Annotated in this window: 47 protein-coding genes; 17 read left to right on the forward strand and 30 right to left on the reverse strand. The window is 40.7% G+C overall.

Annotation, left to right across the window (positions count from 1 at the left end; genetic code table 11):
* The 3 genes from ACOVQQ_RS13050 to miaA all read left to right on the forward strand — a co-directional run.
* On the forward strand, nucleotides 1–215 hold a 215-nt coding region (locus ACOVQQ_RS13050; RefSeq protein ID WP_421818580.1), incomplete at its 5' end, for an alanine racemase.
* Between the two features lie 12 nt (nucleotides 216–227).
* A complete protein-coding gene (locus tag ACOVQQ_RS13055; RefSeq protein ID WP_421818581.1) occupies nucleotides 228–1,547 on the forward strand; it encodes an exonuclease domain-containing protein in 1,320 nt (439 codons plus the stop codon).
* Nucleotides 1,544–2,440 carry a tRNA (adenosine(37)-N6)-dimethylallyltransferase MiaA gene (gene miaA / locus ACOVQQ_RS13060; RefSeq protein WP_421818582.1) on the forward strand — a complete coding sequence of 299 codons (897 nt, stop codon included), beginning with the start codon at nucleotides 1,544–1,546 and terminating at the stop codon, nucleotides 2,438–2,440. The genes ACOVQQ_RS13055 and miaA overlap by 4 nt, the downstream gene beginning before the upstream one ends.
* Before the next feature lie 63 nt (nucleotides 2,441–2,503).
* Here the strand turns inward: miaA and ACOVQQ_RS13065 are convergent, their stop codons facing one another.
* From ACOVQQ_RS13065 to dapA, 13 genes are all read right to left on the reverse strand, one after another.
* Nucleotides 2,504–3,220, reverse strand: coding sequence for a response regulator transcription factor (locus ACOVQQ_RS13065; RefSeq protein ID WP_094486659.1), 717 nt, complete (start codon nucleotides 3,218–3,220; stop codon nucleotides 2,504–2,506).
* Between the two features lie 3 nt (nucleotides 3,221–3,223).
* Nucleotides 3,224–4,801 (reverse strand): sensor histidine kinase, encoded by a 1,578-nt coding sequence (locus tag ACOVQQ_RS13070; protein ID WP_421818583.1) that lies wholly within the window; start codon nucleotides 4,799–4,801, stop codon nucleotides 3,224–3,226.
* Between the two features lie 68 nt (nucleotides 4,802–4,869).
* Nucleotides 4,870–5,454, reverse strand: a complete 585-nt coding sequence (gene coaE / locus ACOVQQ_RS13075) for a dephospho-CoA kinase (protein ID WP_421818584.1) — start codon at nucleotides 5,452–5,454, stop codon at nucleotides 4,870–4,872.
* Nucleotides 5,451–6,449 carry a glycosyltransferase gene (locus ACOVQQ_RS13080; protein WP_421818585.1) on the reverse strand — a complete coding sequence of 333 codons (999 nt, stop codon included), beginning with the start codon at nucleotides 6,447–6,449 and terminating at the stop codon, nucleotides 5,451–5,453. The genes coaE and ACOVQQ_RS13080 overlap by 4 nt, the downstream gene beginning before the upstream one ends.
* Before the next feature lie 79 nt (nucleotides 6,450–6,528).
* Nucleotides 6,529–10,206: a T9SS type A sorting domain-containing protein gene (locus tag ACOVQQ_RS13085; protein WP_421818586.1), complete on the reverse strand. Its 3,678-nt coding sequence runs from the start codon at nucleotides 10,204–10,206 to the stop codon at nucleotides 6,529–6,531.
* 191 nt (nucleotides 10,207–10,397) lie between these two features.
* Nucleotides 10,398–12,629 carry a T9SS type A sorting domain-containing protein gene (locus ACOVQQ_RS13090; protein ID WP_421818587.1) on the reverse strand — a complete coding sequence of 744 codons (2,232 nt, stop codon included), beginning with the start codon at nucleotides 12,627–12,629 and terminating at the stop codon, nucleotides 10,398–10,400.
* A gap of 323 nt (nucleotides 12,630–12,952) precedes the next feature.
* Nucleotides 12,953–14,143: an enoyl-ACP reductase FabV gene (fabV, locus tag ACOVQQ_RS13095; RefSeq protein ID WP_421818588.1), complete on the reverse strand. Its 1,191-nt coding sequence runs from the start codon at nucleotides 14,141–14,143 to the stop codon at nucleotides 12,953–12,955.
* 78 nt (nucleotides 14,144–14,221) lie between these two features.
* Nucleotides 14,222–15,886, reverse strand: coding sequence for a DNA repair protein RecN (gene recN / locus ACOVQQ_RS13100; protein WP_421818589.1), 1,665 nt, complete (start codon nucleotides 15,884–15,886; stop codon nucleotides 14,222–14,224).
* Between the two features lie 31 nt (nucleotides 15,887–15,917).
* Entirely contained in the window at nucleotides 15,918–16,805 is an 888-nt protein-coding gene (locus ACOVQQ_RS13105) for a DUF4835 family protein (protein ID WP_421818590.1), read from the reverse strand.
* The gene (coaBC, locus tag ACOVQQ_RS13110; protein WP_421818591.1) at nucleotides 16,798–18,009 is read right to left on the reverse strand and encodes a bifunctional phosphopantothenoylcysteine decarboxylase/phosphopantothenate--cysteine ligase CoaBC; all 1,212 of its coding nucleotides are present in this window, start codon (nucleotides 18,007–18,009) and stop codon (nucleotides 16,798–16,800) included. Before coaBC ends, ACOVQQ_RS13105 begins: the two co-directional genes overlap by 8 nt.
* A 5-nt stretch (nucleotides 18,010–18,014) precedes the next feature.
* Nucleotides 18,015–18,332 (reverse strand): DNA-directed RNA polymerase subunit omega, encoded by a 318-nt coding sequence (locus tag ACOVQQ_RS13115; RefSeq protein ID WP_094486668.1) that lies wholly within the window; start codon nucleotides 18,330–18,332, stop codon nucleotides 18,015–18,017.
* Between the two features lie 5 nt (nucleotides 18,333–18,337).
* Complete coding sequence (locus ACOVQQ_RS13120) at nucleotides 18,338–19,132, reverse strand: outer membrane protein assembly factor BamD (RefSeq protein WP_421818629.1); 795 nt, start codon at nucleotides 19,130–19,132, stop codon at nucleotides 18,338–18,340.
* Nucleotides 19,133–19,268: 136 nt separating this feature from the next.
* Nucleotides 19,269–20,150, reverse strand: a complete 882-nt coding sequence (gene dapA / locus ACOVQQ_RS13125; RefSeq protein WP_421818592.1) for a 4-hydroxy-tetrahydrodipicolinate synthase — start codon at nucleotides 20,148–20,150, stop codon at nucleotides 19,269–19,271.
* 104 nt (nucleotides 20,151–20,254) lie between these two features.
* Here dapA and ACOVQQ_RS13130 point away from each other — a divergent pair, with 104 nt between their 5' ends.
* On the forward strand, nucleotides 20,255–21,037 hold the full coding sequence (locus tag ACOVQQ_RS13130; protein WP_421818593.1) for a 5'-nucleotidase C-terminal domain-containing protein: 783 nt from the start codon (nucleotides 20,255–20,257) through the stop codon (nucleotides 21,035–21,037).
* Nucleotides 21,038–21,039: 2 nt separating this feature from the next.
* Nucleotides 21,040–21,939, forward strand: a complete 900-nt coding sequence (locus tag ACOVQQ_RS13135; protein ID WP_421818594.1) for a bifunctional metallophosphatase/5'-nucleotidase — start codon at nucleotides 21,040–21,042, stop codon at nucleotides 21,937–21,939.
* 591 nt (nucleotides 21,940–22,530) lie between these two features.
* Here the strand turns inward: ACOVQQ_RS13135 and ACOVQQ_RS13140 are convergent.
* The 6 genes from ACOVQQ_RS13140 to rpsF are packed head-to-tail and all read right to left on the reverse strand — an operon-like array spanning nucleotide 22,531 to nucleotide 26,901.
* Complete coding sequence (locus ACOVQQ_RS13140) at nucleotides 22,531–23,238, reverse strand: lysoplasmalogenase family protein (protein ID WP_421818595.1); 708 nt, start codon at nucleotides 23,236–23,238, stop codon at nucleotides 22,531–22,533.
* Complete coding sequence (gene ligA, locus ACOVQQ_RS13145) at nucleotides 23,228–25,231, reverse strand: NAD-dependent DNA ligase LigA (RefSeq protein ID WP_421818596.1); 2,004 nt, start codon at nucleotides 25,229–25,231, stop codon at nucleotides 23,228–23,230. Before ligA ends, ACOVQQ_RS13140 begins: the two co-directional genes overlap by 11 nt.
* A gap of 47 nt (nucleotides 25,232–25,278) precedes the next feature.
* Nucleotides 25,279–25,752 carry a DUF6495 family protein gene (locus tag ACOVQQ_RS13150; RefSeq protein ID WP_421818597.1) on the reverse strand — a complete coding sequence of 158 codons (474 nt, stop codon included), beginning with the start codon at nucleotides 25,750–25,752 and terminating at the stop codon, nucleotides 25,279–25,281.
* Nucleotides 25,753–25,804: 52 nt separating this feature from the next.
* Nucleotides 25,805–26,245 carry a 50S ribosomal protein L9 gene (rplI, locus tag ACOVQQ_RS13155; protein ID WP_094486676.1) on the reverse strand — a complete coding sequence of 147 codons (441 nt, stop codon included), beginning with the start codon at nucleotides 26,243–26,245 and terminating at the stop codon, nucleotides 25,805–25,807.
* A 12-nt stretch (nucleotides 26,246–26,257) separates the two neighbouring features.
* Entirely contained in the window at nucleotides 26,258–26,554 is a 297-nt protein-coding gene (gene rpsR, locus ACOVQQ_RS13160) for a 30S ribosomal protein S18 (protein ID WP_094486677.1), read from the reverse strand.
* A 5-nt stretch (nucleotides 26,555–26,559) separates the two neighbouring features.
* A complete protein-coding gene (gene rpsF / locus ACOVQQ_RS13165; RefSeq protein WP_094486678.1) occupies nucleotides 26,560–26,901 on the reverse strand; it encodes a 30S ribosomal protein S6 in 342 nt (113 codons plus the stop codon).
* Between the two features lie 171 nt (nucleotides 26,902–27,072).
* On the opposite strand from rpsF, the gene ACOVQQ_RS13170 reads away from it, so the two are divergent.
* Nucleotides 27,073–27,768 carry a LytR/AlgR family response regulator transcription factor gene (locus ACOVQQ_RS13170; RefSeq protein WP_298146178.1) on the forward strand — a complete coding sequence of 232 codons (696 nt, stop codon included), beginning with the start codon at nucleotides 27,073–27,075 and terminating at the stop codon, nucleotides 27,766–27,768.
* A gap of 2 nt (nucleotides 27,769–27,770) precedes the next feature.
* Here ACOVQQ_RS13170 and priA read toward each other — a convergent pair whose 3' ends face one another.
* The 5 genes from priA to ACOVQQ_RS13195 form a co-directional block, all read right to left on the reverse strand.
* Complete coding sequence (gene priA / locus ACOVQQ_RS13175) at nucleotides 27,771–30,218, reverse strand: replication restart helicase PriA (protein WP_421818598.1); 2,448 nt, start codon at nucleotides 30,216–30,218, stop codon at nucleotides 27,771–27,773.
* A 10-nt stretch (nucleotides 30,219–30,228) separates the two neighbouring features.
* On the reverse strand, nucleotides 30,229–30,684 hold the full coding sequence (locus ACOVQQ_RS13180) for a DUF2147 domain-containing protein (RefSeq protein WP_421818599.1): 456 nt from the start codon (nucleotides 30,682–30,684) through the stop codon (nucleotides 30,229–30,231).
* Nucleotides 30,685–30,727: 43 nt separating this feature from the next.
* Nucleotides 30,728–31,651 carry a YihY/virulence factor BrkB family protein gene (locus tag ACOVQQ_RS13185; protein WP_421818600.1) on the reverse strand — a complete coding sequence of 308 codons (924 nt, stop codon included), beginning with the start codon at nucleotides 31,649–31,651 and terminating at the stop codon, nucleotides 30,728–30,730.
* A complete protein-coding gene (gene nadC / locus ACOVQQ_RS13190) occupies nucleotides 31,651–32,508 on the reverse strand; it encodes a carboxylating nicotinate-nucleotide diphosphorylase (RefSeq protein WP_421818601.1) in 858 nt (285 codons plus the stop codon). The genes ACOVQQ_RS13185 and nadC overlap by 1 nt, the downstream gene beginning before the upstream one ends.
* A gap of 576 nt (nucleotides 32,509–33,084) precedes the next feature.
* Nucleotides 33,085–33,384: a hypothetical protein gene (locus ACOVQQ_RS13195; protein ID WP_421818602.1), complete on the reverse strand. Its 300-nt coding sequence runs from the start codon at nucleotides 33,382–33,384 to the stop codon at nucleotides 33,085–33,087.
* A gap of 81 nt (nucleotides 33,385–33,465) precedes the next feature.
* Between ACOVQQ_RS13195 and ACOVQQ_RS13200 the strand changes: the two genes are divergently transcribed.
* The 4 genes from ACOVQQ_RS13200 (at nucleotide 33,466) to ACOVQQ_RS13215 (ending at nucleotide 37,445) form a co-directional block, all read left to right on the forward strand.
* Nucleotides 33,466–34,470, forward strand: coding sequence for a DHH family phosphoesterase (locus ACOVQQ_RS13200; RefSeq protein WP_421818603.1), 1,005 nt, complete (start codon nucleotides 33,466–33,468; stop codon nucleotides 34,468–34,470).
* Nucleotides 34,471–34,472: 2 nt separating this feature from the next.
* Nucleotides 34,473–35,045 (forward strand): gliding motility-associated peptidyl-prolyl isomerase GldI, encoded by a 573-nt coding sequence (gene gldI / locus ACOVQQ_RS13205; RefSeq protein ID WP_421818604.1) that lies wholly within the window; start codon nucleotides 34,473–34,475, stop codon nucleotides 35,043–35,045.
* Nucleotides 35,042–36,142 (forward strand): peptidylprolyl isomerase, encoded by a 1,101-nt coding sequence (locus ACOVQQ_RS13210; protein ID WP_094486370.1) that lies wholly within the window; start codon nucleotides 35,042–35,044, stop codon nucleotides 36,140–36,142. The genes gldI and ACOVQQ_RS13210 overlap by 4 nt, the downstream gene beginning before the upstream one ends.
* Before the next feature lie 67 nt (nucleotides 36,143–36,209).
* Nucleotides 36,210–37,445 carry a peptidylprolyl isomerase gene (locus ACOVQQ_RS13215; RefSeq protein ID WP_421818605.1) on the forward strand — a complete coding sequence of 412 codons (1,236 nt, stop codon included), beginning with the start codon at nucleotides 36,210–36,212 and terminating at the stop codon, nucleotides 37,443–37,445.
* Nucleotides 37,446–37,520: 75 nt separating this feature from the next.
* Here ACOVQQ_RS13215 and ACOVQQ_RS13220 read toward each other — a convergent pair whose 3' ends face one another.
* Nucleotides 37,521–37,955: a hypothetical protein gene (locus ACOVQQ_RS13220; RefSeq protein ID WP_421818606.1), complete on the reverse strand. Its 435-nt coding sequence runs from the start codon at nucleotides 37,953–37,955 to the stop codon at nucleotides 37,521–37,523.
* Nucleotides 37,956–38,065: 110 nt separating this feature from the next.
* Between ACOVQQ_RS13220 and ACOVQQ_RS13225 the strand changes: the two genes are divergently transcribed.
* From ACOVQQ_RS13225 to ACOVQQ_RS13240, 4 genes are read left to right on the forward strand one after another with little or no spacing between them, the layout of a single operon-like run.
* Nucleotides 38,066–39,988 (forward strand): vWA domain-containing protein, encoded by a 1,923-nt coding sequence (locus tag ACOVQQ_RS13225; RefSeq protein WP_421818607.1) that lies wholly within the window; start codon nucleotides 38,066–38,068, stop codon nucleotides 39,986–39,988.
* Nucleotides 39,985–41,250 (forward strand): dihydroorotase, encoded by a 1,266-nt coding sequence (locus ACOVQQ_RS13230; RefSeq protein WP_421818608.1) that lies wholly within the window; start codon nucleotides 39,985–39,987, stop codon nucleotides 41,248–41,250. Before ACOVQQ_RS13225 ends, ACOVQQ_RS13230 begins: the two co-directional genes overlap by 4 nt.
* Nucleotides 41,231–41,557, forward strand: coding sequence for a hypothetical protein (locus tag ACOVQQ_RS13235; protein WP_421818609.1), 327 nt, complete (start codon nucleotides 41,231–41,233; stop codon nucleotides 41,555–41,557). Before ACOVQQ_RS13230 ends, ACOVQQ_RS13235 begins: the two co-directional genes overlap by 20 nt.
* 1 nt (nucleotide 41,558) lies before the next feature.
* Entirely contained in the window at nucleotides 41,559–42,200 is a 642-nt protein-coding gene (locus tag ACOVQQ_RS13240; protein WP_421818610.1) for an alpha/beta hydrolase, read from the forward strand.
* Between the two features lie 304 nt (nucleotides 42,201–42,504).
* Here ACOVQQ_RS13240 and ACOVQQ_RS13245 read toward each other — a convergent pair whose 3' ends face one another.
* Together ACOVQQ_RS13245 and ACOVQQ_RS13250 are read right to left on the reverse strand one after the other, a co-directional pair.
* Nucleotides 42,505–43,002, reverse strand: coding sequence for a hypothetical protein (locus tag ACOVQQ_RS13245; RefSeq protein ID WP_094486377.1), 498 nt, complete (start codon nucleotides 43,000–43,002; stop codon nucleotides 42,505–42,507).
* The gene (locus ACOVQQ_RS13250) at nucleotides 42,999–43,778 is read right to left on the reverse strand and encodes an MBL fold metallo-hydrolase (protein WP_421818611.1); all 780 of its coding nucleotides are present in this window, start codon (nucleotides 43,776–43,778) and stop codon (nucleotides 42,999–43,001) included. Before ACOVQQ_RS13250 ends, ACOVQQ_RS13245 begins: the two co-directional genes overlap by 4 nt.
* Before the next feature lie 139 nt (nucleotides 43,779–43,917).
* On the opposite strand from ACOVQQ_RS13250, the gene ACOVQQ_RS13255 reads away from it, so the two are divergent.
* Entirely contained in the window at nucleotides 43,918–45,372 is a 1,455-nt protein-coding gene (locus ACOVQQ_RS13255) for a TonB-dependent receptor (protein WP_421818612.1), read from the forward strand.
* 136 nt (nucleotides 45,373–45,508) lie between these two features.
* Here the strand turns inward: ACOVQQ_RS13255 and bcp are convergent, their stop codons facing one another.
* Entirely contained in the window at nucleotides 45,509–45,961 is a 453-nt protein-coding gene (gene bcp, locus ACOVQQ_RS13260) for a thioredoxin-dependent thiol peroxidase (protein ID WP_094486380.1), read from the reverse strand.
* Between the two features lie 228 nt (nucleotides 45,962–46,189).
* On the opposite strand from bcp, the gene ACOVQQ_RS13265 reads away from it, so the two are divergent.
* Nucleotides 46,190–46,849: an endonuclease III domain-containing protein gene (locus tag ACOVQQ_RS13265; protein ID WP_298146112.1), complete on the forward strand. Its 660-nt coding sequence runs from the start codon at nucleotides 46,190–46,192 to the stop codon at nucleotides 46,847–46,849.
* A 75-nt stretch (nucleotides 46,850–46,924) separates the two neighbouring features.
* Here ACOVQQ_RS13265 and ACOVQQ_RS13270 read toward each other — a convergent pair whose 3' ends face one another.
* Together ACOVQQ_RS13270 and ACOVQQ_RS13275 are read right to left on the reverse strand one after the other, a co-directional pair.
* Nucleotides 46,925–47,068, reverse strand: coding sequence for a hypothetical protein (locus ACOVQQ_RS13270; RefSeq protein ID WP_165764475.1), 144 nt, complete (start codon nucleotides 47,066–47,068; stop codon nucleotides 46,925–46,927).
* Nucleotides 47,069–47,120: 52 nt separating this feature from the next.
* Nucleotides 47,121–47,705 carry an RNA polymerase sigma factor gene (locus ACOVQQ_RS13275; RefSeq protein ID WP_298146105.1) on the reverse strand — a complete coding sequence of 195 codons (585 nt, stop codon included), beginning with the start codon at nucleotides 47,703–47,705 and terminating at the stop codon, nucleotides 47,121–47,123.
* A 314-nt stretch (nucleotides 47,706–48,019) separates the two neighbouring features.
* On the opposite strand from ACOVQQ_RS13275, the gene uvrA reads away from it, so the two are divergent.
* Nucleotides 48,020–50,818, forward strand: a complete 2,799-nt coding sequence (gene uvrA / locus ACOVQQ_RS13280; RefSeq protein WP_421818613.1) for an excinuclease ABC subunit UvrA — start codon at nucleotides 48,020–48,022, stop codon at nucleotides 50,816–50,818.

Genomic DNA, 50,818 nt, shown 5'->3' on the forward strand with positions numbered 1-50,818 from the left:
TTCGCATTCGCGGATTAATGGGAATGGCTTCGTTTACTGAAAATCGTGAAATCATCAGTGCGGAATTTAACCGACTGAACCAATTATATCAGAAATATGCGCTCGTGCACAATTTTGACGTATTGTCTATGGGTATGTCGGGTGATTATCCGATCGCAATTGAAAACGGCAGCACTATGATTCGTGTCGGCAGTGCTATTTTTGGAACCCGATAAAAGTTTGAGAATTTGTACGCAATAGTAGATGTAGAAACCACCGGTGGAAAGTATAATGAAGAGGGAATTACCGAAATTGCCATCTACAAATACGACGGAAATGAAATTGTAGATCAACTCATTAGCCTAGTTAATCCCGAAAAACCGATACAACCTTTTGTTCAAAAACTGACAGGCATTAATAACGCCATGCTTGTAAACGCACCGAAGTTTTATGAACTTGCCAAACGTATTATTGAGATAACCGACGGCTGTTTTCTGGTAGCACACAACGCCGAATTTGATTATCGGATGATTCGAAACGAATTTGCACAACTCGGCTACGATTTCTATGCACAAACGATAGATACTGTTCGATTAGCGCAAAAGTTACTTCCTAACCAAGAAGCGTATTCTCTTGGAAAATTGGTACGAAGTTTAGGTATTCCGATCGCCGACAGACACCGGGCATCGGGCGATGCTTTAGCGACATTGAAGCTTTTTAAATATTTGCTTGAACGCGACACTGAACGCGAAATTCTACAATCAGTAATCAAATCCGAACGTACTAACGAACTTGAACCGCGAATATTCGATGCCATTCAGAAATGCCCGTCGGCGGTAGGTGTGTTTTTCTTTCACGACAAGAACGGACAAATCATTCATGCGGGAAAAAGCAGTAACATTCGAAAGAAAGTAAATCAGTATTTTTTGGGAAAAGAGCCTTGGAATAACTTTTTACGAGAAAATACCTACGAAGTAACGTACGAACGCACTGGTTCTGAGCTTATTGCCGACTTAAAACTGTTGGAATTTCTGGAAACAGCAACGTTAAAATACGTGCACAAACCAAGAAAATCGCAGCCAGCAAGTTGGTCATTTAAAATAGAAGATCAAACAATAGTTCATACCATTTCTTCGCGCAAGCAAAATCAAGCTGCACAATATTTTAGCGGAGCTTCAGACGCAAATAAATACGTTCGAGCGCACTTTTCAAATGTCTTGAATTTCAAAACTCAAATCGTAATAAACGACAAAATCGCTTTTGAAAATGAGGTTGTTGCGTCGGAAGAACAGGACGTAAAATTAGCCGAACTCGAAAAGGCAAATTTGAATAAGCGAGATTTTTTAGTGGTTGGACAAGGTCGTACGTATTCCGAAAGAAGTTTTATTCGTTTGAAAAACAATGAGTTATTGGGATATGGTTTTTTTGATTTGAATTTTCAAATCGCCAATCTTGAAAAAGTAGAGAAAAATACCGTTCCGTTGATTCACGCACCAGCACGTGTCTTATTAATTCACCGCTTTTTGCGTCGGCAGAAGTTTGCAAAAACTATCGACTTACCTTCATGAAACCAAACGTATATTTTGTAGTTGGTCCGACAGCCATTGGAAAAACAGCGTTCGCTATTTCATTGGCAAAACAACTTCATACAGAAATTATCAGCGCTGATTCTCGGCAATTTTATCGCGATATGTATATCGGCACAGCAGTTCCCAGTATCGATGAATTAGCAGCAGTACCGCATCATTTCATTCAACATAAAAGCATCTTCGACAACTACAGCGTTGGCGATTTTGAAAAAGAAGCACTTGTTAAAATCGACGAACTTTTAAAGGCATTCGGCAGTGCAGTTGTGGTTGGTGGCAGCGGTTTGTATGTCGAAGCGCTGATCAAAGGTTTAGACGTATTTCCAGATGTTCCCAATGCTGTGCGCACGGAAGTACGTGATTTATATCAAAGTGAAGGACTTTCGGCTATTCAAAATCGACTTCAGCAACTCGACTCGGAATACTATAACGAAGTGGATCTACAAAATCCGCAACGTATTTTGCGAGCGCTGGAAGTGTCGCTTGCCAGCGATAAGCCGTACTCTTTTTGGCGAAATCAAAATCAAGTGCACAGAAATTTTGAAACAAAGCTGCTTGGCTTAAATACCGAGCGTTCTCTTATTTACGAACGTATTAACAAACGAGTAGACATCATGATGGCCCACGGTTTGTTAGAGGAAGCTAAAAATTTGTACAAAAACAGACATTTAAACGCTTTAAATACTGTTGGTTACAAAGAACTATTCCAATATTTCGACGGAGAAATTTCATTGGAGAACGCCGTTGAAGCGATAAAAATGAATACGCGCCGTTTTGCAAAAAGGCAGCTCACTTACTTTCAAAACCGATTGTCGGCTACGTGGTTGGAAATCCAGCAGCTTCCCGATATCGAAGTACTTTTGAAGGAACTGTAAAATCTGCGAAACAAAAAAGCCGTCTTAAAAAAACGGCTAATCTCTTGGTATAATTGAACGTTGTTATGCCAACGCTTTATTTTTCACCACTAATCTAAAACCTTCTCCGTGGATGTTGAGGATTTCAACGTTCTCATCCGACTTTAGATACTTACGCAATTTCGCGATGTAAACGTCCATACTTCTAGAAGTGAAGTAGTTGTCGTCTCTCCAAATTTTGGTAAGTGCTAATTCTCGCGGCATTAAATCATTTTCGTAAATAGCGAGTAACTTAAGAAGCTCGTTTTCTTTAGGCGAAAGTTTGATTGGCTCTTCGTTTAGGTACGTTAAGAAACGAAGCTTTGCATTCAAATGGAAATTTCCGATTTGGAATTCGAATTTCAAGGCCTCAGCTTTTCCTTCAGACGATTTACGTTGCATGATTGCTTTGATTTTCATCAGAAGCACTTCCGAATCAAACGGCTTGTTTAGGTAATCGTCGGCACCTACTTTGTATCCTTTTAGTACGTCTTCTTTCATCGATTTTGCCGTCAAGAAAATCAAAGGCACGTCTTTATTTTTCTCACGAATTTCTTTCGCTAACGTGTAGCCATCTTTATAAGGCATCATAACGTCTAAGATGCACAGGTCGTATGTATCTTTCTTAAACTTTTCAAAACCTTCCATGCCGTTTTTAGCAAGAGTTACGTCGAAGTCGTTTAAGATTAAGTAATCTTTTAAAATAGATCCAAAATTTGGATCGTCTTCAACTAGCAATATTTTTTTGTTTTCTGTTTCCATACGTCAATTTATTAACGGTATTTTTAAAATAAATGTACTTCCTTTTCCTTTTTCACTTTCGACAGTAATGCTAACATTATGGTCGTCGGCAATTCTTTTTACATAAGCCAAGCCTAATCCGTGGCCTTTTACGTTATGAACGTCTCCGGTATGTTCGCGATAGAACTTTTCGAAGATTCGTTTTAGAGCAGCTTTACTCATCCCTGCACCTTGATCGGTGATTTTCACAAGAATAAAATCTTTCAGATTTTCAGTGAAGACATCGATTACTGGCGGCAGCGGAGAATATTTAATCGCATTATCAAGAATATTCACAAACACGTTTGTAAAATGTACATCGTTTAGTAGGGCAACATCTCTTTGTGCTTCGAAATGTGAACTTACCTTTCCTTCACGATCTTCAATAATTAAACGAACATGCTCCATGGCGTCCTCTAAAATCTCGTGCACAGAGACCGATTCTTTAGAGATATCGAGCTCGCGTTTTTCTAATTTTGAAATTCTTAGAACGTTTTCAACTTGTGCGTGCATCCGTTTATTTTCCTCGCGAATCATACCCAAGTAACGGCTCATCTTCTCTTCATCAGCCTTTACCTTTGGATTTTTTAACGAATCTAGTGCCAAGTTTATTGTTGCGATTGGCGTTTTAAATTCGTGTGTCATATTATTGATGAAGTCGGTTTTTATTTCCGAAATCTGTCTTTGCTTAATCAATTGATTTAGGGCGCTGCTGTAGGCAATGATAATTAACAAAGTAAATAAAGCCGACAAAATTGTAATGTTCAACAATTCAGAAAAGAGAAATTTTTTCTTTTCGGGAAAGGTGAGCATCAATTTATACTTACTTTCGCCTTGGCTATTTGTTAAAATTCTCGTTGAAAACGTCTCACCTTTAATTTCCTCGAAGTTTTCGCTTTTGATTTTTGTTGCCAATCCATTTTCGTAGACGCCAAATTCGAAAGGCGTTAGCACATCCGCATCTCGAAGTTCCTTACTTAGCATTAATCGCAAACGATCTACGGAAATACGATCACTTAACGATTTATTTTCGACTATGTCTTTAAAGAAGATTTCGTATTGCGCTTTGTCAAGAAGATCAATTTTTCCTGTTTTTGTCACGGTTAATGATGGTGACACATTTTGCTGAAAATCAGCATTATCTAGAGCAGATCCGGAATAAACTTGTGTTTTACTTTTTGAGATAAAGTTAGCTGCCATAACTGAATCTCGTTTTTTGTCAAAGAACGATAAATTGTAATCTTCTGCCACGATACTGTTGCTATACACAATAGTTTCGTTGGTGAGTTTATTTTGTTGTACCAAAATAAAGTTGAGTAAATCACTCTGTTTCGGACTTGTACCAATACTGTCTTTCAATCGATTGTACTCGGCTAACATGCTATAGGTTTCTTGTTGCTGAAGGTGCTCTGCAACGTTAGAAATAACCTGATTAACATGATACTTAAACTGCTCGTTGTTGTTTTGAAAGGACGTGTTGATGAGATACGATTGCACTATTATGATGCCTATCATTGACAGACTCATGAAAAAAACTAAAAGCCGAAATAAGTACTTACTCATCACAGCAAAATTAATATTTTAACAATTGTACCTTTTAACCGTTAACCAAACATTAACAAAACGCCCTTTTATTGAGAAAATTGTAAGAATTTATGTATTTTTTCAATCTGACCGTAAAGTTCTGTAAGATTATTATTGTATATTATAAAGCTACTTTGAGAAAGTCTTATATGGTCTGAGGTTTGCAGCGCTATTCGGTCTAAAATTTCCTGACGCGACATCTGATCGCGACGAATTACGCGTTCAATTCGCATCTCTTCGTCTGCAATTACTGAAATAATATAATCGAAATCTTCTTGTCGATTATTTTCGAATACAAGAGCCATTTCGTTAATTGTATACGAAGCCGATTGGTTTCTGTCACAAAACAATCGGTATTGGTCTGCAACTGCAGGATGAATAACGGCTTCAACCTGTTTTTTCAATATAGGATTTGTAAACAAATGGCTCTTTAGGTAAGATAAGTCTACTTTGCCCTCAATTATTATAGGAGCTGTGACTTCTTGCGAGAGCTTTAAAATTACGTTTGGTTCGAAATACTGTGCTTTTGCAACCTGATCGGCATAAAAAACGGGCACACCAAAACTTTCAAAAATTTTGGCTACGGTCGATTTCCCGCTGCCAATACCACCTGTTAGCACAACTTTTTTCATTTAAAAAATAATTTAGGGAAGAGTTCTTGCGGTTCTTTCTTTGAAAACAGTAAAATTATCGTTGTTTCTAAAAAGTGAATTCCATAGCCAAACATCATAATATATAAAGCTTTTACAGCTAAAAATCCGACAACTAGGCTTCGATACTTTATTATAGCGGATAGAAGTACAAGCAAGGAGTAAACAAATAATAAAAAAATAGGTATTGTACTTAATAGTGAAATTAGTACAGAAAAACAGGTATAAACAACGAATAGTGTTGGTAACCAAAAGGTTGGTTTTGCGTATTCCGGATACCACTTATTTAAAATAGCTCTTGTAGCTCCGAATTTAGAAACCTGCAGGTGAAATTTATCTAAGTCGACTCGCCTTTTGTGACAAACTTTTGCCGTAGGAATTAGCTGTGTTTTAAATCCTAATTTCCAGAGACGAAACACCAGCTCAGGATCTTCTCCAGGATGTATCTTAGCAAAACCGCCGGTAGCGAGAAAAGCTTCCCGCGAAAGTCCCATGTTGAAGCTTCGTGGCTGAAACTTAGTTACTTTTTCAGAACCTCCACGAATTCCGCCAGTAGTAATGGGTGCTGTCATAACAAAATCGATTGCCTTCTGGACTTTCGAAAACGATGGATCGGAATCGTCGGGACCTCCGAAACAATCGACATACTCTTCTTTTAAAGATTTAGAAACTGTAGTTAGATAATCCTCAGGAATGATACAATCTGAATCAAAAATCAAGAAGTAATTACCCATTGCCTGCCGCATGCCGTAATTTCGGCTATCACCCGGACCAGAATTTGATTTCTTTAAATACTTGAGATTTAGTTTATCGATAAAAGGACGAACCACGTTACTAAGATCCACACTTGAACCGTCGTCGATTACAAGAACTTCAAAAGGTTCATTAAAACTGGTTTTTGCGATGCTATCTAAAAACTCGAATAATTCGTCTTGACGATTATAAACGGGAACTATAATTGAAAAAAAGATATCCATGTGTCAAAGATACGCTGAGTTTAGTGCAAAAAAAATCCCTCGGCGTAAACCGAGGGATTTGATATCGAAAAGAATCAAATTAGTTTTTGATAACTTTTACAGTTTTAGTCATATTATCTGCGGTTACTTTCACAATGTAAGCACCTGCTGCTAATGTTGACATATTTACTTTCACTTCTGTTCCGTTTGCAGTTTGAGAAAGTACTTGCTGACCTACGATATTGAATACAGCTACATTAGTAATGTTAGTGTTGTAGTTCAATGAAAGTACATCGTTTACTGGATTTGGATAAATAGATAGTTTTGTAGAATTGAAATTATCTGTTCCAAGTAAAGATGCGTCGAATGCAGATACAGAGAAAGTACCTACGTTGTCGTTGTTATATTCATAAACACGTAGATAAATATATTCACCTGGTGTTCTGTTAGACAACACTAAACGGCTGTAGCTTCCTGTAGATGCTCCGTCGTCATCGCATGCGATTTGAGTAAGCTGACCACAAGCTCCGCTGTAAGCAGTAACAACAGTATCAACACCTGTATCACCTGCTGAACTGTCGCCAGTTTCAATTGTTAGAGATCCTGATGCAGGAACTTCAACCATACACCATACGTCGCCACCAACATAACCAGCACAAGTAGTCGGGTTACCCATATTAGTAGCTGTAGCACCACCGTTTGAAACATCGATGGCTTGTTCCTCGTACGCACCACCTACATTCATAAATATTGCGCCAGAACACTCGTCGTTTGCTGGAGGACAATCGGTAATAGTAACAGCGTTAGTATCGAAAACACAAGTTTCGTCTTGATCGTTTGCTACAGTAAAGATTACATCAGTACCAATTGCGTAAGGACCAAAAGTTACAGTACCAACTGCAGTCACAGCTTGTGGGTTTGAACCTTGATCATCAGAAACTGTAAGCGAAGTCGCTGAACCCATGTTTGTGATTGAAACGGTAGCGAAGAAAACTTCACCGTTAGCGCAATCAGCAGTTGCAAGTACACTTGCCACAGCGTTTGTACAAGAAGGTGCACAAACGATATTAAAAGTATGATTTCTAGCAGTTGTCCCCTCTGAATCAGTAAGGATTAAGTACTCAACTCCCGCTGTCAAAATACCAATCTCACGAACAGCAGCAAAGCTTAAATCATCGATACATGTCCAACCAGTGCTGTCACAAACATCATCTGCCACTTTGTAGAAATAATCAACATAACCACCAGTCGCTGCTGTAACCTGTAAACTATACAAACCTGTTGTTTCAGGAGTGAATGAGTAAATAATCTCAACTCCAGGAGTGCTGAAGCCGCAAGTAGTCACATTCCATGCACCAGCACCAGCTGGAACGGCTAAATCAACAGACTCTCCACAAGCTGCAATAACTATTGCATTATCACATGAAGGAGGACAAATGTAGTTGAATGTTCCAAGTGGGATATTACATGCTTCTTCAACGCCGTGAAGTAAAGTTAATGTTACAGAAGAAAGGTTTTCAAATGGACCCACAGTATAAGTTCCAACAGCTGTAACTGGTGTTTCATTTGAACCATCAGAAATACTTGGAGTACCGCTACCTAAATCAGTAACTACAACTTCAATGTTGTATTGACCGTTATCACAATCCGGCACCACAGTTGCCGTAGCAGCAGCTGGTGTACAAGAAGCTTGAACGATGTTTACAGTAAAATCAACAACAACGGCGTAAGAACCATCGTAGCACGGATCGAAGTTAGCGACTGGCATAGTATCTGCAGTTACAAGTCTCATTCTGTGCTCACCAAGAGGAGCGTCGGCTGGAACAATGAAGGACGCATCGTAAGTTGTTGGATTAGTTGCTAATGATTGACCAGTAAACAAAATTTCATCCTCTGTAAAATTGAAATCATCGTTTAAGTCGATAACAACATACGTATTGTATGTATAACCAGTTGCAAAGGTAATCTGTAAGTTGTTAACTAAACCTCTGTTTAAATCTACGATTTCCGCAGAATTATCTTGGTAGGTTACATCTGGAATAGCATATTCAGATTGACCTATAACAATAGAAGTAATACCTGCACCATCGTTACTTGATGGAGCAGAAACGCAGTAACAGCCATCTGGAACGGTAGTAAAAGTTTGCTCGGCACAACCGGTTGCAGGACCAAAATCATTATAAGCAATTACTGTGAAGTAGTAAGTAGTATCGCGATTTCCGCTGAAAGCGAACTCAGTTGCTAAACCTAAATCTTCTGCTTCAACGATTTCAACACCACCAGGGGTAGTTCCCACGTTAATTAGATATCCGTCAGCACCTTCTACTGCCGACCAAGCGATAGTATTTTCGTAGTTACCACAAGAAGCATCAGGTGTTGCTACTGCATCTGCAACACACTCAGGAGCCGAAGTTGGAAGCGGTTCCCACACGATTTCGTCTACACGAAGTGTACTGAAAGTTCCGCCACCACCGTGCTTAAATGCAATAAACATGTCTGTCGTAGCTGGGAATGCCACAGTCTCAAGTGACCAACCATTTTCGGTAACAATAGTTTCTACAAGCGTGAATGTTGAGATATCGCTAGGGTCTGTAATTGTCCCTACTTCAATTGGATCATCACCAAATCCATTAGCAAAAAATTTAACGCGGTGTGTACCTGCGGCAAGTTGAGCCAATGGAGGTGAAACTAATGCAATTTGAGCGTTTGCGTCGTTAGAATTGTTTAATTCATAAGATCTTGCGGTACCGTTAGCTCCTGAAAACGTTACTACACCAGCAGATGCGAAAGCTGCCGTGGAGTTAACAATCTTCGAGTAACAATCCGGAGTAGTTCCCCCAGCAGAATTTTCAAAATCCGTTGTCAAATCTGAAAACGGCTCACAAAGCGTTATGAAATTAGTTGGACCAACCCATCCGCTTGCTAATGTTCCGCTACAAATAGCACGAACATAAACTGAATAATTAGTAGCAGGGCTCAAATTTGTAGCGTTAAAAGTAGCTGCACCCGAAACCGCAGTACCCGCAGTACCCGCGTCAGGCGCACCTGCGCCAACTTCAGTAATGAAAACTTCCCAAGCCGTTTCGCTACCATTCACCTGCCAAGTAATAGTTGAAGTAGTAGTTGTAATGTCTTCGACTACCGCAGCGCCAGGATTTGGACATGCTTGTACAATGCCTTCGAAAATGATTGTTGGAACCGCAGCAGCAACTCCTCTAGATAAAAATCCATTAAAGTCATTGTTTGGATCAGCCGGATCTGGATTAGTACCGTCTGAAAATGCATAGATAGTTCTGTTTCCACTGACAGCAGTATTCCAAAAATCATCAGTTGATGCGTCATAATTCACTGAATTCTCTTCGACAGCAACAATTAGATTATCAGTACCGTTGTAATCGAACGGCGTATCGAAAGTAATTGTATACCATCCAGGACCGTTTACTGGGTATGGACCTGAATAAACTTGTGTAAAATTAGCAATATCTTCCCAGTCTGCCTGATCCGCAAACGATTCACGTGAAGATTGCGCTAAATAAACTACCCATTGCTGTGAATTTGGTAGCGCAGTTGTACCAGAAAAATAGTATTGGATTCCGGTAATTTGACCTGAAGCGTTGATCTCCGAAGCGAGATAAACGGATTGCGAGTAGGTGTAACCGTAAAAAGGCTCGATCGGCGCATTGCGCGTTTCATCGTTGCCTGTTCCGACTTGCACCTGAGCAAAACCTCCTACCACGAAAAGGCAAAGAAGCGCCAAGGTTAGCGTAATTTTTTTCATTTAGTAAATAATTAAGTTATCGTCGGCTAATTTAAAAATAAATCTTAATTTTTTGCTAAACATTCCGTAACGATTTCATGTTTTTTTGTTAATAAACCGCATTTTTAACTTTTGTTGACAATACTACAACAGCCGTAAAACAAAAAAGCCTCGAAAATAATCGAGGCTTTTAATGTAAATATTTGGAGTATCTAGTTCTTAACTATTTTTATAGTTTCTACACTATTTCCAGCTTGAACTTTCAACAAGTACGTGCCAGCAGCAAGGCTCGAAAAGTCGACTCTAGCTTCTGAATTATTTACATTTTGAAGTAATACTTGTTGACCAACAATATTGAATACTGAAATATTCGAAATTATATCCTGATTTGAAACAGTCAATGTATCTTTAACAGGATTTGGATACACAGCCGATTTTTGAATATTCTCGTCTCCTACACTTAGAAGCGAAGCATCAAAGGCAGATATTGAAAATGTGCCCACTGCGTCGTTATTATATTCGTAAACACGTAAGTAGATAAGCTCTCCTGGAGTTCTTCCGCTTAGAACCACTCGGCTGTAACCGTCTGCAAATCCTGGTACCCCATCATCATCGCAGGAAATTTGAGTTAGCGCGTCGCATGTTCCGGTGTAAGCAGTTATTACTGTATCGATTCCCGTTCCGCCGGTCGAACTATTACCAGTTTGGATTGTCACTGAACCTGATGCAGGAACTTCTAATACATACCAAATGTCACCTCCATCATAACCGAAACACGTTGTTGGTTCAGCTTGCTCAGAATCTGTAGCGCCAGCATTCGCAACGTCAACAGGCTGTTCTTCGATAGCACCGCCAACAGTAAGTGAAATTGCATTTTCACATTCATCATTTGCAGGTGGGCAGCTTGCTACCGTAATTGCATCATAAGCATTAAAACAAGTTTCGTCTTGATCATTTGCAACTGTAAATATTACTTCGGTTCCGATTGGATATGGACCAAACTCTAGTTCCCCTAACCCAATAATTGTTTGTGCAGGCGAACCTTGATCATCGGTAACAGTTGCACCGGTAGCCGTTCCAAGAAAATCAACTTCAACAAAAACGAAGAATTCCTCATTTTCTGCGCAATTAGCTTCTGAAACAAACTGTGCTTGCGGTGCTGTACAAGCAGGCGCGCAAACGATGTTGAATGTTTGTGATTTTGCTGTTGTAGATTCAGCATCGACTAAAATAAAGTACGAAACTCCTCCAGTCAGAAAGCCGATTTCTGCAGTAGCTGCTGCATTAATATCGTCGATGCATTCCCACCCGTTTGCATCGCAAGTAGCTCCTTCTACTGGTTTAAAAAAATAATCTACGTAACCGCCCGTTGCTGCAGTAACTTGTAATTCGTAAATCCCTGTGATTTCAGGTGTAAAGACGTATAGTTTCTCCTGACCAGGTGTGTCAAAACCACATGCTTCCACATTTAAGGTTCCGTTTCCGGCTGCTAAAGTATACGACACTTCTTCTCCACACGCTTCTATTTCTGTAGCTGCTGAGCAATCTATTGTCGTTGTGAATGTTACAGCGCTTGACCAAGTACTTAATAGGCCTCCGCTGCATACGGCACGAACATAAACGTTATATGTGGTGGTTGCTGTTAAATTTGAAGCTGCATATTGTGCCGTTCCCGAAACAGCAACTCCTGCATCTGCTTCAGTAGGAGCTGGTTCTGATGCTGGAACAACAAATATTTCCCAGTTTGATTGATCTCCTGCATTCCATGTAACTGTTGCTGAAGTACTCGTAACTCCATTTACAGTTAAACCTCCTGGTGTTGCACATGCTTGCTGAATTCCTTCAAAAATGATGTTTGGCACAAATGCCGCAACACCCGTAAAAACATCCGCTCCGTCGGGAACGTCTGTTGGATTCGTGGGATCAATGTTTAAGTCGTCTGAATACGCATAAATCGAACGATTTCCTGTTACTGGTGAATTCCAAAAATCATCGCTAAAGCCATCGAAATCATCTTGATTTTCCTCCACAGCAACGATTAAGTTATCGGTACCGTTGTAATCAAACGGAACATCGAAATTGATTGTGTACCATCCTGGTGCGGTAACTGGAAAGACTCCTGAATACACTTGCGTAAACGTTGCTATATCTTCCCAATCGGTTGCGTCGGCAAAAGAAGTGCGGTCGGAAGTTTTGAGATAAACAACCCATTCTTGACTACTTTCTAAACTTGTTGTACCCGAATAGTAGTATTGAATCCCCGTAATTTGACCTGTTGCATTGATCTCAGAAGCTAAATAGATAGACTGTGAATAACTGAAATTGTAATACGGCTCAATCGGAACGTTTTGCAACTGATTGTTACCCGAGCCAACTTGAACTTGGGCTATACTGCTCCATGCAAACGCGCACAAGAACAATACTGTTAATGTAATTTTTTTCATGTAATTAAAAATTTATTTAGAGAGCGAAGGTAGAGATAATACCGACATCAAAACTCGGCGAGACAGCGTAAACATTGGGTTTTTTCTAAAAATTATCCCAATTAACACTCAATATTTTCACAAAATAGCTGTTACAGGTCTTTTGAACTTAGTAAAATCTATTTCGTAAGGACGTTTTTCGCAAGACGGATTGGAGCCAAGTAGCTGCAGAAGGGCCTAAGCCCGAACTGCACTACTGCGGAAAGCCGGGTGCCGGCAAAAAGAATTTCCACTAAATAGCCGGCACTTGCCCAAAAAAAATCCCTCACAAAGAGGGACTTAATTTATTTGATGCTTGGTACATCGACTAGTTCGTTGGCTTCAGCGTCGTAGTCGACTTCTTTATAGCCAAAACCAAACAGATTTAAGAAATCGTTTCGGTAACCTTCCAAATCTCCGAAGCCTACGAGCGACTCGGTATCCGATTGTTCCCAAAGCTTTGCAATTTCTGCTTGAATTTCGGCATCCATTTCCCAATCGTCTATACGAATACGTCCTTCGGTGTCGGTAGGAACTTCGCCCGATTTAACCAAGCGCTCACTAAACAAACGATACATTTGTTCGATGCAGCCCTCGTGTGTTCCTTTAGATTTCATGAGTTTGTACAACAGCGAAATGTACAGCGGAATTACTGGAATAGCGCTACTAGCTTGGGTTACCAATGCTTTATTGACAGAAATGTACGCTTTTCCGTTGATCGATTTAAGTTGCTCGGTTATCACATCGGCGGTAGCTTCCAAATGATCTTTCGCACGACCAATAGTTCCTTTTCGATAAACGGCTTCGGTTACTTCTGGGCCAATATAGCTGTAGGCCACCGTAACTGCATTTTCCGCCAGAACACCTGATTCAAGGAGTGCATCCATCCACATTTGCCAGTCCTCGCCGCCCATAACAGTAATGGTATTTTGAATATCATCTTCGGTTGCAGGTTCAATACTTATCGTTGAAACAACTCCGGTGTGGAAATCGACTGTTTTATTCGTGAATGTTTTCCCGATAGGCTTTAACGCGGAACGGTGTAAAACGCCGGTTTTTGGGTGTAAACGTACAGGTGAAGCCAAAGAATACACGACACAATCGACCTGACCAAGATCTTGTTTAATTAAGTCGATTGTTTGTTGTTTGATGGCATCCGAAAATGCATCGCCGTTGATGCTTTTAGCGTAGAGTCCTTTTTGAGCGGCTTCTTCTTCAAATGCTGCTGCATTGTACCAACCGGGCGAAGCTGTTTTGCCTGGTGATGCCGGTTTTTCAAAAAACACTCCTATGGTTGCTGCGCCGGAACCGAAAGCGGCAGTAATTCGTGAAGCCAAGCCAAAGCCAGTACTGGCACCGATGACCAAGACTTTCTTGTAGCTATCGAGTGCAGGTTGTTGCTGTACGTAGTGGATTTGATTTTTAACGTTCTGTCTGCTGCCGTCTGGATGAGCTGTTAAGCAGATAAAGCCGCGCATTCTTGGAGCTATAATCATAATTGTAGTTGTTTTTGATGTTACAAAGATATTATTAAACCTGAGTTATCGGAATTAAAAATAGATGAGCGTTTCGGTTTACGACGAGGTTCTGTGTAATAAACTTCGTGCGTGTTCGATGGCAGCCGCCGATGCTGTGGAACCGGAAATCATTGATGCGATTTCGGAAATTCGCTCTTCGAGATCGAGACGAAGTACTTTTGTTTCGGTTTCTGTTCCGTTAACTGCTTTGCTTACGCGGAAATGTTCGTTGGCAGCAGCAGCAACTTGCGGCAGGTGCGTGATCGCGAATAATTGCATATCGGACGCCATTCCTCGCATGATTTCAGACATTTTGTAGGCAATTTCACCAGATACTCCGGTGTCGATTTCGTCGAAAATGAGCGTTGGCAACTTACTGTGTTTGGCGAGTATGGATTTTATTACCAACATGATTCGAGAAAGCTCACCACCCGATGCCGATTTTCTCAAAGCTTGCAGATCGGTGCCTGGATTAGCCGAAAAAACAATTTCGACGTCGTCGATACCTGTGGTTGTGAAATCGGATGTTTGTTGAAGAGTCAAAGCAAATTTCGCATACGGCATACCCAGTTCTTTGGTGAGCACGGCCAATTCGCTTTCGAGTTTTGGAGCCGCTTTTTTTCGAGCTTCACTGAGCGTTTGCGCAACTTGTTGTAAGGCAGCGCGCTGTTCATTAGCCGTTTTTTTCCACAGTTCGAGTTCTTCTTGATTGTTTTCTATGGCAGAAATTTGTGCTTCTAGTTGGTTTCTGACGTCAATTAAGTCGGCATCCGACGAAACTTGATGCTTTCTAAATAGTTGATATAAGGTGTCGACTTTTTCCTGCAGCGCTTCTTTCTCCGCTGGATTTGCTTCTATGGCATCGATTTGTGCACTTAATTCTTTATCGAGCTCGCGTACATCAATGAGCATTGAAGCAATTCGATCGTGAAAATCTTGGTAGTCGGGATGAAAGTCGGCGATTCGTTTAAGTTTTGCTTGAATTTGATTGAGTTGTGAAGCGACAGAAAACTCGGTATCGTCGATGCTGTATTTTGAAAAAGCCAATGCCTCTTTGATGGTTTCGGCGTTTTCAAGTTTATTGAGTTCGCCTTCCCAAATAGCCTGATCGCCCTCTTGAAGTTGGAGCGCCTGTAACTCTTCAAAAAGAAAAGTATTGTAATCTTTAGCTTTTTGAGCTTCGTAGAGTTCGCGTTCTTTATCGGCAATTTGTTTGAGCAGTTTTTGATGTGCTTTTAACTGCGTTTGAAACAACTGTAGCTGTTGCGTTGTTTGCGCAAATGCATCTAGGAACGCAATTTGGTAGAGTTTATCGCTGAGATTTCGCGTGTCTTGTTGCCCGTGAATATCGATTAACTCGGCAGCTAATAGTTGCAAGGTATTCACTAAAACCGGTGCATCGTTAACAAATGCTCGTGATTTTCCGTTTGGAAGAATTTCTCTACGAACTATGGTTAACGGATCGTAATCCAAATCGTGCGTTTCGAAGAAATCTTGAAGCTGATATTTCTCGATATCGAACTCGGCTTCAACGATACATTTCTCTTCTTTGTCGTAGAGCGCTGTAGTATCGGCACGATCGCCGCGTATCAGACCTAATGCGTTTAACAATATAGATTTTCCGGCACCCGTTTCACCTGTAAGAGCGGTGAAACCTGCCGTAAATTCGAGATTTATCCGGCGTAAAAGAGCAAAATTCTGTATCGATAGGGAACGAAGCATATGGGCATAAATAAATCGGAACCCAAAGGTATTAAATTTTAACTGAGGTCCATTTACTGGAGTTCATTGGCGACAGTTTATTTAACATGTTCGATAATTCGATGGCGTTTGTTTCCGGACCGCCCGAGAAAATCTGCTGAATTTCTTCGGCTTTAGCATCAAAGAAAATACGCGTTAAGAAGGCGTTTGGACGAACTTTGTGAACTTCGTCTATGCTCATTATTGCACTTTTAACTGCTGTTTTTGCTTCTTTTATGTCATCGGTCATACGGTCGAGACCCAAACGGTGGTATTTGTAGATTGCGGTTCGGAGCGGAAGAAATGTATTTGATAGCATATCGGCAGCTAAAAAATACCGATTTTGATTTCCGTCGGTTTGGTTCCAGCCTTTACCGCCTTGCCCTTGCGATAAGCTCACGATGTTTTGTGCCGCAGCGAAGTACGGAGTTCCGCCCGCTTCTGAAAAAGTATCTTGATCTAAACCAATAATATAGTTGGCATAGAATGAAATCACTGCCACTAAATTTGAGGTAAAGGAGTTTGGATCGTAGAATAAATTTTCAAATTCGACGTATCGAAAGATGAAATCTTTGTCGTTGTAATTGAAAACGGGACTTTGATAACCTGCGTTGTAAACAGGTCTTGACGACTGAATTTGAAGCGAAGCCACAAACTGATCGTTATTGTAGGAACTCACCGTAATAAACATACTGCATTCGATGCGTTCTTTCTTTTTGAAATCTAAATCAGACCATTTGGTATTATTAACCAACTCGGTAAGCGATTTTTCTAAAGTTTTAAAAATCTGCTGGTTGGTTTTCGTAATCTGATTTGAATTTACTTGAACCACGCAGTTCAATTCTTGGGAAAACGAAAGCGTCGTGAAAATAGAAGTAAGAAGAATCAGTATTTTACGCATGGGTCATTTGTATAATTCTTTGAAAAATAGCCGCTGCAACATTTTCTTTAGTCATTAACGGCAAATCGGTTGCGGCTTTGTGGGCATCGATTAAAGTTACTTTATTTGTTGGAACTCCAAATCCTGCACCTGCATCTCTTAGCGAATTTAAAACAATCAAATTTAGATTTTTGCGCTCAATTTTTAAACAAGCGTTTTCAAATTCGTTTTCTGTTTCCAACGCAAAACCGACCAAAAACTGCTTAGCTTTCTTAGAGCCGAGATCGGCTAGAATATCGACGGTCTTTTCCAATTCTAAATGTAAACACGATTCTTTCTTTTTTATTTTCTCAGGAGCAACATTTTTTGGTCTATAATCGGCGACGGCGGCGGCGGCTATCGCGATATCTACCTCGGCATATACTTCTAAACACGCCTTATGCATTTGATCAGCCGTTTGAACTCGTGTGATGTGGATGTTTGGATTTTGAAGATGCAAATGACTCGGACCGCTTACTAGAAAAACTTCTGCACCGTTACGAGCCGCTTCTTCGGCCAAGTCGTATCCCATTTTTCCTGTAGAATGATTTCCTACAAATCGCACCGGATCAATGGGTTCGTAGGTCGGTCCCGCTGTTATAAGTACTTTTTTTCCTCGAAGCGGAAGTTGCTGTAGCAGATGATTCTCGATAAAACTGATAATATTTTCGGGTTCAGCCATACGACCTTCGCCACTTAATCCGCTGGCGAGTTCGCCCGATTCAGCTGGAATCATAATATTATCGAATGATTGTAAGCGTGCGAAATTCTCTTTTGAAGTTTCGTGCTTATACATATCCAAATCCATCGCTGGTGCGAAATACACCGGACATTTCGCCGAAAGATAGGTAGCTAACAACAAGTTATCGCAAACGCCGTGTGCCATTTTAGATAGCGTGTTTGCGGTTGCAGGAGCAATTAGCATGAGATCAGCCCACAGAGCTAATTCAACATGATTGTTCCACTTGGCTTCCCTTTCATCGTCGTTATAAAAATGAGAAAACACTTCTCGTTTCGATAGCGTTGATAGCGTAAGTGGTGTAACAAAGTCTTTTGCCGCGTCGGTTAGAATGACTTGAACTTCTGCGCCAGCTTTAATAAACAAACGGACGAGTTGCGCCGTTTTGTATGCCGCAATCCCGCCCGATACTGCTAATAAAACTTTTCGTCCGTTAAGAACTGACATCCGGACTATTTGTTAGCGTCGCGGTGGTAAATTTTATCTTCCATCCACTCTTGCACGGCTAAAGCGTGAGGCTTTGGAAGCTTCTCATAATATTTTGATACTTCGATTTGCTCTTTGTTTTCGAAAATTTCTTCCAAAGAATCGTTGTAAGTAGCAAACTCTTCCAACTTCTCTGTCAACTCTTTTTTAATTTCAGCGTTGATTTGGTTAGCTCTTTTTGCGATTACGGTAATTGCCTCGTAAATGTTACCTGTTGGTTTTTCGATGGCTGTTTTGTTGTAAGTTACCGTATTTACTGGTGCGGAGGCTTTCTTTAGATCCATAATTATTATTTCGAAAAAGATTTTAAGTCGTTATTTAATTGTTCCAACATTTCGTCGGCTTTTTTTCTGAATTTAGATTCTGGTGCAAATTTAATCAAAGTTGCATGTGCTTGCTTCGCTGCGAGCAATCTTTCTTGTTTTTTACTTTCTATCGAGTTAATTGCTAGTTGATAAGCTGAATCGAATCGGTAGTACAAAGCTTCTTCTTTAAAAGGCGTCCCTGGAAATTCTCCCAAAAAGATATCGAGTGCAACTAAGGCCGACTTATGGTCGCTAATCGTGTTGTACTGCTTCGCAATTTCAAAGTTCTTTTTTTCAATTTTTTCACGCATTTGCTTAACCACTTCGTTGGCTTCAGCTAAATACTTGGAATCAGGATAATTATCGATAAAACTCTGTAATTTATCAATAGCCTTGTAGGTATCCACTTGATCTAAACTGTAGCGCGGTGATAATTTCGAATAAGAAATAGCGCCCAAATAAGCTACCTCCTCTACTTTTTCTGAGCGCGGATAACTCGACACAAAGTTATCAAACTGGTAACCAGCACTGTAAAACTCCTTTTCTGCATAGAAGGATTTTCCATACATATAAAAAAGCTTTTCAGCTTGCGGCTTTCCGCGATATGTTGGCGCAATTTGTTCAAACAAACGAAGTGCTTTTTGGTACTTTTTAGCTTCGTACATTTTCTCTCCAATCTTGTACTTCTGAGCTACATCTTCGTTTTTTAGCGCTTTCTGATACTCACTACAAGAAGCAAGAACCAGTAAAACTAAAAACAACGCAAAAATTCTTTTTATCATAAAGCGAAAAGCTAACTATATACACTCAAAAATTAAGTGTGCAAAAATAGTGATTTATATTGATAGTAAACGAATCGATTTTAAGTACGCACATGCCACTCAAAACCGTGAGGAAAACGACACATCTAGTAAATTAGTGTGCGGATTTTAAATAAGTGGCAATTTTAGCTTTCAAGGAATCGGTTGCGGCAACTAAAGGCAAACGTACCGCATTTTCACACAAGCCGAGTTGCGCCTGCATTTCTTTAATGCCTGCCGGGTTTCCTTCTTCAAAAATCAAATCAATGGCAGGGGCAATTTGGTAATGCAACGCAAAGGCTTCGTCGACTTTTCTCTCCAAGCCAAGCTGCACCATTTTAGAGAATGCCCCCGGAAGTCCTTCGCCGATTACCGAAATAACTCCGGCACCTCCCGCTAAAATAATAGGTAAGGTAACCATATCATCGCCTGAAATAACTAGAAAATCTTTGGGTACAAGTCGTATTAACTCCAGCGCCTGAACCACATCGCCAGCGGCTTCTTTTATTCCGATAATGTTTGAAAAATCATTTGCCAATCGCGCAACCGTTTTTGGCAACATATTACTAGCAGTGCGACCAGGCACATTATATAAAATGATCGGAAGCGGACTCACTTGAGCTAAAGCAGCAAAATGCTGGTAAATGCCTTCTTGCGAAGGTTTGTTGTAGTACGGACTCACCGATAAGATGGCAGAAAATCCAGTAAAATCGGCTGTTTGAAGCTCTTCAATCAAAGCAGCAGTATTGTTCCCTCCTACTCCCAAAACCAAGGGCAAATTTTTGGTGTTCGCTGCTTTTATGCAATCAATGACCTGCTTTTTTTCGGTCGAAGTAAGTGTCGCTGGCTCGCCCGTGGTACCCAAAACAACCAAATAGTTGACGCCATTATCGGAAACGTACTTGACAATACGGGTTAAAGCTTCAAAATCGACTTCTAAATTGCTTTTGAATGGAGTAACCAAGGCAACGCCTGTTCCGATAAATTGATTTGTCATGAAAATAAAGTTAACAATTAGTTGATATTGAATTCGACGTAAATGTACGTTCTTACACGAAAAGCATCTTACTTTGCAACAAAGTTAAAAAACTTACGAAAACGATGGTAAATCTAGGAAAGTATCCGTTTTTGCGGTACAGTCTTATCACAATCTTAACGTTGCTAATCGTTGTTGGCTGTAAATCAAATCACAGCGTAACAGCAATATCTGGCAAGGAAATCAAGCTCGTAGATTCGCTTCCAAATGCGCAACAAGTAACCGACTTCATTCTTCCCTACAAAAAAAATCTCGATCAAAAATTAGACACGCTCTTGTGTTACAACCCAGTAGCGTTGGATAAATCTAGTGGAAAGTGGCAAACAAATATTGGAAATTGGCTGGCACAAAGCTGCTACGAAATTTGCAATCCAATTTGTGAACGAAACTTCAATACAAAAATCGACCTCGTACTTTTCAATCACGGAGGTATTCGGTCTAATTTACCAAAGGGCGATGTGACCCTACGAAACGCCTTTAAAATTATGCCGTTCGAAAATACCGCAGTAGTCGAAACGCTCGATGCTGCACAAATACTCGAAATTTGCCAGTACATGATCGTCGAAGAAAAACCGCACCCGCTCTACGGTTTGAGCTTTACGATCGATGAAAAAGGTCAGGCAATCGACATTAAAATTCAGGGAAAACCGCTAGACAATTCCAAAACTTATATCGTTTTAACTTCCGATTATTTAGCAAACGGCGGCGATAAAATGACCTTTTTTCAGAAGTCTAAAAAAAGGCTCGATTTACAACTCAAACTTCGCGATGCCATAATTCAGTCGTTTAAAAAGAATAAAACGGTGCAATTTTCTAATGAGGTTTTGATAACCGATAAAAGATCGTAATCATGAATAGAAGACACTTTATCGCACAATCGGTTTCGGCGTCGTCGTTGCTGCTTTTACAGCCCACCTTCGCTTTCTCGGCTGCTAGTAAAGCAAAAAAGCTGGTCATTTTACACACAAACGACGTTCACAGTCATATTGATCCGTTTCCAAAAGAAGATGCAAAGTACTCCGGACAGGGCGGAATTGCGCGTCGAGCAGCGGTTATCGAGCAAGTACGTCGCGAAAACGAGCAGGTATTGTTACTTGATAGCGGCGACATTTTTCAAGGCACACCGTACTTTAATTTCTTTGGTGGCGAACTCGAATTCAAGTTAATGTCGATGCTCGGCTACGACGTGGCAACGGTTGGAAATCACGACTTTGACAACGGTGTTTCTGGATTTTTAAAACATCAAGAACACGTAAAGTTTGCATTTGTAAATGCGAATTACGACCTCAAATCCGCTGGCTTGAAAGAAGTTTTGAAACCCTACAAAATTGTGAATAAAGGGGGATTGAAAATTGGAATCTTTGGTCTGGGAATCGATTTAAACGGCTTGGTCGAAGCTCGAAATTGCGAAGGCGTTGTGTACCGCGATCCGGTTGGTATTGCCAACGAAATTGCAGCCGAACTCAAGCAAAAGCACTGCGATTTAGTGATTTGCTTATCGCACCTCGGCTACTCGTACCGCGACAACAAAATTTCCGATGTAAAACTCGCTGCGCAATCGGAAAACATCGATTTAATTCTCGGCGGTCATACGCACACTTTTTTGGAAAAACCTACGGTAATCGACAACAAAATCGGCAAGAAAGTACTTGTAAATCAGGTTGGTTGTTACGGTTTGCAACTGGGTCGCCTCGACTACACGTTTGTCGAAGGTTCGTACGACACGTCGAAAACGGTTATTCAACTGTAAGAAAATCTGTTTTTTTATTTGGGCGCGCCGGCAAACGAGTCGTCGCTGCGCAAAAAAGGTTCACGCCGTCACGTGTTCCGCTTTATCTTTTTGGCAAACGTTCGGTGGAAATTAAAATCGCCAAAAAGGATATCGCTGCACCCGTTCGCGCGGGAAAGGTGCAAGTTAAGAATAAAAAAAATGGAAAAAAGTAAAAAAATTGAAAGAGAGAGAGTGAAAAAAAGGGAAAATGGGGCACAATGTTTCACAAGGTTTTTCACAATATGTACAATGCTGCCTTCGACAAGCTCAGGCAACGACGAATTTTAGGTCAATGTGGGAATATGATACTTGAAATGGTGAACGTCATGAAGTCTAGCTTCTCGTGTCTAGCTTCTAGCTTCCCGAAAAAGACACGTTAAGTGGTGAACTCATCAAGTTCTCGCCTTCGACAAGCTCAGGCAACGACGATACGTGGACTCGGGAGGTTAAACAATACGTTAAATGGCAAAATCATCGAAGTCTATCCCGATAGCTATCGGGACTCGTTTCTCGCCTCTAGCTTCTAAAACCAGCCTTCAACAAACTCAGGTTCCGACTTTACATCGTGAACTATTCTACCGATAGCTTCTTTTGCAACTGTCGAGCTTCTTCGGCTTCACGCATGATGAAATACTTGGCTAAAAAGAAATAAGAAAGCATTTGCATCGCTAAAGTTAATAATTGCAGTAGATCGGAATAAACGTAAAAGCTCTTAATGGAATAGAAAATATCAGATAAGATGAAGCAGGTTGTAGCTAACCCAAAACTCAAATACTGTAAACTGCCTTTTGCCGTATAACCTGCAAAGACTAAAATCGATAAAACAGTAAGCACCAAAGCATAAATGAGATATAGGAAATTCTGCCCTTTTGGATTGCTAAATTGCATCTCTAAAACAGAAATGACAACATATATTAAAGAACCAGTAACAACTAGTATAACTGGCATATCCCGTCTTTTGAAAGTAACATGTTTTAGATCTTTCACAGCATAAATCAGCATCAAACTATAAACAATCAAAAAAGCATAAGCGGAATAGATGAAAAAGTCTTCCTGATCAATGAGTACTGCAACGTCGCCCATGTAACATAACAGGAAAATGCTTATCGGAAGGAAACTAAATTTGCCGTTTCTACTATTCAAATAGTACATTCCGATAGAAGGGACTACGCAAGATTTGGCAAGTAGTGCAGGATAATCCCAGCCCAACATAAAAAATGTTACAAAACTGATGCTTGATAACCAATACAATATCAAGGTTGGGTTCTTAATTTTCATCTATTAAATTTAAAAAGGATTGTTCGTCTAGTATCTTCACGCCCAATTGTTTGGCTTTTTCTAGTTTAGCCGGTCCCATGTTCTCACCAGCCAATACAAAAGAGGTTTTCGCCGAAATAGAAGATACCATTTTTCCTCCGTGTTTTTCAACTAGTAACTTCAACTCATCGCGGCTGTGCGTGCTAAATACGCCTGAAATAACCACAGCCTGCCCAGCTAGCGTGTCGCTTAACAAAGAAAGCTCTTCTTGATTAATTTCAAATTGCAAACCCGCAGTGCGCAAACGGCTTACTAACTCACGCTGACTTTCCGTACCGAAAAAACTAACGACACTGTTCGCGATACGTTCGCCAATTTCATCAATTTCCAGTAATTGTTCAACAGTTGCCGCAGCCAGGTTATCGATGTTTTTGAAATGTTGAGCTAATTTCTTTGCCACCGTTTCGCCCACATGTCGGATTCCCAAACCAAATAAAACGCGTTCAAAACCAACCGATTTCGAGGCTTCTACTCCTGCAAGTAAGTTTTGTGCCGATTTCATTGCCATACGTTCCAGTGGCAGTAAATCGTCGAGTTTTAAATCGTACAAATCCGCTACATTTTTGATGCGATTTTCACGAAATAACTGCGCGACCGTTTCGCCACCAAGACCATCGATATCGAGCGCCTTCCGCGAAATAAAATGCTCGATTTTTCCGATTATTTGCGGCGGACAACTACTGTCGTTTGTGCAATAATGTTGGGCTTCGCCCTCGGTTCGGCTAAGTGTCGAACCACATTCGGGGCAATGCTCAATGAAAATAATTTTCTCCGTTGTTTCGTTGCGTTTGGTGAAATCAACCCCGGTTATTTTAGGGATAATTTCGCCGCCTTTTTCAACAAAAACATAGTCGTTGATATGCAAATCTAGTTTTTCAATCTGGTCGGCGTTATGCAACGAAGCGCGTTTAACTGTTGTTCCGGCGAGTTGTACCGGCTCGAGATTCGCAACAGGCGTAATGGCGCCGGTTCGACCAACTTGATAAGAAACGCTTTTTAATTGCGTAACGGCCGTTTCGGTCTTAAATTTATAAGCCAGTGCCCAACGCGGATTTTTAGCTGTGTATCCTATTTCTTCTTGTAAGAAAATCTCGTTGACTTTAATCACAACACCGTCGGTTTCGTACGGGAGTTCGTGTCGCTTTACATCCCATTCATCTAGAAAAGTAAAAACCTCATCAATAGAACTGCAAACGCGGTAGCTGCTCGGAACTTTAAAGCCCGCAGTTGCTGCATGTTGCAAAAAATCGCTGTGCTTCTTGGCAAATTGCTCAGTAATTCCGCCGTAAATTAAACACTCCAACGTACGTTTTGCCACTTCGGTACTGTCCTGCAATTTTAGTGTACCTGAAGCGGTATTTCTCGGATTTGCATATAGAGGCAATCCCTTACTTTCTTGAATCTCGTTTAGCTTATTGAATCCATCAATGGGCAAAATTACTTCGCCACGAAACACACTAAAGCCTTTAAAATGCTGGCTATGTAATTTCAAAGGAATTGTTTTGATGGTTCGAATGTTCTCGCTAACGTCATCACCTTGAAAACCGTCGCCTCGAGTAATGGCGCGTTGGAAAACACCATCGAAATATTCCAAACTTATGGAAGCACCGTCGTATTTGAGTTCGCAAACGAGTTCTACACTTGTACGTCCGGTACTTTTAAGAATGCGATTGTACCAGTCAACTACCTCTTCGCTGTTGTATCCATTTTCGAGTGAGTACATTCGGTTGGAATGCACCACAGTTTCGAAATTCTTTGTGACTCCGCCACCTACACGCTTTGTGGGAGAATTGGGATCGTCGAATTCGGGAAAATCGGATTCTAACTTTTGAAGTTGTTTCATTTTTAGATCGAATTCCGTGTCTGAAATCAACGGCTGATCTAAAATGTAATATTGATAATTGTGTTTATCGAGCTCGTTTCGTAAGGCAGTGATCTGTTCTTTGATGTCCATTCAATTGAGTGCTAATACTCAACTAAGATAAAAATAAAAAGCAGATTTTATCCCCGAATTACGGCATCGATTTGCGAGAACATTTCTCCGTCTGAAATAAAGGCACCTTGTTTGATGATTTCAAAAATAGCTGTGTTTCGATCGGGAGTGTAGTTCTTAGCACCAGACTGAATTTCAAACAAATCGGTAAAAAGCGAATCGGAAATAGCGTTGACTCCTTCGGCAGTTGTAAGATCAAGGTTTGGATCGGCGCATTTGATTACAATAGCTTGTATATTTTCTTCGGAACATTTAAAGAGAAAAACAATGCTTTTGGTGAAATGTTCGAGGAATGCGGTATTGCTGAGTACACCGTCCCAGATGAAGTCGGAAAAATTATCGAGTTGGCGCTCGACTTCGGCGGTGTTGTTCGCCTTAATTTCGTCCCATTGTTGTTTATCGATTGATTGAACCGCTAGGAATTTCGCAAACTCGTCGGCAAGTTCTTCGAATTGCGGTCGGGAAAGTCGTAGGTATTTCATGGTAAAAAAAAATCCCGCCGAGACGGGATTTAATGTATTCTATAATTGAAAATTAGTTTTCAGCTACAATCTCGTAAGCCAATTCAACTACTACATCTCTGTGTAAACGAACGGTAGCACTGTACTTTCCAGTTCTTTTCACGATACCTGAAGTGATGAATTTTCTTTCGATTTCGTGACCACTTTTAGCAAGTGCATCAGCGATATCGATGTTGGTGATTGAACCAAAAAGTTTCTCACCACCTGCTTTTGCAGTGATTTTAATTTCAAGAGCTTTCAGTGCTTCTGCTTTTTCTTTCGCATCAGCAACAATTTTAGCTTCTTTGTGTGCTCTTTGCTTTAGGTTTTCAGCCAAAACTTTCTTAGCAGAAGGAGTTGCTAACTGAGCAAAACCTTGAGGAATAAGGAAGTTTCTGCCGTAGCCCGGCTTCACAGAAACTACGTCGTCTTTAAAACCTAAATTAGGTACGTCTTGTTTAAGTATAAGTTCCATAATTTCTGATTCTTATTTTAATAAATCTGCAACGTAAGGCATAAGCGCTAAGTGACGCGCTCTTTTTACAGCAACAGATACTTTTCTTTGATATTTTAATGAGGTTCCAGTTAAACGACGTGGTAAAATTTTACCTTGCTCGTTTACGAATTTCAACAAGAAATCTGCGTCTTTGTAATCTACGTATTTGATACCAGACCTTTTGAAACGACAATATTTTTTAGTCTTGTTTGTTTCTATGTTTAGCGGGGTTAAGTAACGGATATCTCCGTCTTTCTTACCTGAAGCCGATTGTTGTAATGTTGCCATAATAATTAAGCTTTAGCAATTTTAAGTTTTTCTCTTCTGCGCTCTGCCCAAGAAATCGCGTGTTTGTCTAAACTCACAGTCAAGAAACGCATTACGCGCTCATCTCGTCTGAATTCAGTTTCGAAAGCGATTAACACTTCTGCAGGTGCTTTGAACTCAAATAAGTGATAAAAACCACTTTTCTTGTGTTGGATTTCATAAGCGAGCTTCTTTAAGCCCCAGTCTTCTTTAGCTACCATCTCTGCACCTCTGCTCGTAAGAAAATCTTCAAACTTGCTTACTGTTTCCTTTACCTGGGTCTCAGATAAAACGGGATTCAAGATGAAAACAGTTTCGTATTGATTCATAAACAAATAAATTATTTTGTTAAAGTGGGTGCAAAAGTAATCATTTTATTTAAAGGAAATCCATTCCGAAAAAAATATCGACGAACTGCAATATTTTTCTTGGAAATGCTAGTGTATTCAGATATTAGTAGCTATTTTAGACCATCCCAAATATAAATTGCAAATATGAGTGTGAAATTAAACTGTGTTATAGTAGATGACAGCGCCATACAACGAATGGTAGTAAATAAACACGTTAGTAATTCACTACATTTAAAATTAGTTGGCGAGTTCTCTAATGCTATAGAAGCAAAAAACTTTATGTCGTATAATGAGGTGGATCTCATTTTCCTCGACATCGAAATGCCCGTAATCAACGGATTTGATTTACTCGACGGTCTTAAAAAGAAACCGCAAGTCATTTTCATTACATCCAAACCCGATTATGCCGTTAAAGCTTTTGATTACGATGCCACCGATTACCTGCAAAAACCCATCACTAACGCCCGATTCGATGCGGCAATACGCCGAGCTTTGCAGCAGTATTCGCTACTTAAAGATGCTCCTGAGGAAGACGGAACACACATCTTCATTAAAAGCAAACTCAAAAAACTCAAAGTTTTTACCAATCGGATTAAATACGTAGAAGCGTACGGCGACTACATTAAAGTGATCACCGACGATGAAACGCATTTAGTGCTTTCCACGATGAAATCGTTCGAAAATGATTTGCCCAGCGAGCGCTTTGTTCGTGTACACAAATCGTTTATCGTTAATATCGATAAAGTCGAAAAGTTTAATTCAAAATATGCCGAGATCGGAACAATTAAAATACCGCTTTCGCGGAATAAAAAAGACGATCTCAAACGCGCCTTGAGTTTAACTTAACTCTAGTAATAATCGATATTCACAATCAAACGCACAGACTTAAACTGCGCAATTGCTTCGAAACTACTTCGGATTTTACGCAATTTCTCCTTTAAATCTTTTTCCGCAGCACCTTTCGCATATTTAACCATTAAATGTTGCAAATACTCGTTGCGAATACGACCCACAGCTGGCTCAATCGGACCTAACACCTGCGCGCGCGTATGCTCTTTAAGTGCGTTTGCAAACCAAGTTCCGGCAACTTGCGTAAGTTCGAAGTTCTTGCTCTTAAACGTAAGTTTTGCCAATTTAAATACCGGTGGATAATAAAACTGCTGCCGTTCTTGTAGCTCGCGATCTACCATAGCCGCATAATCGTTATTGATAAAATCTTTCAATACAAAATGAAACGGATTATACGTTTGCAAAATCACTTTACCCGGATTCGTGCTACGCCCTGCCCTACCCGCTACCTGCGTAAACAACTGAAATGTTCTTTCGTTAGCACGGAAATCCGATTGATATAAAATTGAATCGGCGTCCATAATCCCAACCAAGGTTACTGCACTAAAATCAAGACCTTTGGCAACCATTTGCGTGCCGACTAAAATCTCAGCTTCCCGATTTTTAAACGAATCGATGATCTTCTCAAAGGCAAACTTCCCGGAAGTAGAGTCCTGATCCATTCGCAAAACACGGATATTTGGAAACAACTCTTGCAATTCGTTTTGAATTTGCTCCGTTCCAAATCCTTTGTGTATTAAAGTCTGACTCTTACACGCATAACAACTTACCGGCTGCGGAACCGAAAATCCACAATAGTGGCAACGCAACTGATTTTTAGATTGGTGATACGTGAGTGCTACATCACACTGATTGCAATGCGGAACATGGCCGCAGGTAATGCACTCCGTTATGGGCGAGTACCCGCGACGGTTTTGAAACAATATTATTTGTTGTTTCTGTTCCAAAGTTTCGCGAATGGCTTCCAACAACGTATCGCTGAAATGCCCGGTCATTAATTTCCGCTTTTGCTTGTCTTTTAAATCTACAATTTCGACCTGCGGTAAAGGCTGTAATGCGAAACGCTCGTTTAGTTCTACATATCCGTACTTGGTCGTTTTTACATTATACGTACTTTCTAAAGATGGCGTAGCCGAACCCAGCAACACTTTAGCTTCTGCAAATCGAGCCAGAACTAAAGCGGCATCGCGAGCATGATAACGCGGCGCTGGATCTTGCTGCTTAAATGTAGGTTCATGTTCTTCGTCAATAACAATACAATCCAAATTGCTAAACGGCAAAAGCAATGCCGATCGTGCTCCGATTACAATTTGTGCTTCAGGTTTTCGCTCTAAAATTTGCTTCCAAACCTCGACGCGCTCGTTAATACTTAATCGAGAATGATAAACCGCAACTTTATTCCCAAACTGCTTACGTAAGCGACCTACTAATTGAGTCGTGAGCGCAATTTCTGGCAACAAATACAACACTTGATTCTCTGTATTGAGCAAGTCGTTAATAATCGACATGTAAACTTCTGTCTTTCCCGAAGCGGTTACCCCTTTGAGTAAAACCGTTTCGCTTTTCGTCCAGGCGTCGGTAATTTCTTGCTTGGCTTTTGCCTGTGCTGCTGAAAGTGAAATAGCAGAACTCCCTTCAGAAAAATTGCCCGATAATCGCGATGTTTCAATGTAATACTTCTCAAAAACACCTTTGGTAATTAATGAGTCGACTGCCGATTGCGACACCCGTTCTTGCGACACAAACTCTTTGTAACTAATGTATTTATCGGTTTTTTTCTGGGTATCGAAAAAAGCCAGTACGGCCATTTTTTGTTTTTCTGCCCGGGATAATTCCTGCAACAACAAAGGCAACGCTTCTTTGTCTTGAAAAGCTTCCGCAAGTCGGATATAACTCACTAATTTTGGTTTATACACTTCTTTTACCTCTTCCTCTAGCTTCACTACTTTAGAGGAAATCAAGCGCTGCAATTTTTTAAAAGATACCTTTTTACCGATGATTTTTTCAACTTCGGCAATCGTTAGCGACGATTTTACTTGCATTGCTTCGTACACTAAATACTCATCGTCGTCGAGTGCGTTAGTGTCTGGATTTGTATCGAAGGCGCTTACAATGGTTTCGCTGGCTAAAAGAAGTGCGCTTGGCATGGCTGCACGAAAAACCTCGCCTACACTACACATATAATAGTCGGCAATCCAAAGCCAAAGCTGCAGTTGCGGTTTGGTAACAATCGGACTCTCGTCTAAAATATCGTGAACAGGTTTGGCTTCGTAGACTTGTGGGGCGGGCACATCATATTCGCTCACCAAAGCAGTGTATAACTTTCTTTGCCCGAACGGAACAACAACTCGAATACCAATTTGCAGCTGGGAAAGTTGTTCGTTGGTTACGAAATAGGTAAAAGCAGTATTAACCGCTAGGGGCAATACCACATTAATGTATGGCATGAATTATAGTTTAATGAACGCGATGCCAATATTGGGTTCGCCCTAAGAGCGAGATTCCGATATAGCCTCGAACCTTTAATTTATCCTTATTTTCTAAGGTTATGTAGCATTTGTATTTCTTTCCTGTCTTCGGATCTAAAATATGTCCACCGCTGTATTCATCACCTTTCTTGCTTAATCCTTCAATGATACGAAGGTTTAAAATTGGCTTATTTTTATTTTCCCCTTCACAGTTCTCGCAACGTCGGTTTTTGTTAGCCGGATTTAAAATATCGATCACCCGACCTTCTATTTTTCCGTTTCGTTCCACAATTTCCACAATCGACATAGCTTTACCTGTTTGGTCGTCTATAGTTTTCCATTTTCCAAGAACTGTTTGCCCGATCGAAAGCTGGAAAAACAACATAAAAAAAAGCACCGAAAATGTCGGTTTTGAGAATAATCTACTGCTGTAAAACAATTTCATAATTTCTTACTTACAATTAAACAAGTACACCAAAATCAATTAGTTAGGTGTTTTCGCGTTTTAAAGTTCGAATAACCGCATTGAGTTCAAATCCCAATAAAAGGATCATGGAATTCAACCAAATATAAAACATAAGAATTAAAAGTGTGCCAATAGATCCATACAATTCGTTGTATTGTGCAAACTTCTCGACCCAAATACCAAATAAAAATGAGGTGAGAATTACAATTAAAGTTGTAACCACCGAACCGATACTAAAAAACGGCAAGCGCTCCGAACGTCTGGCACCATACTTCAGTAAAGTACTCACTGTCAGAAAGATCATTAAAGCTAGAAACAAATACCGACCGATTTCCAACAATTGAATACGATCGGAAATAACACTCTGAATTTTAGATTTCTGTACAAAAACCTCAAAAACAACGACACCCGAAACCGTAAGAATCAGAAAAAAGATTAATAGAAATGAAATGACCATCGCTACAAAATACTGCCGAAAAAAGCTGCGCTTGTTCCCGTAGTATTTAGAATATTCAAAACCGCCTAAGATGGCGTTAACACCGTTGGCTTGCAAAAAAATCGCCAATAAAAACCCAGACGACAATAACGAGCTGTTACTGTTATTCATGATATCGAACAAGATTACAGAAATGGCGTCGTATGTATTTGGTGGTACGCTGCCCGCAACAAATTCGAGAAAATCGTCCTGAAAATTGGGAATAGGAATAAACGGAATCAAGTTCAATACAAAAAGTGCAAACGGAAACAGCGCCATAAAGAAACTCCAGGCAATGGCTCCCGCACGGTACGAAACTGCACTTTCGGCAATTCCCACGCCATAGATTTTCAACAAACGATACAGCGATAAATCGCCCATAAAACCGAGCTTCCATCTATCTAAAAATGAAATTATCGGCTTCAAAACCGGCCATTTTTCAAACGATAACGGTTTGTCTTGTAGCAACATTAAAAGGCTTTTAAACTTAAATCCATGTTGTAAACCGAGTGAGTTAATGCACCCGACGAAATGTAATTCACACCGCATTCGGCATACGCGCGAATCGTTTTTTCATTTATGTTTCCCGACGATTCGGTACGGGTTTTATCGCCAATCAAAGCAACGGCTTCGCGAGTTTGCTCAAAGCTAAAGTTGTCGAGCAAAATCCGAAACACACCGCCGGCATCCAGAATTTCTTGTACTTCGGCAATGTTTCTGGCTTCCACAATTATTTTCAAATCCAAACCATGTTCTTGTAAGAAATCCTTGGTTTTTTGAATGGCATTGGTAATCGATCCCGCAAAATCATTGTGGTTATCCTTCAACATGATCATGTCGTACAACGCAAAACGATGATTTTCGCCGCCGCCAATTTTCACGGCCCATTTCTCTGCCGCTCTAAAATTCGGAGTCGTTTTTCGCGTGTCTAAAATTTTACACGAAGTTCCTTGCAGCAGTTGAACGAATTTATTGGTTTTAGTAGCAATCGCACTCATGCGTTGCATGCTGTTCAGTACGGTGCGTTCGGCTTTTAAAATCGATTGCGACTTCCCCGAAACGTGCAGCACCACATCGCCAATTTGAACGGGAGTGCCGTCCGAAATTAAAACATCCACGTGCAAGTCTGGATCTACCGTTTTGAAAATCATTTGAGCAAAAGCAACGCCGGCAATAATCCCCGCTTCTTTTACGAGCAATTTCGCACGGCCGGTTGCTGCCGCCGGAATACATGCGAGCGAACTGTAATCGCCCGGACCCACATCTTCCAGCAAAGCCTGATCGATTATCTTTTGTAACTGTAATTCAAATTCGTGTTCTGAAATCATAATGAATAGTAACTGCAGGCTAAAATAGGAATTAAAAAATAATGGATAGACCCGCGTGATGCTGCAAATTATCAAATAATCGCGGTTTACTCAGGTTCTTGTTGGCACTTTTTAGATAACATTAACCTTGTATGCGATAAAACGAAGTTGCTTATTTTGGGCGGTCCGGCGGCAAACGTTCGATGGAAGCTCTTAGCCGCCGTCAGGCCATTCGCTGCAAGGTGTTTCGCCTTTGCGGCCGTTGCACTTGTGCTTGTAGCTTCTGCCGTCGCTACCGCCCTTCGGCAACGGTACGCAAAGGCGCGCACACGCTTTCCGCTGCTGTCCTTACCGCAGTGAAATGAATTTACCACTTTTTAGATAATAGAAGCTAGACACGAGAAGCTAGTCCCGATAGCTATCGGGATCGTGACGTTCAACATTTTACGTATCGTTTTTTGGGAAGCTAGAAAATAGAAGTTAGTCCCGATAGCTATCGGGATAGACTCCGCGACGTTTACCACTTAACGTATCGTTTTACCCAACTAATCCGCAATTCGTCTTAGACTGACCACGTCGAAGGGAACATTGTGTACATTAAGAATAACTTTGTGAAACATCGTGCTCCATTTTCCCTTTTTCGCTTTTTTCGCTTCCAAAAGCTATCGGGATTCGCTTTTTTTCATTTTTTCTATTTTTCCCTTTTTTCCATTCTTTCCATTTCCCCCTTCTTTCGGGTGAGCGATAGGAGCGACATCTTTTTTGGCGTAAATGAGCTTCCACCAAACGTGCGCCAAAAAAATACAGCGGATAGCGCGACGGCGGTCCGACGATACGTTTGCGAAGCGCTACGATAGCACCGCCGGCACCCCATAAAAACTGAAAAACTACCTTCAAACAACCAAAGGTTTGTTAATTTTTTCTAATCCAAATTCACGAAAACGTATAAAAAGTGCGTTTAAGTTGTATTTTCGTCGCATGAATGAAGCGCTTTTAGAGAAATTACGTGCACAGCTCGCCAATCCTGGGAAAATTGGTATTGTAACCCATAAAAGTCCCGATGGCGATGCTATGGGCTCATCGCTCGGTTTATATCATTTATTGAAGCAATTCGGACATAAAATCGAAGTTTTCACACCCAATCGCTATCCCGAATTTTTAGCATGGATGCCCGAATCGGAACGCATTGTTGTTTTCGACGAACAAAATTCAGCCGCCACGGCACTTTTAAACAGTTGTGATACCATTTTTACGCTCGATTTTAATGCATTTCACCGTGCAGGCGATATGGAACACGCACTGAAAAACAAATCGGCGTTTTACGTGATGGTCGACCACCACCAAATGCCCGATACGTATGCACAAATCACGTTTTCAGATACCGCTTATGCATCGACTTGCGAAATGATATACGACTTGGCTGTCGGATTAGGTTGCCAGGATTACTTGAACAAAGACGTTGCCGCTTGTTTATACACGGGAATTGTAACCGACACCGGTTCGTTTCGATTTGCTGCTACAAAACCAAGCACACATTTAGCCGTTGCGCATTTGATGCAAACCGGCATCGATCACGCTAAAATTTATTCGAACATTCACGATAATTTCTCGGCCGACCGCTTGCAATTGATGGGGCGCAGCTTGCAGAATTTAAAGGTATTTCCCGAAAAGAAAACGGCATACACGAAATTGTCGCAAGCCGAGCTGGATGCGTTTAATTATGTTAAAGGCGATACGGAAGGTTTAGTAAATTTGGCCTTGTCGATAAAAGGCATTGTATTTGCAGCGATTTTTATTGAACACACGGATGAAAAAATCATTAAAATATCGTTTCGTTCGCAAGGCGATTTTGATGTGAATCAGTTTGCAATAGCACATTTTAACGGCGGCGGGCATATCAATGCGGCAGGCGGAAAATCGAACGTTAGCTTAGCAGAAACGATACAAAAATTTGAAGAACTGGTCTTAAATTTAGACATATAATCATGAAAAAATACATATTGAGCCTCCTAACCCTACTGGTTGTATCGGCCTGTTCGCAGCAACAAGCTCGAATGCCCGTTTCGCGAACATCGGGAACTTTTATGCGGGAGTCGGTTGAACGCAACAAAAAACTCGTTGGCCGAGAAGAAGCCGCTATCGATTCGGTAATCAAAAGCAATCCGAAGATTAAATACATCGCGAGCAGCAAAGGATACTGGTACTTTTATGAAAATAAAAACCAAAACGATACACTTAAACCCAAGAAAGGCGATGTTGCGTATTTCGACTATTCTATTTCCGATTTAAACGGCAACGTGATTTATTCAGAAGTTGAGCTGCGTCCGCAAACGTATGCCGTGGATAAACAAAATATATTAATGGGCTTGCGCGACGGCATAAAACTGATGAAGAAAAAAGAAGTGGTAACATTTTTATTTCCTTCGCACATGGCATACGGTTTTAGAGGCGATACCAAGAGAATTGGTCCAAATACAACTATTGCTTGTACCGTAACGCTACACGATTTTAAACCTGAAACACAAGTAAACACTAATTCTAATACTCCAAAACAGTGAAGAAACTAATTTCTTTTGCACTTTTATTTACGCTGTTTGCGTGCACTGATAAGTACGCCGATTTAGAAGACGGCATATACGCTGAAATAACAACGACAAAAGGCGTAATTGTAGCGACCTTGTTTTACAAAGAAGCTCCGGTAACTGTTGCTAATTTTGTGACTTTAGCCGAAGGAACCAATAAATTTGTTGTTGGCGACAAGAAGGGTAAACCTTTTTACGACGGACTTAAATTTCACCGCGTGATTCAAAACTTTATGATTCAAGGCGGCGATCCGCTTGGAAACGGCAGTGGCGATGCTGGCTATATGTTTAAAGACGAACAAGTTCCGTTTAGTTTCGACAACGGTGGTTTACTAGCAATGGCAAACTCAGGACCAGGAACCAACAGTTCACAATTTTTCATTACTCATGTAGCAACGCCTTGGCTTGATGGCAAGCACACCATTTTTGGTAAAGTAGTTGGCGAAGGTATGGATGTCGTAAACAAAATTGTTCAAGACGACGGAATTATTGGGATTAAAATTATCCGTAAAGGCGAGTCTGCTAAACGTTTCGACGCCGTTTCAGAATTTTCAAAATACATGGCAAATGCGGGCGATGAGGCAAAAAAACGTGCCGAGTTGGAAGCTGCAAATAAACTCCGTTACAAAAAAGAATTTGCCGCCGTAATCGAGAAAACGCTGCAGGAATTCGCTAACGCAAAGGCAAAAGGAAAAAAATTACCGTCGGGCGTGCAATATTACATTGTAAAATCATCGACGGGAGAGAAACCGAAAGCGGGCGACGTAATCAATATTCACTATGGTGCGTATTTCAGCGATGGCATACTTTTGGATTCGAGTGTAGAAGAGGTCGCAAAGAAATACGGCATGTTCGATCAGAATCGTAAAATCCAAAACGGCTATACTCCTATTCCGTTTCAGTACGGAAATAAAGTGGGCTTGGTTCCTGGCTTTATTGAAGGTGTGGAACAATTGAAGTACGGCGAAAAAGCGATTGTTTTTGTTCCTGCGGCTTTGGCATACGGAGCAGCTGGTAAAGATGTAGTTCCGCCGAATACCGACTTAGTTTTTGAAATTGAAATTGTAAAATAAGTTCAACAACGGGACAAATCCTGAAAATCCCGGCAATCGCGAAAAGAGTAAGGGAGAAAATTAAACTATGAAATCAAGTATCTTAAGTTTATTACTCATTTTTTCATTTAACCTTTATGCTCAAAAAGGTGGAAAACCCGGCGTAAAGAAAGCACCTGCCAAAACAACGGTTGCTAAAAAAGCAGTAACTCCGACACCAGCCGCTGGCGATGGATTATTTGCAGACATAAAAACAAACAAAGGAACAATTACCTTAAAGCTTGCTTACGATAAAACTCCCGTAACCGTAGCTAATTTCGTAAGCCTTTCGGAAGGAACGAATACTTGGGTAACCGACGAAAAACTAAAAAACAAACCTTTTTACGACGGACTTAAATTTCACCGTGTAATTAAAGATTTTATGATACAAGGTGGCGACCCGACAGGAACGGGTAGCGGAAGCCCAGGTTATAAATTTAAAGACGAAATCACGGACTTAAAGCACAACAAAGCGGGTATTTTATCGATGGCAAACAGCGGACCGCGCACAAATGGAAGTCAGTTTTTTATTACGCACAAAGAAACGCCTTGGCTCGACGGAAAGCACACGGTTTTTGGCGAAGTTAAAGTTGGACAAGACGTTGTGAATAAAATCGAACAAAACGATATTATCGAAAAAGTAACGATTCGTCGCGTTGGAACGGCTGCTAAATCATTTGATGCCGTTAAGGTGATGAGCGATTATTTTGCTTCGAAACCCGACGAAGATAAGAAAGCTGCAGAAGCCGAAGAAGCAGCTCGCAAGCAGCAAGAAGAAATACGCAAACAAAAACAGGCACAAGAAGACGAGAAAAAACGCGTGTACCGCGAGCAATATAAAGACTTGATCTCGTCGACAGCGCAGCGTTTAACAGCTTTGAAAGCAACAGGTTCTAAAACCGAAAGTGGCGTAACCTATGTGATCACTAAAGGAAACGGCACAAAACCCACAGATACTGAAACCGTTTTTATACCTTTTACGGGTTACTTACCCGACGGGACTATGTTTGAGTCGAGCGACGAGCAAACAAGCAAAACTTGGGGTAAATTCGATGAAAATAGAGCTAAAATGAATGGCTATCGTCCGATTGAACTCACTTTAGCGCAAGGCGGACTCATCCCAGGATTGATGGAAGGTTTGAAAATGATGAGTTTTGGCGATAAAGCTACCTTCTTCATTCCAGCAGAATTAGCATACGGAAGTCGTGGTGGCGGAAACGTTATTCCACCAAATAGCGAAGTAATTTTTGAGGTAGAACTACTTAAAGAAGCTCCAAAAAAATAAAAAACAACAGATTGTAACGAAAAATGGCTGTCGGTTTTTTCCAACAGCCATTTTTTATTCTCCAAACCAAATAGCTTAACGCTTCGGAAAAACAAATTCATCGTTATCACTAACTGCAACGCCGATTTCCAATTTAGAAACCGTACCAAATTCGGCTACCAAATTAAAACTCACTCCTTCGAATACAAGTAATTCGGTTAAATCCAAACGCTCTGAAAACGGCTTTACCTTAGTTTGTTGCTGCAATAAATCGGTTGCTTCATTCAAATTCATTCCTATAAAACTGATTTCATGAACTACAGCTTTCGGATTTGCAGTAATTACATAACACAATTTGAAATCTTCCAGTTCGTAAAATGCCAAACGCAATTGCAGCTGATTGTAGATGTAAATTAAATCATTATCGTCATCGGTGTAACTGTAATCGGGCGTTCCGTAAAGATTTTCCACTTCTGCGGGAAGCATCCCAAAGACTAAATCGCCTACTTTCTTTCCTAAAATAATTTCCATATTCAATTGTTTTCACAAAGGTCGGTTATGATTTCTGTAATTCTCCTAAATTCTGGGAAAAATTAAGATCTAAAGTTCTATTTTTGGGCTTCGATCAGCAATCATATACGATGTCGTTTAAACATCCCGAATTTCTATACTTTCTCGGATTTTTAATTGTGCCCATACTGGTGCATTTGTTCCAGTTACGACGTTTTAAGAAATACTATTTCACAAACGTAAAACTGTTACAAGAACTTTCTATTCAAACACGAAAGAGTTCTACCTTAAAAAAATACTTGCTTTTAGCGAGTCGATTATTGCTGTTGAGCTTTCTAATCTTCGCCTTTGCACAACCCTTTTTTGAAAATGAAAATACGCAAGCAGCCGACAACGAATTAGTACTCATCGTAGATAATTCTTTTTCCAACGGAGCTGAAACCAAAAAGGGAAGCGTTTTAGAATATAATATCGCAGCCATTTTATCCGCTTTGGATGAAAACCGAAAAATATCTTTGATTACCAACGACGAAGCCTACTTTAATACCGATATCAAAACCATCCGAAAAGAAGTACAAAAAATTACCACTTCTGCCCTACCATTCGACTTAAATGCTGCGATATCGCGCTCAGCCGACGAGGTCAAAGGCGCCAAAGACATCGTTGTTTTTACAGACGGTTTATCGGAATTGAAATCACCTAAAACCGACGGAAATCAGCAGTTGTACTTCCACATTCCAAAAATTGAATCGGAACAGAACATAGCGATTACTAACGTTGAACTTACCGAAACACAAGAAGACTTCTACAAAATTGCCATCGATTTACAAAAATTTGGCGAAGGCGAAGCTTCCACTGCACTTCAAGTTTATAACGGAAATCTTGCAGTGGCAAAATCCGTTGTAAAACTCAATACAAATACGCAACGAGTAAGCATTACTTTGCCTAAACTGCCATTCTCCGGCTACGTTCAAATTACAGACAATGCACTGGCGTACGACAACAACTTTTACTTTGAAATTGCCGCGCCACAAAAATTTAAAGTATTGCTGGTTGGCGAAACTGAACGTAACGTTTCGCTGCGCAAAATATTTGGAACGACAGAATTCGACTTGACAGAAACCGATATTCGCGGTTTAGATTACGCCGTTATCGGAAAGCAGCAGTTGATCATTCTAAACGAGATACCCGAATTCACGCCCACTTTAGTCGCAAATTTGTTAGAAGCCGTCGAAAATGGCGTAAATCTGAGTATTGTACCTCGAGAAACCCTAAGTGCCGAAGCTTACAAAGTAATTCTCGAAAAACTCCAACTTTCAGCGACTGCTTCGGCAAAATCCAAAAAATTAGTTACCGGAATTACCTTTGAAAGCGAATTATTCCAAGGTGTTTTTGAGAAGAAAATCGATAATTTCCAGTATCCTTTCGCTAATCCGTCGTTTACGATCAGCGGACGAACTTTGCCGTTACTCACCTTTGCCGACGGATCTGCATTTCTGCAAGCCGTTAAACTCGGTCAAGGACACGTATTCCTTTTCAATGCAGGATTATCGAGTCCGAATTCAAACTTTTACCAATCGCCTTTGGTTGTCGTAACGTTCGATCGGATGGCAACGGGCAACAACAGCGCGGGATTGCAGAAGTTTGAGATTTTTGGAGAACAGGAGAAAATTGTCGACTTGAATTTGGAAACCGATCAAGTTGCTCATATTGTGAATCGTGCTGAAAAATCGTACGATTTCATACCAAAACAACGCATTAACGGAAAAAAATTATATCTCAATTTTGGAGAAGCGCCAACAGTTGCAGGCAACTACGATTTATTGTTTGAAGGAAAAGCCATCGACAAAATGAGTTTTAACTACAAACGCAACGAAAGTGATGTAAGCGCTCGGTTCGATATTCCGTCTGCTGCCAAAGAAATAGATTCGTTTGAACAATTGCTATCCGAATTTTCAGCGGCACGCGATAACAGCGGCTTTTGGCGCACTTTGGCACTGCTTGCTTTCTTGTTTTTAATCTGTGAAATATTGATTCAAAAGTTTGTAAAATGACGATACTTCTCAAAAATGTTAGCTGTTACGATTCGCGAAGCTCGTTGCACTTGAAACGCACCGACATCCTTATTAAAGATGGAATAATTCAGCAGATTAGTTCGCAAATTGATGCTTCCGCAGACCTTGTCATTTCAGGCGATAATCTGGGAGTGTCTGTGGGTTGGTTTGATACTTCAGTTCAGTTTGGTGAGCCCGGTTTTGAAGATCGCGGAACTATTAAAAATGGTTTACAAGTAGCTGCAAAATCTGGATTTACCGGAATCTTGTACGAACCAAACAACAATCCAGTTACAGATACACAAGCGCAGGTACTTTTTGCTTTGGGTAAGTCGGCTAACGAGCTTACGCAAATGTATCCGATTGGTGCGCTTACGGTTGAGCAAAACGGAAAAGATTTATCGAACATTTACGAAATGCATATAGCAGGAGCTGTAGCGGTTGGCGATTACAAAAAAACTCCTGACGATGCCAACGTACTTAAACTAGCCTTGCAATACACCAAAGATTTAAACACTGTGGTAATTTGTTACTCACTCGATAAGAAATTAGCAGGCAAAGGTTTCGCTTCCGAAGGTGTAGCAGCTACAAAACTCGGTTTAAAAGGAATTCCTGCTTTGGCGGAAAGCGTTGAAATTAGTCGAAATATAGAAATATTGCGTTACGCAGGAGGCAAACTGCACTTCCCTACAATATCTACAGCAGAAAGCGTAGCGGTAATTCGTCGGGCTAAAGCCTCAGGATTGGCTGTAACGTGCAGTGTTTCGATGAATAACATCATGATGACGGAAGATGATTATTCTGACTTCGGCAGCAACAAAAAAGTAATGCCTCCACCACGAAGTTCCGCAGATCAAGCAGCACTTATCGATGGGTTAAAAGACGGAACAATCGATTGCATCACCACCGATCATGCACCAAGAACTTTGGAAGAAAAAATGGTTGAATTCGAAATTGCATTGCCGGGAAGTATCGGTTTAGATTATGCTTTCGGCTGTTTACATACGAAGTTAGAAACCGAGTTGCTCATAGATAAATTAACGGCAGGACGCGCGCTATTTGGCATCGCAACACCCCAGTTAAAAGAAGGCGAAAAAGCAAATCTAACGATTTTTGAAACTGCTGGAACCGCACAGGTAGGCCCAGAGAATTTGTACAGCTCTTGTAAAAATGCCGCGCTACTCGGATTTGAAACCAAAGGAAATGTTGTAGGAAGTATCAATAATAATCAAGTTGTAATTCATGACACCACAAGAAATTAATTCAGGAAAAACGGCGGCCATTATTAGTTATATCGTATTTGTTGGTCCGCTTATCGCAATGTCGATGAACGCAGAGGATAAAAATCCGTACGCAAGTTTTCACATTCGCCAAGGACTTGGATTAACGATTACGTTTATTTCCTTGGGTGTGATCATTTCGAACTTCGAAAATTTACAAATTGCTACGGCCTTGTGGATTTTTATCAGCGTACTTATGTTTTACGGAATTTTTAGTGCTTCTTCGGGAAGCATCAAACCGCTGCCACTGCTAGGAAGTTTGTTCCAAAAATTCTTCAAAAAACTATAAAATGACCGAACTCTACGCCTTGGAGCGCGCTGCCGCAGAAAAAAACGAAAATTCTCGATTAATTTTTCTGATTCACGGTTACGGAAGTAATGAAGAAGATTTATTTGGCTTCGCCCCCGAATTACCTGCCAACGACCATATTATCTCGCTTCGTGCGCCTTACGATTTGTATTACGGAAGTTTTGCTTGGTATGCTATAAATTTTGATGCCAATGAAAATAAGTTTAGCGACTTAGTGCAAGCGGCGCAGTCTCGCGACTTACTAAAAGAAACAATCGAACGCTATCAAGCTGCTCGTGACTTTTCGACAGACCGAACGGTGGTAATTGGTTTTAGCCAAGGAGCGATTTTATCGTATGCCCTAGCGCTGTCATATCCTGAAACAGTATCCAATATTGCTGCGTTGAGTGGCTATTTGAATACGGAAATCTTTTTAGAAACGAAAGAGAACAGTTTCGAAAAAACACGAATTTTTGCTTCGCACGGAATTGTAGATCAAGTCATTCCTATTGATTGGGCTCGAAAAGCTCCCGAAAAATTAACTGCACTCGGAATTCGTCACGAATTTCACGAATATGCCGCCGGACATGGCGTTGCGCCTCAAAATTTCTTTGACCTTTTAGATTGGTTGAAAAAAGTTTAAGAAAATGAATTCCATCAAAACAATTTTGCTTGCTAACACATTTGATAAGATTGTCGCATTAGCTTTAAAATTTACGGTTTTTCCGTAACGCAATGTTCGTTTTTTTAGCGAGCTTCGCCCTAACGGGAAGGGGAATAACGGGTTTATCCCTACGAAAACCCAAACAATAAATTTTACGGAAAAACCGCATATTTCATCAAATTTTGAAATTTTAACATTTCAACTCTTTTGTGCACGTTTCACAAAATAAAAAAGCGGACATTCCGTATCAGAATATCCGCTTTTTTTAGTTGAATATGGACGCTTATTTGCTGTAAAGAAGCGATTCAGCTGTTTCGAAATCGACGGTACCATCATCGTTAATGAAGTATTTAATAATGGCTTCGCCCCAAAGATCGGTATTGTTAAAGTCGACAATAATCCAGCGGTGGTTCAAAACTTTTACCTTATTGATTAGGAACTTTTTTCCGTCGATTGGCTCGTAACCGGTGTACGGATTTCCTGTTGGCTTGTCGTTGTATGAAATCAGCTGCTCTTTAACGAACGGAATTAATTTTTCCGGAGCGATAAAACTACCATCGGGTTTTTCGAAATAGTTTTGTGCATTCTGGTTGTTTTCCAATGCGAAATAATTGGAATCAGCCGAAGCATCTTCTAATTTCTTGATTTTCTCTGAAGATCGCTTTTCCACCTTCGTTAATTGATCCTGATTAAACTTTACCTGTTTTGATAAAAAAACGTAGGTAAACACATTGAATAATACCGATAAAATAAAGAGATACAAGAAGATAGATTTTTTCATAAAATTTCAATTTCGAGGTTGTCGTATGCTAATTCTATAGTTTTAGGAAGTGTTTTTGACACACTTTCGTGGAATCCCAAATGGTGACTGATATGCGTAAAATAGGTTTTCTTGGGTTGTATTTGTTCAATAAGGGCAAGTGCTTCACCCACGTTTAAATGGGTGGGATGTGGCTCTTGTCGAAGCGCATTGATAATTAGTACATCCAAATTCTTAAGCTGTTCTAGCGCTTCTGCAGAAAGTGTTTTCACATCGGTCATGTACGCTACTTTTCCAAATCGGAAGCCTAAAATGGGCAGATTTCCGTGTTTTGCTTCGATCGGAAGTATGTCGATATCCCCAACTTTAAAAGCTCTGCCCGCTTCGATGATGTGTACCTGAACCTCGGGCGCACCGGGATAGCGGTTTTCTTCATCAAAAATATAGGCAAAACGCGAACGTAAATTTTGATTTACTGCCTCAGAAACGTAAATAGGCAATGCGCCTTTCGACAGCGAAAACGGGCGAATATCGTCGAGACCGGCGGTATGATCGGCGTGTTCGTGAGTAAATAAAATGGCGTCGAGCTTAGCGGTTTGCGATCGCAACATTTGTTGACGAAAGTCTGGACCGCAATCGATTACCAAAGTAGTTGTTGCCGATTTAACACGAATGGAAACACGTAGGCGCTTGTCTCGAAAATCTTCACTTAAACAAACAGGATGCGTGCTTCCAATAACTGGAATACCTTGTGAAGTTCCTGTTCCTAAAAAATAGACGTCTAATTTCGGATTCATCGACGGCAAAGTTATTAATCTGTTTCCGTTTTGGCACGAAATATGTGCAATTGTTATTGCTAATTAAATGCTAACTTTCGGGCAAAATAGCAGGAATCACGAAGCTTTTATTATAATTTTGTGCTAAATCGCAACAGCAATGGACACCGGAATAAAGTTAAAAGGAGACAAGGTCATTGAACAAGTACCTTCGATAAAAGATAAGGCGCTACGCATTAACTTAAACGAAAACATCTACGGAACTTTTGCAGAAATCGGTGCCGGCCAAGAAACAGTGCGTCACTTCTTTAGATCGGGCGGCTCTTCTGGAACGATTGCTAAGGCGATGTCGGCGTACGACAAAGACTTTTCAGATGCGATTTACGGTGTTGAAGCCGACGGTCGTTATGTGACCGAATCGCGTTTAAAGAAAATGTTGAATCACGAAGTTGATTTGATTGAACGCCGTTTGAGTCGCGAAAAACATCCAAATAAAATCTTCTTCAGTTACGCAAATACGGTTGCAACCATCGATTTTGCGAAGCAATATAAAGGACACGGTTGGGTTGGTATTCGGTTCCAGATTGAACCCGACGAAGATTACAATGAAATCATCATTCACATTCGTTTTAAGGAAACCGATGCGCGCTTGCAGCAAGAAACTTTAGGAATCCTAGGTGTGAACTTGATTTACGGTGCATTCTACAAGTACAACGATCCGAAAAGATTACTTCGCTATCTGTACGATCATTTGGATAAAGATCAGTTGGAAATTGATACGATAAACTTCAGCGGACCGCGTTTTGCGAATGTAGATAACCGTTTAATGAGTTTGCAGTTGGTGAAAAACGGCATGACCGATGCGGTGATGTTCGGACCCGATGGAAACAACATTTTGCCGGCAGCAATTCTTTACAAAAAAAATATTCTCGCTTTACGCGGAAGTTTCCGACCCGTAACGGTAGTAAACATGGATATGTACAAAAAGTCGTATCAAATGTTTATTCAGGAGAATAAAGTTGATGAGAAAAATACGTTGGTAGTTTTCGAAATCACTTTATCGAATTTACGTTCCGACGGCGAAATCGACGAACGCGACTTTATGGATCGTGCTGAATTGCTTTGCTCGCTCGGACAAACGGTAATGATTTCGAACTTCCAAGAATACTACAAGGTTGTTGAATATTTCAGCAACTACACCAAAGCACGTATGGGATTGGCATTGGGTGTAAACAACTTGATTGATATTTTCGACGAGAAATACTACCGCCATTTGAGTGGAGGAATTTTGGAAGCTTTCGGAAAATTGTTTTATCGCGATTTGAAAGTGTTTCTTTATCCGATGTTGGGCGAAGATGGAGAAATCATCAATTCGGAGAATTTGAAAGTGCATCCACGCATGAAAGAATTGTATAAATTCTTTAAATTCAATGGAAAAGTGGTTGATATCGACGATTTCGATCCACAGAATTTACAGGTGTTTTCACGCGAAGTACTAAAAATGATTGGCCAAGGGAAACCAGGCTGGGAACCGATGTTGCCACCAGGTATTGCCGAGCTCATTAAAAAGCACCGTTTATTTGGTTACGATCCGAATAAAGTGTTGGTTTCGTAGTGAACTCCAGTTTAACCTGCGATTTTTCACGATTTGAAATGATCAAAAGTCGAGATTGAACTGAAAGCAGACAGAAATGAGACATAAAAAACCCGATTCAAAAAATGAATCGGGTTTTTATTTGAAACACAGCTAACTATTTAAGAATCTGCGCCGCGTGCGCTTTTGTTTTTACGTCGGAGATCACATCTTCAATAAGGCCCTGCTCGTCGATTAGGAACGTGGTTCTATGAATTCCGTCGTAGGTTTTTCCCATAAATTTCTTTGGTCCCCAAACGCCAAACGCCTGAATAACAGCTTTATCTTCATCGGCGATAAGTGGAAACGGCAGGTGGTACTTGTCTTTGAACTTGGCTTGTGCTTTCGCAGAATCGGCACTAACGCCTAACAATTCGTAGCCACGTGCTTGCAGGTGTTCGAAGTTGTCGCGCAAATCGCAGGCTTCGGCGGTGCAGCCCGGTGTATCGGCTTTTGGATAGAAGAAAACCACGAGTTTTTTTCCTAGGTAATCGGCGGCTTTGTGTACGTTGCCGTCTTGATCTTTACCTTCAAATTGGGGCACTTTATCGCCTTTTGTTAATGTAGTCATTCGGATTAATTTTGTTAATTTGATGAATTGATCTTGTGAACGATTTTTGGTTTAGGAGGCCCGGCCTTGATGGACGCGAAAACCCCGCACATTTTACCGCTATGAAGCCGGCGTAAAACACAGCGACCTAAGAAGCTCGTGTTTTTGCCTGGGCTGAATTGCGGGAAAATGGAGGAGTTGCAGCAAACAGCAAGAAAAGCCGCCAAAAACCTGTCTAAAATTATTGAAATGAATAAATCTGAACGCGTTTCATTCGTTATAAATACGTTAAAAGAATTGTATCCGGAGATTCCGATACCGCTCGACCACACGGATGCGTACACCTTGCTGATTGCGGTTTTGCTGTCGGCGCAGTGTACCGATGTTCGTGTGAACCAGGTGACGCCAATTTTGTTTGCCGAAGCCTCGACGCCGGAAGCGATGATACGTCTGGGACAGGACCGCATTAAGGAAATTATTCGTCCGTGCGGATTGAGTCCGATGAAATCGGCTGGTATTTTCGGCTTGTCGCAGATTTTACTAGAGAAATACAATGGCGAAGTTCCGCAGAGTTTTGAAGCTCTGGAAGCGTTACCGGCAGTTGGACACAAAACGGCCAGCGTGGTGATGTCGCAAGCCTTTGGCGTTCCGGCTTTTCCGGTGGATACGCACATTCATCGACTTATGTATCGTTGGGGATTTTCAAACGGCAAAAGTGTCGTACAAACCGAACGCGACGCTAAACGATTGTTTCCTAAAGAAATTTGGAACGATTTACATCTTCAGATTATTTGGTACGGCAGAGAATACTCGCCGGCACGTGGCTGGGATTTGGAGCGCGACATCATTACCAAAACTATTGGTCGGAAAACGGTAATTTCGGACTATTACAAGTCGAAAAAGACGTAATATACCGTGAATGCAATTCGATTTTGAAAAGCATTTTCATAAAAAAATCCGGACTAAACCGGATTTTCTCATTTTTTAGTTTGCTATGATTTCTAGCTGCACATTTCCTACTTTTTTCATAGTCAGTGCTTTGGAATAATTGAGCAGAAACCGTACCGTCTCAGGTTTCGGATGCATGGGTTTCACAGTAATTTTTTTTTGCGCGTAGATTTTTGCCATAATTGTGTGTTTGTCTGTTTAAAACAGAACGCCACAAATACGGCAATATTGTCTAATTCGTCAAAATAATTTGATGTTTTTCGATGAGCTTTCGCAAATTCATTAGCGCGTAACGCATGCGACCGAGCGCTGTGTTAATGCTAACACCCGTGTTATCGGCAATTTCTTTGAAACTGAGGTCTTGGTACATCCGCATCATGAGCACTTCGCGCTGATCGGCAGGCAGTTCGAGGATGAGTTTCCGCAAGTCGCCTTCGATTTGCTCGGTAATGATTTGGTTTTCGATGTTTAGATCGGCTTCTTTTATAGTATTGAACACCGAATATTCATCGGTATCGCGTACCATTGGCATTTTTTTATTTCTGCGGAAGTGATCTACAATGAGGTTATGAGCAATACGCATGACCCAAGGTAAGAACTTCCCTTCTTCGTTGTACGAATCGGATTTTAGCGTCTTAATGACTTTGATAAACGTATCTTGAAAGATATCGTCGGACACGTCTCTGTCGTTAACTTTCGAGTAAATGAAACCGTACAGTTTTGATTGGTGTCTGTTAATAAGGATTTCGAGTGCCGATTCGTCGCCAGCAACGTAATTCCGAATCAAAAGGGCGTCGGGGAGTTGAACAGTAGCCATAACATACTTCTTTTAAAACGTGAGCAATTTTTAAAACTAAAAGTATTGTTATTGTATAGGCGTCTGTTATTTTGATGTTAATTATGAACCAAATGTAAACACATTTCGAAATGAAATGCAAAAAATATCTTGATTTTTAACATTTGCAAACAATTTTAACGTAATTCAACCAAAACTGTAACCAAATATGTAATTAAAACCCGAATATCTTACATATTTTAAGATGCTAAATTTTATATCAAGTTGCGTCTGTTATCAATTGTTTAGTAGAATAAGCCTTCTGCCTTTCATATCTTTGCGTAAAATTAGCTTTTATGCACGCCGACATTGCCGAATTAGACTCCAAGCACAACATTATCATCAAAGGTGCTCAAATGCACAACCTTAAAGATTTAAGTGTTGGTATTCCGCGAAACAAACTTGTAGTTATCACCGGATTATCTGGAAGCGGAAAATCGAGTTTGGCGTTTGATACGCTTTACGCGGAAGGACAACGGCGCTATGTAGAGAGCTTGTCGTCGTATGCGCGTCAGTTTCTTGGTCGACTCGACAAGCCAAAAGTCGAATACATCAAAGGTATTGCTCCGGCGATTGCCATTGAACAAAAGGTAAATACCACCAACGCCCGATCGACGGTTGGAACCAGCACCGAGATTTACGATTACATAAAACTATTATTTGCTCGAATTGGCAAAACGTATTCGCCTATTTCGGGTGAAGAAGTGACTAAAGATACTGTAACTTCGGTGATTGAACGCGTAAAAACGTTCGAGAATGGGAGTCGATGGTTGTTGTTATCGCCACTTTTTATCGAGAAAGGTCGCACGGTCGAGCAAAAACTTTCGGTATTGCTGCAACAGGGATTTGCCCGTATGCTTGCCGATGGGAAATTGCTCCGTATCGACGAGGTTTTAGAAACGAAAACCAAATTTGAAGTAGGCTTTTTGGTTGTTGACCGAATTGTAATCAACAAAGAAAACGAGGATGATGAAGATTTCTTGAATCGTTTAGCCGACGCCATTCAAACGGCGTTTTATGAAGGAAAAGGAAAATGTACATTGGCATCGGCAGATGGTGACGAACGCTATGTGTTTAGCAATAGTTTCGATCGCGACGGCATGACGTTTTTAGAACCTAATGTGCATTTATTTAGCTTTAATAATCCGTTTGGTGCTTGTCCGAAATGTGAAGGTTTTGGCAGTGTGATTGGAATCGACGAAGATTTGGTGATTCCGAATTCATCTTTATCCATATACGAAAATGCCGTGTACGCTTGGCGTGGCGAAAGTATGAGTTGGTACCGCGATCAGTTGGTAAATAATGCCTACAAGTTCAATTTTCCGATTCACCGTCCTTACGCGCAACTCAGCGACGGCGAGAAAGAACTGCTTTGGAAAGGCAATAAGTACTTTGTAGGTTTAAACGATTTCTTCAAGGAATTGGAAGAAAAGAACTACAAAATTCAAAATAGGGTGATGTTGGCGCGTTACCGCGGAAAAACCAAATGCCCCGATTGCAAAGGAACGCGACTCCGCAAAGAAGCAGCGTATGTGAAGATTAACGGAAAATCGATTTCCGACTTGGTAAACGTTTCGATTAAGGATTTGATTCCCTTTTTTGATGGTTTGCAATTGAGTGCGTTCGATGCCAAAGTTGCCGAACGTTTGTTGATTGAAATTAAGAGTCGACTTCGATTTTTATCGGATGTTGGTTTGAGTTATTTGAATTTGAATCGCAATTCGGCTTCGTTATCGGGTGGCGAATCGCAGCGTATCAATTTGGCGACGTCTTTGGGAAGTTCGTTGGTAGGTTCGATGTATATTCTAGACGAACCAAGTATTGGTTTGCATCCGAAGGATACCGAGCGATTAATTAAAGTTCTGTTGCATTTACGCGATTTGGGAAATACCGTGATTGTAGTAGAGCACGACGAGGACATCATGAAAATGGCCGATGTTATTATAGACATCGGACCCGAAGCAGGTTCTTTGGGAGGAACGTTGGTTGCCCAGGGAACGTTCAACGAAATTTTGAAATCGAATTCGCTAACTGCGCGTTATCTAAATGGCGATTTAGAAATTGAAGTACCGAAAAAACGTCGAAAATGGTCGGCGTATATCGATATTTTAGGAGCGAGAGAAAACAACTTGAAGAATGTTGATGTGCGTTTTCCGCTGGAAGTACTTACCGTAATTACGGGCGTTTCCGGTAGTGGAAAGAGTACTTTAGTGAAGAAAATTCTGTATCCAGCGATGCAGAAGAAATTGGAAGGTATTGGTGAAAAAGCGGGTAAATTTGGCGAATTGCAAGGACATTACCACAAAATCCAGCATATCGAGTACGTAGATCAGAATCCGATTGGAAGAAGTTCACGCTCGAATCCGGTAACGTATATAAAAGCCTACGACGAAATTCGCGATTTGTATGCGAAGGAAAAATTGTCGAAGATTCGCGGCTATCAATCCAAGCATTTTTCGTTTAACGTTGACGGTGGTCGTTGCGAAACTTGCAAAGGCGAAGGCAGCATCGAAGTAGAAATGGTTTTCATGGCCGATGTTTCGTTGCCTTGCGACGCTTGTAAAGGAAAACGCTTCAAAAACGATATTTTAGAAGTGAAGTTTGCCGAAAAGAACATCGACGATATTTTAACAATGACTATCGACGAGGCTGTGCAGTTTTTCGACGAAAATAAGCAACCTAAAATCGTGCAGCGTTTGCAGCCGTTACAAGATGTTGGTTTGGGTTACGTACAGTTGGGACAATCATCGTCGACTTTATCTGGAGGTGAAGCGCAACGTATTAAATTGGCCTCATTTTTAGTGAAAGGAAGTACGAAGGAAAAGGCGTTGTTTATTTTCGATGAGCCAACAACGGGTTTACATTTCCACGACATTAAAAAGCTGCTGAAATCGTTCGACGCGCTAATCGATAAAGGACATTCGATCATTGTTATCGAGCACAATTTAGATTTGATAAAATGCGCCGATTGGGTGATAGATTTAGGTACGGAAGGCGGCGATAACGGCGGAGAATTATTGGCTATCGGTACGCCAGAAGAGGTTGTGAAGAACAAGAAATCGATTACTGCGAAGTATTTGAAGGAGAAGTTGTAG

This window comes from Flavobacterium sp. (assembly GCF_049240005.1).
GTDB lineage: Bacteria > Bacteroidota > Bacteroidia > Flavobacteriales > Flavobacteriaceae > Flavobacterium.

Coding starts and splice junctions, on each gene's coding strand:
- ACOVQQ_RS13270 (WP_165764475.1), bottom strand. CDS start 47,068: ATGGCAAAAATCTACGCGCAAAAAAAAATTACTGTGAAACCCATGCAT.
- ACOVQQ_RS13065 (WP_094486659.1), bottom strand. CDS start 3,220: ATGGAAACAGAAAACAAAAAAATATTGCTAGTTGAAGACGATCCAAAT.
- ACOVQQ_RS13130 (WP_421818593.1), top strand. CDS start 20,255: ATGGTAAATCTAGGAAAGTATCCGTTTTTGCGGTACAGTCTTATCACA.
- ACOVQQ_RS13150 (WP_421818597.1), bottom strand. CDS start 25,752: ATGAAATACCTACGACTTTCCCGACCGCAATTCGAAGAACTTGCCGAC.
- ACOVQQ_RS13235 (WP_421818609.1), top strand. CDS start 41,231: ATGACACCACAAGAAATTAATTCAGGAAAAACGGCGGCCATTATTAGT.
- recN (WP_421818589.1), bottom strand. CDS start 15,886: ATGCTTCGTTCCCTATCGATACAGAATTTTGCTCTTTTACGCCGGATA.
- bcp (WP_094486380.1), bottom strand. CDS start 45,961: ATGACTACATTAACAAAAGGCGATAAAGTGCCCCAATTTGAAGGTAAA.
- rplI (WP_094486676.1), bottom strand. CDS start 26,245: ATGGAACTTATACTTAAACAAGACGTACCTAATTTAGGTTTTAAAGAC.
- ACOVQQ_RS13215 (WP_421818605.1), top strand. CDS start 36,210: ATGAAATCAAGTATCTTAAGTTTATTACTCATTTTTTCATTTAACCTT.
- ACOVQQ_RS13105 (WP_421818590.1), bottom strand. CDS start 16,805: ATGCGTAAAATACTGATTCTTCTTACTTCTATTTTCACGACGCTTTCG.
- uvrA (WP_421818613.1), top strand. CDS start 48,020: ATGCACGCCGACATTGCCGAATTAGACTCCAAGCACAACATTATCATC.
- ACOVQQ_RS13185 (WP_421818600.1), bottom strand. CDS start 31,651: ATGTTGCTACAAGACAAACCGTTATCGTTTGAAAAATGGCCGGTTTTG.
- ACOVQQ_RS13115 (WP_094486668.1), bottom strand. CDS start 18,332: ATGGATCTAAAGAAAGCCTCCGCACCAGTAAATACGGTAACTTACAAC.
- ACOVQQ_RS13140 (WP_421818595.1), bottom strand. CDS start 23,238: ATGAAAATTAAGAACCCAACCTTGATATTGTATTGGTTATCAAGCATC.
- ACOVQQ_RS13070 (WP_421818583.1), bottom strand. CDS start 4,801: ATGAGTAAGTACTTATTTCGGCTTTTAGTTTTTTTCATGAGTCTGTCA.
- priA (WP_421818598.1), bottom strand. CDS start 30,218: ATGCCATACATTAATGTGGTATTGCCCCTAGCGGTTAATACTGCTTTT.
- miaA (WP_421818582.1), top strand. CDS start 1,544: ATGAAACCAAACGTATATTTTGTAGTTGGTCCGACAGCCATTGGAAAA.
- rpsR (WP_094486677.1), bottom strand. CDS start 26,554: ATGGCAACATTACAACAATCGGCTTCAGGTAAGAAAGACGGAGATATC.
- ACOVQQ_RS13255 (WP_421818612.1), top strand. CDS start 43,918: ATGGACACCGGAATAAAGTTAAAAGGAGACAAGGTCATTGAACAAGTA.
- ACOVQQ_RS13230 (WP_421818608.1), top strand. CDS start 39,985: ATGACGATACTTCTCAAAAATGTTAGCTGTTACGATTCGCGAAGCTCG.
- ACOVQQ_RS13225 (WP_421818607.1), top strand. CDS start 38,066: ATGTCGTTTAAACATCCCGAATTTCTATACTTTCTCGGATTTTTAATT.
- fabV (WP_421818588.1), bottom strand. CDS start 14,143: ATGATTATAGCTCCAAGAATGCGCGGCTTTATCTGCTTAACAGCTCAT.
- ACOVQQ_RS13080 (WP_421818585.1), bottom strand. CDS start 6,449: ATGGATATCTTTTTTTCAATTATAGTTCCCGTTTATAATCGTCAAGAC.
- ACOVQQ_RS13180 (WP_421818599.1), bottom strand. CDS start 30,684: ATGAAATTGTTTTACAGCAGTAGATTATTCTCAAAACCGACATTTTCG.
- coaBC (WP_421818591.1), bottom strand. CDS start 18,009: ATGTCAGTTCTTAACGGACGAAAAGTTTTATTAGCAGTATCGGGCGGG.
- ACOVQQ_RS13245 (WP_094486377.1), bottom strand. CDS start 43,002: ATGAAAAAATCTATCTTCTTGTATCTCTTTATTTTATCGGTATTATTC.
- dapA (WP_421818592.1), bottom strand. CDS start 20,150: ATGACAAATCAATTTATCGGAACAGGCGTTGCCTTGGTTACTCCATTC.
- gldI (WP_421818604.1), top strand. CDS start 34,473: ATGAAAAAATACATATTGAGCCTCCTAACCCTACTGGTTGTATCGGCC.
- ACOVQQ_RS13090 (WP_421818587.1), bottom strand. CDS start 12,629: ATGAAAAAAATTACATTAACAGTATTGTTCTTGTGCGCGTTTGCATGG.
- ACOVQQ_RS13265 (WP_298146112.1), top strand. CDS start 46,190: ATGAATAAATCTGAACGCGTTTCATTCGTTATAAATACGTTAAAAGAA.
- ACOVQQ_RS13250 (WP_421818611.1), bottom strand. CDS start 43,778: ATGAATCCGAAATTAGACGTCTATTTTTTAGGAACAGGAACTTCACAA.
- ACOVQQ_RS13085 (WP_421818586.1), bottom strand. CDS start 10,206: ATGAAAAAAATTACGCTAACCTTGGCGCTTCTTTGCCTTTTCGTGGTA.
- ACOVQQ_RS13240 (WP_421818610.1), top strand. CDS start 41,559: ATGACCGAACTCTACGCCTTGGAGCGCGCTGCCGCAGAAAAAAACGAA.
- ACOVQQ_RS13275 (WP_298146105.1), bottom strand. CDS start 47,705: ATGGCTACTGTTCAACTCCCCGACGCCCTTTTGATTCGGAATTACGTT.
- coaE (WP_421818584.1), bottom strand. CDS start 5,454: ATGAAAAAAGTTGTGCTAACAGGTGGTATTGGCAGCGGGAAATCGACC.
- ACOVQQ_RS13200 (WP_421818603.1), top strand. CDS start 33,466: ATGAATGAAGCGCTTTTAGAGAAATTACGTGCACAGCTCGCCAATCCT.
- ligA (WP_421818596.1), bottom strand. CDS start 25,231: ATGGACATCAAAGAACAGATCACTGCCTTACGAAACGAGCTCGATAAA.
- rpsF (WP_094486678.1), bottom strand. CDS start 26,901: ATGAATCAATACGAAACTGTTTTCATCTTGAATCCCGTTTTATCTGAG.
- ACOVQQ_RS13220 (WP_421818606.1), bottom strand. CDS start 37,955: ATGGAAATTATTTTAGGAAAGAAAGTAGGCGATTTAGTCTTTGGGATG.
- ACOVQQ_RS13135 (WP_421818594.1), top strand. CDS start 21,040: ATGAATAGAAGACACTTTATCGCACAATCGGTTTCGGCGTCGTCGTTG.
- nadC (WP_421818601.1), bottom strand. CDS start 32,508: ATGATTTCAGAACACGAATTTGAATTACAGTTACAAAAGATAATCGAT.